Here is a 47,141-nt window from a genome sequence, read left to right as displayed (position 1 = left end):
ATGGCTGTTCGGAAAGCGGCGCGGGCGTCGGTATTCACCTGTATGCCGCCAACCGTTCGATGGTGGACCGCGTGTTTTACTGTGCCGACGGCGAGATGCTGTTCGTGCCGCAGGAAGGCGCGCACCGCTTTGTCACCGAACTGGGCGTGATAGAGGCCAACCCCGGCCACATCGTCGTCATTCCGCGCGGTGTGCGTTTCCGCATCGAGTTGGAAGCCCCGATCCGCGGCTATATCTGCGAGAACTACGCCGCGCCGTTCCGCCTGCCCGACCTTGGCCCCATCGGTGCCAACGGGCTGGCCAATCCGCGCGACTTTGAAACGCCTGTCGCATGGTTCGAGGACGTGGATCGCCCGACGCAGTGCGTCCAGAAATACGGCGGAAAGCTGTGGGCCACGACGTTCGATCACTCGCCGCTGGATGTGGTGGGCTGGCACGGCAACTATGCGCCCTACCGCTATGACACGGCCAACTTCAACACCATCGGCACGGTCAGCTTCGACCATCCCGATCCGTCGATTTTCACCGTCCTGACCAGCCCGTCGGATACGGTCGGCACGGCCAACTGCGACTTCGTCATCTTCCCGCCGCGCTGGATGGTGGCCGAGGACACCTTCCGCCCGCCGTGGTTCCACCGCAACGTCATGAGCGAGTTCATGGGCCTGATCACCGGAGCCTATGACGCCAAGGCCGGCGGCTTTGCCCCCGGCGGCGCTTCGCTGCACAACTGCATGAGCGGCCACGGCCCCGATCAGGCTTCGTGGGAAGGCGCAACCAACGCCGACCTCAAGCCGCACAAGATCGAGAACACACTCGCCTTCATGTTTGAAACCCGCATGCCGATCCGTACGACAGCGTGGGCCGAGCAATCGCCGACGATGCAGCTCGACTACGACGACTGCTGGACCGGCTTCGACAAGGGTCAGGTGAAGTGATCCGCGCCGTTTTGATTTCTGGGACCTTGGTGCTGGCAGGGTGCTCCACCCCGCCCCCTCAGGTCCCGCAGGACGACGCCGCCTCTGCATGTGCCGCGCGCGGAGGCACGATGAAACCGGTCGGGCGGGCCCAAACCGTCCGCTGCGTGCTGAACTTCACCGATGCAGGCAAGGTCTGTACCGACGCTTCGCAGTGCCAAGGTGATTGTCTGGCCGAAGCCTCGGACACTCCGGCATCGGGTCAGGTGCAGGGACGCTGCGCCCCGACCAGCGACCGGTTCGGCTGCCGGACCGAAATCAAAAACGGCGTGGCCGAGCCGACACTGTGCATCGACTGAGAAAAAACGGCGCGGGCGGCGAGAGGGATAGAGGGAGGGCCGCCCGCGCTGAAGGTTCAGAGGGAAGAAACGCCGTCCAGAGACTGCCGGTCAGCTATGAGAGATTGCCGGCCACAATGATATGCAGAAAATCTAAAATATATCCGAGATACGCTGCCGTCATTTCAAATGCTTAGCTGACCTTGGCTCGCGCCAGACAAAACTATTTCTCGGCACCTTCCATCACCTCATCAGCTTTCAGCAGGCCGTCTTCCAGCGTCAGCCGCCGCTTGCACTGGCGTGCGATTTCAGGATCGTGCGTACAGATCAGGAAGGTCGCCCCGTCCTCCTGATTTACCTCGCGCATCAATTCCAACACCGTTTCAGCTGACTCGCGGTCCAGATTGCCTGTCGGCTCGTCGGCGATGATCAGGTCCGGCTTGTTCATCAGGGCACGTGCAATCGCCACGCGTTGTTTCTGACCGCCGGACAAGCGGGTCGCAGGGAAGTTGATCCGCTCTTTCAGACCCACTCGCCCCAGCAGTTCCTCTGCCCGCTCGCGCATCTCGCGACTGATGCCGCCTGCCGGTGCCGCCGCTGGAAAAGCGACATTCTCAAGCGCGGTAAAGTCCGGCAGCAGGTGGTGGAACTGGAAGACAAAGCCCAAGCGCTCGTTACGGAACAAGGCGCGCTTGCGTTCGGATAACTGGTCCACCCGCTGGCCCGCGATTTCCAGTTCGCCCGATGTCGGACGCAGCAGCAAGCCGACGATGGAAAGCAAGGTGGATTTGCCCGACCCCGATTGGCCCACCAGTGCGGTCAACTCTCCTTTGTCCAGCGTGACGTCGATGCCCTTGAGCACCAGCGTCTCTTCCTCGCCGTTTTGGAACGACTTCTTGATGCCCGTGGCTTTCAGCAGATGGGTCATTGCTGGATCGCCTCCAACGGATCGACCTTGGCGGCATTTCGCGCCGGAATGATGGAGGCGATCACCGCACCCAGCGTCGTCAGCACCAGCGCGGCGACATAGCCCCCCTGCTCCGGCGCTATAGGCAAAGCCGAGGTGCCATCAGCCTTGGTGATCCCTTCCAGATACACGCACAGCCCGTAGCCCGCTCCACATCCGACCAGCGCCCCGACCAGACCGATCAGCAAGCCCTGAAGCAAAAACACCCAGATGATAAAGCTGCCCGAAATCCCGAAGGCACGCATAATCCCCACCTCGCTGCGACGGCGATAGGCCGACAGCACCAAGGCGCTGGCGATACCGATGATGATGGAGATCAGGGAAAAGACCTGGATCATGGTACCGGTCTGGCCCTGCGCCTTGAGGGCGTCCTCAAGGCTTTCGTTCTTTTCCTGCCACGGCGTGACACGCAGCGCCGTCGCCTCGCCCAGAAACTTGGCCATGTCGCGGGCGTCTTCCGGTTGGCTCAGCTTCACCTCGATATTGGTCACGCCTTCCGGCAAGGCGAACAACGGGCGGGCTGTCTGGAGCGACATAAAGGCCACCCGCTCGTCCAAACTTTGCAAACCAGTGCGGAAGATGCCGCTGATGGTCAGTTGACGTTCAACGCCGCGCTCGGTGCGCAGTAGGACCGCCTGCCCCGCCTGCAAGCCGAACTCCTCGGCCATCTTGGCACCGATCAGCAGGCCATCGGCCCGCAGTTGGCCCGTGCCGTCGACGATCTTGGACGTGATTTGGGAGATGGCATCCACACCGTCCGGCTCCACCCCCAGCACCGACAGGGGCGAGACCGCCTCACCCTTCACCAGAAACGCACTCCCGGAAATCTGGGGACTGATGGCCGATACGCCGTCCGTATTTCGCAGAAGGTCCACGACCATGGGCCAGTCGCGGATTTGTTTACGTTGGAGCGTGGACACCAACGCGACACTTTCGACCGGCACCTCTCCTCCCAGCACTCGGGCTACCCGCGTCGGGGCTTCGATGCTGACGTGCGCACTGTCACCCGTAACCTGTTCGGTCAGGCGAACTTCCAGCCCTGCGATCAGAGCGGTGATAAAGATGAACACCGTCACCCCCAGTGCGACCCCCGCGATCAACAACAGGGTCTGGCTGGGGTTCGACAACAGGTATCGACGGGCGACCTTGAACGCGAACACCGGCTCAGCGTCCGCTTGCCACGACCGGACGAATGGTCTTGCCGACCTCGACCGCAGCCGGATCGAGGACCAGCCGGTCGCCGGCCTTCAAGCCTTCGGTGATGATGGCGTTCGTCGAGGGCCAGCGCTCGATAATGACCGGTCGTTCGCGCACCGTGTTGTCAGCGTCCACTACGCGAACCTTTGGTGCGGCAGTGGCGTCGATGACCGCCTGTCGCGGGATGGTAATCGCGCCTTGGCGGGTGTCGACCACGACGGTCAGGTCAATAGAGCGCCCCGGAGACAGCGTGCTGCCCCCCTCCGGCATAAGCTTGATCAGACGGGCACCGGTCGCGGAGTTCACGCGCGGTGATACCTCCGAGACGCGCGCTGTGAATATCGCCTCACTGCCCGATGCAGCGGCGCGGGCCAGCATCCCCGGACGCAGGGTGTCGGCATAGGCTTCCTCTACTTCGGCCTGGATTTCGGTTCCGGAGTTGGAGCCCAACTCGAACAGGGTCTCGCCAACAGTCACAACCTGCCCGTTGTCGATGGGACGAACCAGAACGACGCCATTCATCGGCGACCGGATAGTGTATTCGCGCGTGCGCTCCGAAGACGCCCGCACCGAGGCATTGGCTGCCGCCAGATTGGCCTCCGCGGTCTGCAGCGTAGCGCGGGCGGAATCCAGAGCGGCCTTGGCGGCGAAACCGCGCTCATACAGGGTTTGGGTGCGGCTGAAGTTCAGGCGGGCTTCGGCGACCTCAGCGCGGGCGGCAGCGGCGCGGGCCACCTCTACCTCTGTCTCGGCCTGTTCGACCGTCGCGCGAATGGTGGCCAGCGCAGCCCCTTGGGTGACCACATCGCCGTCATCCACAAACAGCTGCGTCACCTGCCCGGGGTTCGGAGACGCAACCTGCACCAGATCCCCCGGACGGGCGCGCCCGACCACCGACAACCCTACCTCTATTGTTTGAGGTTTTACTTCAAAGACAGTCACTTCTGGTGGGCGCTGCATCTTCCAGACCAGAAAGCCGACGAGCACTGCGGCGCACACGCCCGCGACGATCCACGCTGTCTGTTTCCGCCTGATTTTCATGCTGCCCCGCAATCCACTAACCCGTTGTCACAGGTGATGAACGTATACGACAACGGTAGAGGTTCCGATCTAACGGGAAATACTGAAAATTTCAGGTTTCCCGCCAGATCGGAGCGCTGGCTTTACCAGACCGGAACGCGCTGGGCCTTGTCCAGATACAGCTTCTGTCCGGGCTTGACGTCAAAGGCTTCGTACCATGCGTCGAGGTTACGCACGGTCTGGGCACGGTATGGACCCGGCGCGTGCACGTCCGTCAGCAGGCGGTTGCGCAATGCCGCCTCACGGAAGGCGCTGCGATAGTTCTGCGCCCAGCCAAGGAAGAACCGCTGATCACCTGTAAAGCCGTCGATGACTGGGGCTTCCTTGCCGTTCAAAGACAGTTTCCACGCGTCGTATGCCGCTTGGAGCCCCGCCGAGTCGGCAATGTTTTCGCCCAGCGTCAGACGACCGTTCACATTGGCATCCTCGAACGGCTTATAGTCATCGAACTGGGCTGCCAGCATGTCGGTCGCGCGGGTGAACTGGGCCTTGTCGGCGGGCGTCCACCAGTCACGCAGACGGCCGTGGCTGTCGAACTGCGAGCCCAGATTGTCAAAGCCGTGCGTGATCTCATGCCCGATCACGCCGCCGATGGCTCCATAGTTCACGGCAGAATCCGCATTCGGATCAAAGAAGGTCGGCTCCAGAATAGCGGCAGGGAAGATGATCGAGTTCTGGCTGGGCGCGAACAAGGCGTTCACCTCTTGCGGGACCATGAACCATTCGCCGCGATCCACCGGCTGGCGCAGCTTGGCCAGCTGGCGCTGGTATTCGGCCATGTTGGCGCGCTCGACATTGCCGAACGCATCATCGGCACGTACCGACACCGCGCTATAGTCACGCCACTTGTCGGGATAGCCCACGCCGACACGCATGGCCTTCAGCTTCTCTTGCGCCTCGGCCTTGGTAGCGGGGGTCATCCACGTCAGGGCTTCGATGCGCTTGGCCAGCGCCGCCTTGATGTTGACGACCATGCGCTCGACCTCGGCCTTGGCCTCGGGCGGGAAGTACTTCTCGACGTACATGCGTCCCACAGCGTCGCCCAAAGCCACATTGGTCATGGCAATGGCGCGCTTCCAGCGTTCCGCTTGTTGCGGCGTGCCCGACAAGGCCGTGCCATGGAAGCTGAAGTGCTGGTCGACAAAGGCTTTCGACAGTAGCGGTGCACCACGGTCGATCGCGTGGAACGCAAGATAGTCTTTCCACGTCTCCATCGGTTCGGACCCGACCAGGGCCGCCAGTCCAGTGATGGCTTCGGGCTGCCAAACCTTGACCGCCGATGCGCCGTTCAACCCTGCCGACTGGAAATAGGCGTTCCAGTCCATGCCCGGTGCCTTGGCCGCAAAGTCGGCGCGTGCCCACGTATTGTTAGCCTTGATGACATCGCCGGTGTCCAGTTGCGACCAGTGCGAGCGGGCGAGTCGGGTCTCCAGAGCCAGAACGCGGGCGGCGCGGGCTTCGGCATTGTCCATGCCCGCAAGCTTCAGCATAGCGGCGACGTGCGTCTGATACTGGGTCCGCAGGGTCGCAAACCGAGGTGCCGGATCGAGGTAGTAGTCGCGATCCGGCATGCCCAGACCGCCTTGCATCAGATACGGCATATAGCGCTCCGGATCATCCAGATCCTGAGCCACCCAAAGACCCAGCGGGCGATCCGTATAATAGTTGGTCGCGTTCAATGGATCGACATCGGCGCGCATCACCGAGCCCATATAGGACGACACTGCAGCACGGTCGGACAGCCCCGCAATGCGATCCAACTCGGGCTTCAGCGGGGCCAGACCACGAGCCTCGATGGCGGCTTCGTCCATGATGGCGACGTAGAAGTCAGCGACCCTCGCGGCGTCGCGGTCTTTGTTCTCGCGCGCGTGGGTGATCAGGTCTTTGACCCGCGCGTCGGATTTTTCGGCCAGTACCGAGAAGGTGTTCCAACTGGATTTGTCGTCGGGAATCTTGGTCGACTTGACCCACGCACCGTTGGCGAAGGTGAAGAAGTCATCGCCGGCCGCGACCGAACGATCCATGCCGGCCGTATCGAACCCGAAGGTTCCGTACTCGGGCGTTCCCTTGGTGGTCATCGCGCCCGGCCCGGAGCAGGCCACCAAAATACAAGCGGCTGATGCCGCAACCATCAATGACTTCAACGACACGGCTGCTTCCTCCCGACAGGCCCGCACGCGGCGATGCCCTGATTCATGGTTCCAAACGCGGACTTCAGGCAAGAAAACTAGTAGCCCCCGCTACTAGTCAAATGAGAAATGTGTAATCCTAACGCGTCGGGGAGGCACGTGTTCAACGACCGCGTGTTGTGCAATTGGGGAAGCCATGACGCCTGAAGATACTTTGATGCCACTGGGCTTCACCGAGACCGAGGCCCTGACCTATTGCGAACTGCTGAGGGCAGGACCGTCCACCGGTTATAAAATCGCCCAGGGCATTGGCAAGGCACAGGCGAACACGTACAAAACCCTGTCCACACTGGCTCAAAAGGGTGCCGTCATAGACGACGGCGGAGAACCGCGACTGTTCCGTGCCGTGTCGCCCGAACAGTTGATCAAATCGCTGGAAGCCCGCCTCGCAGAACAGGCTGCAAGCGCCCGTAGCGCCCTAACACAGTTGGAACAGCACACGCCGGAAGACCGCATTTATCAACTGCGCTCGGTCGACCACATCTGGGCACGGTGCGAGGAGATGATCGGCAGTGCCCGCGAGGTCATCCTTTTCGACATGTTCCCCCAGATCGAAGCCTTTGCCGCCCCCATGCTGGCCAAGGCGGTACGTCGGGGTGTGACGGTGGAAGGCGTGATTTACGAAGAGCCGGACGCGCGCCCGCGTCCCTATCTCGTTACCCGCAGCCGCGCCTCGGAGGACATCATGCGGCGCTGGCCTGGGGCCGAGACGCGGCTGGTTGTGGATGCGAGTGAACAACTGCTGGCCCTGCTCAGCCACGATACGTCTAAAGTCCTGCACGGCCTTTGGAGCGAAAGCATCTATCTTTCCGTGATGCAGCATTATGCGCTCGCTGGAGAAATCCGGCTTCACAAACTTCAGGAAGCGGACCTCGCGCCGCACCTCACCATCGCCGGTGACCACCCGCCGGGCCTGCGCGCCCTGTTGGCGAGTGCCGACGAGACCTGACCCCTCTTTTTTTCAGTCGCTTATCAGTACCGGAGCCCCTCCCCCATGGGCCAAACCGATCCATCCCCCTCGTCCGACACGCCTGCTTTGGCCCGAACCCTCGGCTGGCCGCACCTGATCGCCCTTGGCGTGGGTGCGATTGTCGGCACCGGCATTCTGACGCTGATCGGCATTGGCGCGGACAAGGCGGGCCCTGCGGTGCTCGTGTCGTTCCTGATTGCGGGCTTCGTCTGCGCCTGCGGTGCTCTGTGCTACGCCGAGATGGCCTCGACGATTACCGCCTCCGGCAGCGCCTACACCTATACCCGCGTGGTGCTTGGCCAGCTTCTGGCATGGATGGTGGGGTGGAGCCTTATTCTGGAATATAGCCTCGTGGTCAGCGCCGTAGCCGTCAGTTGGTCCGGTTATGCCGCACCGCTGCTGCATGACTGGCTAGGTCTGCCGATGGCCCTGATGCAGGGCCCATCGGCTGGCGGCATCGTCAACATCCCCGCGGCCGTGGTCATTGCGATGATCGCAGGGGTGCTGCTGATCGGCACGGGTAAAAGCGCGGCCATCAACATGATCCTGGTGGCTGTAAAGCTGTCGGCACTGGCACTGTTTGTGTGGTTTGCCCTGCCCCACTTCAACGCCGAAAACCTGAAGCCATTCAGCCCGTACGGGTTTGGCAGTACCATGAACCCCGATGGCATCGAGCGCGGCATCATGGCCGCTGCAGCTATCATCTTCTCGGCCTTCTATGGTTTTGACGCCATCGCCACCGCTGCCGAAGAAGCCAAGAACCCGAAACGCGATCTAGCCATCGGCATCATCGGCTCCATGCTGGCGTGCGCCGTGATTTATATCGTTATCGCACTTGCCGCCTTGGGCAGCACGCCTTTCACCACCTTTGCCAACAGTCCCGAGCCTCTCGCGCTCATTCTGCGCCTGATTGACCAACCCTTTGCAGCAAGCTTCCTCGCCATCACGGCGGTACTGACCCTGCCGACAGTCATTCTGGCCTTCTTCTATGGTCAGAGCCGTATCTTCTTTGTCATGGCGCGTGACGGCCTGTTGCCGCGCGGGCTCGCGAATGTGTCAAAGAGCGGTGCGCCGGTGCGGATTACCATCTTCACCGCTGTGGTCGTGGGCCTGATCGCCCTGTTCCTCCCGCTGGGTGAAATCGTCGCCATGGCCAATGCGGGGACGCTGGTCGCCTTCACTTTCGTCGCAGTCTGCATGTTGGTCTGGCGTGTCAAAAAGCCGGACATGCCGCGCGGTTTCAAAACGCCGCTGGCATGGGTCATTGGTCCGGTCTCTATCGCGGGCTGCCTCTATCTACTGGTCAGCCTGCCCCAGAAAACCCTGCTGTGGTTCCTGATCTGGAACATTGTCGGCGTCGGTATCTATTTCGCCTACAGCCGCTGCAACAGCGCCAAACACCCGACCTAGGTCGCCTAGCGGTCAGGGAACGCCCCAAACGCCCGCGGGTTAGTTAGGGGCGGACCTATGTCCGTAAAGCATGCGCGCCCACCGGAGTATTCAATGAGCAATCTGACCCGCGGCCTCCTGATTGGCGGCAAGGAAGTTCCCTCCTCCAACAATGCCACGACGGACGACGTGTCGCCGTGGACTGGCGAGGTCTTCGCCAAGGTCGCGGCCGCAACCCCCGCCGATGTGACAGCCGCCGTAAATGCTGCGGCCAAGGCCTTCCCCGCTTGGGCGGCCATGCTTCCTTATGAGCGCCGCAAGATCTTCCTGCGCGCTGCCGACATCATGGAAGCCAAGGCCGAGCACGCCGTCGCCACCATGGCTGCCGAAGTCGGCGGTGCCCGTCCTTGGGCTGCGTTCAACGTCGAGCTTTGCATCGAGATTCTGCGCGAAGCCGCCGCTGCTGTGACCCAGCCGCGCGGTCAGGTGCTGCAAACCCAGATGCCGGGCGTCAGCTCCTATGCCAAGAAGGTGCCGTACGGCGTCATCGCGGCGATTTCGCCGTGGAATGCGCCGTTCATTCTCGGCATCCGCGCCATCGCTATTCCCTTGGCCGTCGGCAACACCGTCGTCATGAAGCCGTCGGAAGACGCCCCGATCTCGTGCGGCCTGCTGCTGGCCGATGTGCTGATGGAGGCGGGCCTTCCGGCTGGTGCGCTGAATGTCATCACCAATGACATCAAGGACGCTGGCGAAATCGTCGAGACCCTGATCGCCGACCCGCGCGTGCGTCTGGTGAACTTCACCGGCTCGACCCACGTGGGCCGCATCATCGGCACCACCGCTGCCAAATACCTTAAGCCTGCCATCCTCGAACTGGGCGGCAAGAACCCGCTGGTCGTCCTCAAGGATGCAGACATCGACTATGCGGTGAAGACCGCCGTGTTCGGCTCGTTCATGAACTCGGGCCAGATTTGCATGTCGACCGACCGCGTGATCGTCGTGCGCGAAGTCGCCGACAAATTCACCACGGCCTTCACCGAAGCCGTCAAATCCCTGCCGTCGGGCGACCCTTCCGATCCGGCGACCTTCGTTGGTCCGGTGGTCAATAAACGCGCCGCCCAGCGCGTCTCGGCCCTGCTGAAGGACGCCATCGACAAGGGTGCGACCGTCCTCACCGGCACCGGCGATGTCGAGGGCGACGAACAGACCCTGATCCGTCCTGTCGTCCTGACCGATGTCACCAAGGAGATGGAAGTCTATTATGGCGAGATTTTCGGTCCTGCGACCGTGATCCACGTGGTCGACAACGTCGACGAGGCCGTCGATCTGGCCAATGACACCGAATACGGCCTGACCGGCGGTGTCATCTCGGAAAACATGACCGAGGCGCTGGCTGTCGCCAACCGCATTGAAACTGGTATCATCCACGTCAACGATCAAGGCATTGCCGACGAGCCGATGGCTCCGTTCGGCGGCGTGAAGAGCACCGGCTATGGCCGCTTTGGGGGTGACGCGGGCGTGGACGCCTTCACCGTCACCCGCTGGGTCACGGTTCAGGAAACCGGTCGCCTGCCGCAGTATCAATAAGGTCAAAGGAAAAGCCCTCCGGACGATCCGGAGGGCTTTTTTGCTGGCGCTCTACTGGCGGGCGCGGAAGGTCACCATTGCGCGGCTATCCGGTCGGTCTTCCATCACACTGCCCATGACGTCGAAGGCCCATTCCAGATTGTTATTGGGGCCGAACGTGTACTGATAGCCGACACCGATCAGGTTCCGGGTTCTACGGTCCACGGACTCCACGCGATAATCGAGGTAGCCGCCGCCCGCTCCCTCGCGCTTGGTCATCAAACGCCCCCCGAACTGATAGCCACACGTCAGCGCGCTATCGTTGGCAGAGGTGTCCTAGCACAACAGGCCGGGGCTGAGTCTCAGCGTCGATTGCCACCCCTTGGGATCACTGCCCCAGATGTGGAGCTCGCCGGACACAGGGATGCTGATACGGGTCATATCCACGCCGCCGACCTCGAACATCACCTGACGCACATCGTCGTCAACCATGCCGACCAACGTGGCCTGACCCAAATCCTCTGTCGCACGGGACAGGATCAAATCTGTTGTCACCAAGAAGCTGCGGATCTCGACGTCCCCGCTCAGCATCGCGCCATAGACCTGACGATGGCCCACCATCTTGCCCGACAAGTCGAAGCCCGTCTGGTGCAGATCGAAGTCGTACCAAGCGCGGCCAAAACCAACGAAAGCGCCCGCTCTCAGGTTTTCAGCCAGCTTCGTCTTCACATAGCCGTTGATCTGTAGAGAGTGGTCGCGGATTGAACTGTCGGCGAACGAAGGCAGATCGTTATTGGCAAAGCTGCCCATGAGGCCCAGACCGAAGGTCAGGTCCTGTCGCCATTCATTCTCGATGCGGACTGACGCCAGACCACGACGGGTCCAGTCGCCATCCGCATGGTCAATTGAGGCTCCAACGTTGGCAATGACGCGATAACGCGCCGTGCAGTGGGTCTTTGCCCAGTCCAGCGACGTCCCCTGACTGAACTCGTTCAAGTGCATACCCGGCGTGACGGTGCCCTGCGCCGCCGAAGCCATGCAGTCGCCCGTATCGCGAAAAAGCCCTTCGTTGAAGGCCAGCATGTCGCCAAGGCTCTTGAAGGCATAGCCACGTAGATCGGACTTCAACTCCTTGGCGATAATGGCGATGCGAGGTGCCACTTCATCCACGTCGGTGATCTGTACTGTCAGAGTATGGTCGCTGATGTTGGCAGCCACGTCGGTTGCTCGAACGACCACGACATAGGTTTTGTTCTTGTCGCTATCGGTCGGCGTCTCATAGCTCGGTGCGCTCACGAAGCTCAGTTCACCGGTGCTGTCATCCATAACAAAGTGGTCTTGGTCGCTACCGCCCGACAAGGACCCTATGACGGGCTCGCTGGCCTGCATGGTCGTGACAAGTGTCGCACCCTCCTCCAGCATGATGAGGGAGCTCGTTGCGCCCACGGCACCATCGGGACCGGTGATTTGCGGTTCGCTGTCATCCAGGTCTTCGACCGTGATGGCTACCGTCAGAACGGCAGACAGGTTGTTGCTGTCTGTGGCGGTTATCTCGACCAGATAGACATTGTCGCCGTTGGCATCGCTCGGAGCTTCGAAATCAGGTGCCGTGACGAAGCTTATCTCGCCCGTCGCCGGATTTATCCGGAACTCGCCCGCATCGGCCCCGCCCGTGATAACCCATGTGACAGCATTATCAGCGGCCAGGGTGGTCACAGCGGTCTGGTTCTCGTTGACGGAGATGGCCGAACTGGCCGCGCCGGCACCACCGCTGGAACCCGTCAGCACAGGCGCGGGCTCGGACAGGTCGCGCACGCTCACGCGGATCGTCTGAACAGCCGTTTCATTATTGCCGTCGGTGGCGGTGACTTCGACCACATAGACATTGTCGCGATCCGCGTCTGTCGGGGCCTCGTAGTCGGGCGCGGCGACGAAAGTCAGCACGCCGCTCGAGGCGTTGATCGCGAACTTGCTACGATCCGCGCCTGCGGTGATTGACCACCTTACGGCAAGGTCCGCTGTCAGGGTCGTGACCGCCGTCTGGTTCTCGTCGACCGTAATGGACGCCTCGGATGCGCCTGCGCCGCCGCTGGGGCCCATCACCACGGGCACAGGCTCCGGCACATTGAGCACATTGACCATGATGGTCTGAACGGACTTCAGGCCATCGGTGCCAGTCGCGGTAACCTGAACCTCACAGGTGTTGGCAGTATCGGTATCGCCCGGGGCCTCAAAACTCGGTGCCGCAACGAAGGTCAGCACACCCGTCGCCGGATTGATGGCGAAACGGGCGGCATCGGTGCCTCCCGTAATCGACCAACTGGCCGGTACGCTGGATGTCAGCGTGGTCACCGAAGTCTGGTTCTCGTTTACCGACATTTCGGTTTCGGTCGCACCCGCTACTCCACCGGGACCAGTGATAACAGGCGCGATATCCGCCACGTCCAGCACCGTCACCGAAACGGTCTGGGAAGACGTTAGCCCACCCGCATCGGTGGCCGTGGCGACAAACACATAGACATTGTTGCTGTCGGCATCCGTCGGTGCCTCAAAATCGGGTGCGGTGACGAAGGTGACGACGCCCGTTGCACTGATCATGAACTTGCTTGCGTCCGCACCGCCGCTAATGGTCCACGTCACAGCGCGATTGGCCGTCAGGCTGGTGACCGCCGTCTGGTTCTCGTTCACCGACACAGACGAGGCAGTCGCCCCCGCCCCTCCGCTGGGACCGGTTATCCTTGGGGCCGCAGCGGTGATGTTGAAGGTGACGCTAGCCGCCGTGGACCAGATATCCGCCGCGTCCGATGCCTGAATATTATAGTTGAAACTGTTGGGCAGAGTGTCGAAATCGTTCTGCGCGACACCGGCGGCGGCCGACCGTGGTCAGACGCACCACACCGGCATTATCGATGGCATAGATGCCGTCGGAACTGGTCTGGGTCCCAGTGTCGGCGAATCTGAACTTCGTTACGCCGATATTGTCTGTTGCGAGGACCGTGGCGACCGTCGCGTTTGCCGCCTGATCTTCAACGTAAGAGAAAGCCTGTCCAGCGGTGACTACAGGTGGCGTCGTATCATCGAGGATATTGTTGAACGCATAGCCGACGCTAAAATCCAGCCCGTAATAGGCAACACCTGTCCCGCCGGTATCGCCCAGATTGATCCTAACGCTCGACGCCGACGCGTATGAAACCCGTGCCCGTATGAGGTTAAAGTTGTCCGTCCCCCTCGCATATTCAAGGTTTCGATAGGCCACCAGCTTGCCTAATAGAAATATCGCGCCCCATGACAGAAACGGGTGCTGGGCAAGGCAGTAGAACAGTGCCGAAACTATAAACATCGGGATGCCCTCTCGCCGCCCACGGCACCGCAGAACCCACAACTCCTCAGTCTCGAACGCGGACTTATCTCGCCCAGTTCCAGTCGGCACCAGTGACGCGAGTATCCTCAGGCCGCGCCAAACCGATCATCAGCCAACAAAAAAGCCCGCATTGCTGCAGGCTTTCATGTTCGGATGGTGGCTTATTCCCACTCGATGGTGCCTGGAGGCTTCGAGGTCACGTCGTAAACGACCCGGTTCACGCCCGGCACCTGATTGATGATGCGGGTGGCCGTGCGGGCCAGAACTTCCCACGGGAACTGGAAGAAGTCGGCGGTCATGCCGTCGGTCGAGGTGACCGCGCGCAGGGCCAGAACCTTTTCATAGGTGCGGGCATCGCCCATCACGCCGACGGTCTTCACCGGCAGCAGGACAGCAAAGGCCTGCCAGATCTCGTTGTAGAGACCCGCCTTGCGGATTTCGTCCAGATAGATGGCGTCGGCGTCCTGCAGGGTCTGCACGGCGTCCGGCGTGATCTCGCCTGGAATACGGATCGCCAGACCCGGTCCAGGGAACGGGTGACGGCCCACGAAAGCGTCGGTCAGACCCAGTTCGCGGCCAAGGGCGCGCACTTCGTCCTTGAACAGCTCACGCAGCGGCTCGACCAGTTTCAGCTTCATATAGTCCGGCAGGCCGCCCACATTGTGGTGCGACTTGATGACTTGCGACGGACCGCCCGAGGCAGACAGGCTCTCGATCACGTCCGGATAGAGCGTGCCTTGGGCGAGGAACTCTGCGCCTTCGATCTTGGAAGACTCTTCATCGAACACTTCGATAAACAGGCGACCGATCGTCTTGCGCTTGGTTTCCGGGTCCGAGATGCCGGCCAGCTCGCCAAGGAAGCGATCCGAGGCGTCAACGTGGACCAGCGGGATGTTGTAGTGCTCGCGGAACAGGGTCGTGACCTGCTTGGCCTCATCCTTGCGCAGCAGGCCGGTATCCACAAACACGCAGGTCAGCTGGTCACCAATGGCTTCGTGGATGAGGACCGCCGCTACCGACGAGTCCACACCGCCCGACAGGCCGCAGATGACCTTGGCGTCGCCGACCTGTTCGCGGATCTTGGCGATCTGCTCGTCGCGGTAGGCGGCCATCGTCCAGTCACCGGTCAGACCAGCGATGTTGTAGACGAAGTTCTTGAGCAGTTGTGCGCCACGCGGGGTGTGTGCCACTTCCGGGTGGAACTGCACGGCGTAGATTTTCTTCTCGGTGTTGGCGATTGCGGCGTAAGGCGCGCCTTCCGAGGTGGCGATAACCTCGAAACCTTCCGGAATAGCCGTCACACGGTCGCCGTGCGACATCCAGACCGGCTCTTGCTCGCCAGCAGCAGCGATGCCTTCGAACAGCGGGCTGTCCTTGACGATGCTGATGTCGGCGCGGCCAAATTCGCGATGGTGGCCGCTTTCGACCTTACCGCCCAGTTCGGCGCAGATCAGTTGCTCGCCGTAGCAGATGCCGAAGATCGGCGCGCCGTATTCGAAGATCTTGTGGTCGACGCGTGGGCTGTCCGCTTCGGTCGTCGAGGACGGGCCGCCCGAGAAGATGATGGCTTGCGGCTGCATGGCCTCAAGCGCGGTCGTCGCCTTGGTATAGGGGTGGATCTCGCAGTAGACGTTCAGCTCACGCAGGCGGCGCGCGATAAGCTGCGTCACCTGACTGCCGAAGTCGACGATGAGCACCTTCTGGTGTTGGGTCGGCTGGGTCATGAATGCGAATCCGATACGGGAGTTGCGGCGGGGTCTAGGCCGGATAGGCCTGTGTGTTCAAGGGCTGCGGGCATGATCGCGCCAAGGCCGCCGCTTTCCAGCGCAGCCAGCAGCTTGTCCCATGCATCAGCGAGATTGATGTCGACCTGATCCAGCGTGGAGGTCCAGTCCTCCAGCACCTTCAGCTCGGTCTTGCCGTCCGACACACCGCGCAGCGCCATCAGCGGCACGCAGAAGGTCTGGCACGAGCGCAGGAAGGCGAACGTCTCCATGTCCACCATGTCGGTGTCCAGCGCGTCATAGGCTGCGCCGGAGACGACGTTGGCCCCCGTCGACAAACGCGCCGTCGGCACGCCTTCGAGACGGCACGGCAGCGACAGCACAGCGGGCATGTCCAGCAGCGGGGTGATCCCCTTGGGGAAGCCTAGCGGACTGGCGTCCATATCGCGGTAGTCGACCTCGGTCACCTGATAGACGGCGGCGTGTTCCAGCGTCGGCGAGCCGGAACTGCCCAGCACCACCACCAGATCGGGGAGATCGCCCGTAGCCTCGCGGCGAGCCAGTTCGGCAGTCAGGGACACAGCCCCTTCCACCGGACCGATGCCCGTAATCAGCGGACGTATACGCGCCTGAAGGTTCCGGCCGTACTCCGCCGGAGCCGCCATCACGGGAAGGATCGAAACCTCTCCGATACGCTCCAGTCGAGCCCTCATTCAGCGCGCTCGTACAGAGCGAAGAAGAAGCCGTCGGTGTTGGTCGAATACGGCGACAGGCGCAGTTGGTGGCCCTTGGCCTGCGAGGCGATGGCGTGCCCCGTCGTTTCAATCGCAACCGGCTTGAAGTTCGGATGGGCGGCTTCGAACGCGGCTGCCGTATCCTCGTTCTCGCGGGTCAGCATCGAGCAGGTGACGTAGGCGATACGGCCACCGACCTTCACCAGTTTCGCAGCCTGCGACATGATGCGGGTCTGGAGAGCGTGCAGACGCTCGACCTCTTCTTCCGTCAGACGCCATGCGTCCTCGGGGTGACGACGCCAGGTGCCCGCACCCGAGCAAGGCGCATCAACCAGAACCGTGTCAGCGCTGTCATTCAGGTCTTCCAGACCACCGCCGTTCTGGCCGATGAGGACGAGTTCGGCTTCAACACCCGCACGTTCCAAACGCGGACGAATGTTTTCCAGACGCTTGTTGACGACGTCCGAGGCGACCAGGCGGCCCTGCCCCATCATCGATTGGGCCAGACCCAGCGTCTTGCCGCCACCGCCAGCGCAGTAGTCAACAACTGTCGTGCCCGGCTTGGCATCAACGAGAGCGCAGATGATCTGGCTGCCTTCGTCCTGAATCTCGAACGCGCCCGACTTGAATCCTTCCAGCGCCTGAATGTTCGGCGGCGGCTCGGCGGACAGGCGCAGGCCCAGTTCCGACCACGGGGTCAGTTCCGGCGATAGCTCGGCGGCACGCAGCTCACCCTCGACCTCGTCGCGGGTAGCCTTCAGGCTGTTGACGCGCAGATCAATCGGCGCGCGCGGGGCCATCAGGTCGTGGGCTTCGTTCTTCCAGTTGTCGCCAAAGACCTTCTGGAAATCGTTCATCACGAACTCGGGGATGCCCGCAGCAACCCAGCCCGGAAGCTCGCCATCGACGGCGGTGATGCGGCTGCGTTCCTGTTTGGACAGCGGACGCGGGCCATAGCCTTCGCCCGAGTGCAGGGCCTCGATCTCTTCCAGCGACAGGCTGTCCAGCGCGTGCAGGCTGCCGATGACCAATGCGCGGCCATCCTCGCGGCCACCCATGATCCAGCTCAGGCGGCCACGGGCGCGCAGCACCTTATAGACGCGGTCCGCGATGGCGCGGCGGTCCTTGGAACCTGCATAGCGGTTGGCAGTGCCCCACGCCTTCAACACCACCTCGGCGGGCTGACGGCCCTGCGCGATGGAGTCGAGAATGGATGCGGCGGCGGCGAGACGGGCGGCTGGGGTCAATGGACTTCAGTTCAGATAAACGGGGCCGCCAGCACCATGATCAGTCCCGCAAGCGAGACCAGCCATACCAGCGACCGGATAAAGGGGATGCCCAAGGCATAGAGCGGTATGAAGGCCACCCGTCCCCAGAAATAGAGTGCCGAGCCCCAAACTGTAAGCGCGCCATTAGCCGAAGCCAGATGGGCAATCAGCACAGCGCCGATAAACAGTGGAAGGGTCTCGTAGAGGTTGGACTGGGCCCGCTCCAGACGCCCTGTCAGAGGTTTCTCTGACGACGGCGTCTTGTCGCGCGGGCCCGCATTCCATTTCAGACCGAACTCCGCCGTCCTTGCTCCGGCGGGCAGGAAGACCTGCACCAGCGCCAAAATCAAAGTCAGGCTAAGATAGGTGAGTTCGGTCGTCATTGGTTGCCCCTTGGTGGATTACCCTTGGCGGTAGTTCGGTGCCTCGCGGGTGATCATGACGTCATGGACGTGGCTCTCTCGCAAGCCCGCACCGGTGATGCGGACGAAGCGGGCGCGCTTCTGGAACTCGTCGATGGTGGCACCACCAACATAGCCCATCGAGGCACGCAGACCCCCGACCATCTGGTGGATGACCGGCGAGATCGGGCCCTTGTAGGCCGTCTGGCCTTCAATGCCTTCCGGCACCAGCTTCTCGGACGAGACTTCCTTTTGGAAGTAACGGTCCGCAGAGCCTGCGCCCATCGCGCCAACCGAGCCCATGCCGCGGTACGATTTGTACGAACGGCCCTGGTACAGGAAGACCTCGCCCGGCGATTCATCCGTACCGGCGAACATCGAACCCATCATGGCGGCCGAAGCGCCGGCAGCGATAGCCTTGGCCATATCGCCCGAGTACTTGATGCCACCGTCGGCGATGACGGTAGCGCCCGTACCTTCGGCAGCGCGGGCAGCGTCCATGATCGCGGTCAGCTGCGGCACGCCGACGCCAGCCACGATACGGGTGGTGCAGATCGAGCCCGGACCGATGCCGACCTTAACAACGTCAGCACCGGCGTCGATCAGAGCGCGGGTGGCGTCATAGGTGGCGACGTTACCGGCCACGATGGCGATGCGGTTGTTCTCACGCTTGATGCGCTCGACGACAGCGGCAACCGAGGCCGAGTGGCCGTGGGCGGTGTCGATGACGACGAGATCGGCACCGGCTTCGGCCAGAGCCATAGCGCGCTCGTAGCCTGCATCACCGACGGTCGAGGCCGCGCCGACCAGCAGGCGACCGTGGTCGTCCTTGGCGGCGTTCGGGAAGGCTTGAGCCTTCTCGATGTCCTTCATGGTGATCAGGCCGACGGCGCGGTTGTCTTCGTCAACGACGATGACGCGCTCGATCTTGCGGGTGCGCAGAAGCTCGCGGGCTTCCTCGCGGCTGGCACCTTCGCGGACCGTAATCAGATCGCCCGTGGTCATCAGGCTGGAAGCCTTGATCGACGGGTCGTTCTCAAAACGCATGTCGCGGTTGGTCAGCATGCCGACCAGACGGCCCGTTTCCGGATCAACGACAGGGAAGCCGCTGATCTTCTTGCGGGCGACGATGTCGCGCACTTCGCCGAGGGTGGTTTCAGGAGTGACGGTGACCGGATTGATCACCATGCCGCTCTCATAACGCTTGACGGTGCGGACCTGCTCGGCCTGCTCCTCGATGGTCATGTTGCGGTGAAGGATACCCATGCCGCCAGCCTGCGCCATGGCAATGGCAAGTCGGCTTTCGGTCACAGTGTCCATAGCGGACGACAGCAGCGGAATGTTCAGGGTGATGTCGCGGGTGAGGCGCGTCGAAACGTTCACATCGGCAGGCATAACCTCCGACGGACCGGGTTCGAGCAAAACATCGTCGAAGGTAAGGCCTTCGCGTATCTCCATGGGGGAGTCTCCGTTTTGCGAGCCGCGTATAGAGGCTAATGGCCAGAGTCGGCAAGGGTGCAGCGCAATAAAACCCGCGATCTCCGATCACCTTTTGCGACAAATCCCCCGCAGAGGCGCACCCATCGCCGATAGAGCCCGTCGAAAGTGGGGCCTATCATCATAATAAGAATTTATGCTTTGCAACCGTCCCCCAAATTCAGACATTCTTGAAGCATGGTCGCCCTCTTCATCAGTGCCGCGCGCAAACTCGCGCTGAAAATCGCCAGCTATGGCGTGATGCACTTGGTCGTGGCGATCCTGGTCGCGTTTGCCATCACCAGCGATGTGCGCATGGCACTGGCAATCGGCATGGTCGAGCCGTTCTTCCAGACGATCGCATACACCATTCACGACCGTATCTGGCACGTCATCGAAAAGCGGCGTCTGGCTACCGGTCTTGAAGAAGCCGCAGAAGCGTTCTCGTCGCGTCTGGGGGTCATGTCACCTGGCGAGCAGATGCGCGTACACGGCCACAAGCACGGACATGCTCACGGCCATCATGGCCATAGCCATGCCCTGCCCCGCTCTTTCAAACAGATCGCCGTAAAGACGCTAACCTACGGTCTGATGCACTTTACCGTTGCCGTGGCCGTCGCCTTCGCTCTGACGGGCAATATCAGGGCCTCGCTGGCCATCGGGATTATCGAACCACTGGTGCAGACGGTGTTCTTCACCCTGCATGACCGGTTCTGGACACGCATTGAAAATCGCAAGGCCGCCGAAAAGGCCGCTCTGACCGAGCAGCGCACCGCCTTACGATAGTGAGGGTGGCAGCCGGAGCTGCCACCTCCAAAGTTACTTCACAGAGACGTTCAGTTTTACATCGATGTTGCCGCGTACCGCGTTTGAATACGGGCAGACCATGTGCGCGGCCTGTACGATTTCTTCGGCCTTGGCCTGACCGATACCGGCAATCACCACATCCAGCGCGACCGCCAGCTTGAAGCCACCACCCTCGCCGGGCAGCAGGCTGACTTCACCGGTTACTTCGATGTCCTCGTCGCGCACCTTGTGGTCGCCGCGACGGGTGACGTGGATCACCGCATTTTCAAAGCAGGCAGCATAGCCGGCGGCAAACAGCTGTTCGGGGTTGGTCGCCCCACCCTTGCCGCCCAGCGAGGTGGGCATTGCCAGTTGCAGGTCCAGAATGCCGTCGTCACTCTTGACCGTACCGGCGCGCCCGCCGACTGCCGTGACGCGGGTCGTATACAAATGGCTCATGTCGAGACCTCCGTTGTCGATAACAACAAGATAGATCGCACACGATATAATCGCAAGTGATATAATTTCGTCAGTCAGCTTTCCATTCGAACTCGGACCCGTGCGCCTGCCCGACGGCCAGCCGCTGCGTCTCCCCGCCCGGCCAGATCGTCAGATCCAGCGCGGGACGTCGCTCGGGTCCGCCAATGTCGGACGCCTCGAACCTCAACCACGCCAAGGGCGCGTCGTGGCTCGCCCCTTTCCCCACGTGGTCCAGATGGTCGCGAATACGCTGCTGGGACTCCGGCGGGAAATACTGGAAGGCAATCGTGTGCATCACCACGCGGCACACGCCCGCGTGCGGCTTGGCTTCCAGCACGCGCTCCAACCAAGGCGCAGCGTCCTCGCGGTCCACACTTACAGGATTTGCCGCCGCTATTGCCAACGCCGCCTCCAGACGGGCCAGACGCTCGCGCTGGTCGGCCCAGACATAGCTGGCCAGCTTTTCGCGGGTGGCAGCATCGGCTGCGTCCAGCGGGTTCTGGTCAACCGCTCGTCGCGACACGACGCTTACCTGACCCTGTGGTGGCGAACTGCCTAACCAGCGAGGTGACAATTGCACGCCCGACGCAGGATCGCCCGCCGCAAGTTCCCCCAGCCTATAGCCATAGTGATCCAGCACGCTGTTCAGCCCTGCGCTGGCACCCAGTTCATAAAGCGCAAACGGAAGCTTGAACCGATCCGCCAGCACAAGCAGCCCCGCCATCAAACCGGACGACCGCCCGACCTCGTTCGTCTGGGGCGGACTGTCCAGCCATGGCATCAGCCACTCTCCCTCGACCTGAAGGATATGGTTCAGCAGGGCCCACAAATCGGCATCATCGGGCGCAACGGCGGGCGGATAGACCGCACTCCACGCACGCTGTCGGCCAGAGCGCGCAAGCGCATGCAGCCCGCCCATAAGGCGCAACGGCAAGGCGTCACCCTCATGCGAAGGGTTGCCGTTCCATGTCAGGATGCGATGGGCGATCGAGCTGTCATCGCGCAGCCGCTCCGCCACCAGATGGCACAGCCGGCCGGTAAAGGGTGCCCCCATCGCGGTACAGATCGACGACTGGGATTGGAACGCCACCTGTACCGACATGGATCACCCTCTAATCAGATTACCGCTTGTTCAAGGCGACGAGGAAGACCTCGGCGCTGTCCTTACGGCTGGATTCCGGTTTGAAATACTTCACCGTCTCGAACTCTTCGCGCAAGCGTGCGAGCACGCCGCCAGCGTCACCGCCCTGGAAGTTCTTGGAGACGAAATTGCCACCCGGCTTGAGCGTGCGGATGGCAAAGTCAGCCGCAATCTCGATCAGGGCGATAATCTTCAAGTGGTCCGTCTGGCGGTGGCCAATTGTGTTGTGCGCCATGTCCGACAGCACCAGATCGGGACGACCGCCCAACAGTTCGATCAACTGCTCATCCACGCCCGGATGGGTAAAGTCAGCTTGGATCAGGGTCGAACCCGGGATGGGCTCAATCATCAGCAAATCAACACCCACGACCGAAGTCGCGCCGCGATCAAGTGCCACCTGCACCCAACCGCCCGGTGCTGCGCCAAGGTCGATGACCCGGCTGCCCTTCTTGATCAGGTTGAAGCGGTCATCGATGCCGATCAGCTTGAAGGCCGCGCGACTGCGCCAGCCCTCGGCGCGCGCGCGTTCGGACCATTTGTCGGTCAGTTGGCGCTTAATCCACGCCTGCGACGACGGGCGCTTATCCTTCGCCGTCTTGATTTTGGTGCCGACACTGCGGCCCGCAGCGGTCCCGCCCGTCGGCAAACGCACCATTCGACGGCGTTCAACAGGCTTTTCGGTCGGGTTTTCTTTATCACTCATACGTCTCTCATAGCGGCCCGAGCGTTCTACCGCTATGACCCCTTCATATTTCCTCGAGTCATAGGAGTGCCAGATGGCCGAAACCCTGACCTTTTTCATCGACACCGGCGACAACCAAGAAAAGCCGGTTGTCATCAAGCTGCGTGAAGACCTGGCCCCGAACCACGTGAAGCAAATCACCGATCTGGCATCGGAAGGCTTCTACGACGGCGTCGTCTTCCACCGCGTGATCGCAGGCTTCATGGCTCAAGGTGGCGATCCGACGGGCACCGGCACCTCGGGCTCGAAGAAGCCGAACCTGAAGCAAGAGTTCAGCGCCGAGCCGCACGTCCGTGGCACCTGCTCGATGGCCCGCACCCAAGATCCGAACAGCGCCAACTCGCAGTTCTTCATCTGCTTCGACGACGCTCGCTTCCTTGACCGCCAGTACACCGTCTGGGGCAATGTCATCGAAGGTATGGACGTGATCGACACTCTGCCGAAGGGCGAGCCGCCGCGCGCTCCGGGCAAGATCGTCCGCACCGCAGTCGCCTAAGCGATTACGACGCCGGAATTGGAAACGGGGAGCCTCGCGGCTCCCCGTTTTTTTATGGTCACTGCGTTTTCGTCAGCGCCCCGACTACAGGAGGATTGGAGCCAATGGTCAATGTACCGACCAGCTGGCCGCCCTCGAACCGACCATCAAACGCCAGTGCACCGCCTGATGACGAGACCGCCGACACCGTGATGTCTTTGTCGGTCACGATATATTCGGTCGCGACGACAATCAGCTTTTGCCGCTCGCCGTGGGCATTCACGACGGGCTTGGTCTGTTGGAATACAAACGCCACAGGATACTGGTCCTGAGGCGATTGCAGGCGTAGGTGACTGAACTTCCAGTCCTGCATGACCAGATCGGTGGGACCGGAATAGTCCCCTGCGACTGCTACCGACGCCGTATATTCGCGCCGCGCTTCGACCTTTTCGGCAGGCGGCGTGGCATGGGCGGGTGCCTCGGCTTTCTCCGCAGGGCTACAGCCCGCCCCAAGCACCAACGCCCCGCAAATCCCCAACAGTGTTCCCCGCATCACGGCAATCTCAGCAACGTCCCCAGCCAGCCAATGTGCTGCATAGCTTCAATGGCCTCGAACAGCGGTATCGCCAAGAGGAAGATCAGCCCATCGCGCAAAGTCACAAGGAAGAAGCGCGGACGTACGTCCAGCGCCTCGACGTCTCGCCACTTGGAAAAGTCCGGACCAAAACGCGGTGTGCGGGCGCAATAATCGAGATAGGTCGTCCCGAAAGCCTGGGACAGCCAAGCCTCTTCACGCCTCACCGTAAAGTAGAACACCACCATGGCCACCAACAGGAACAGACTGGCGATGGTCAGGCTGCCTGTCTGCGCCCCGACGCCGAATGCCCCCATATAGCTGAAAACGTACAGAGGGTTACGGCTGATCGAGTATGGGCCACGGTCCACGATCTCGGCCTTCTTGCGACCGCCGATGTAGAGCGAGCACCACGCCCGCCCCACAATACAGATGACGATCAGCGCGAGGCCCATTGCCTCTACGCCCTCGTGCAGAGGCTCGCCACCAACCGACGCCGTCACCAGCGTCAAGGCTATTACCCCCAATAGGCCGAGCCCCAAGGCTGCCTTGCGGATTTTCTGGACCCTTTGCAGGTCAAAACCTTCAGTCGCCGACATCGCATTCCCCAATCAAAGGTTCGCGATATGGCTTCCTCGATCTTGGCCGTTTCAAGGCTGGGTTATTGATCCAGCCAAGCGTCGATACGGCGGAAGCTTTCGATGGCCAATTCGGTCGAGGACTGGAACACCGCAGGATCGATACGGTCCACATCGTCAGAGGGCTTGTGATAGTCCTCGTGGAAGTTCACGCCGAAATAGAGGAACGGCAGGCCCGCGCGATGGAACATGCCGTGGTCCGAGGCAAAAACCCAGTTGTCCGAGCCTTTGTCATCCGGCGAATCCTTGCCGAAAGCCAGACGGATCGAACCATTGGCCGGTATGGGCTCAAGCAGCGGACGGAAATACGGGTGTTGATAGGTGCCGGTCACCCATAGATAGCCGTCCACATTGGCGCGCGCGGTCATGTCGTAGTTGATGTTCAGCGAGATCGACGACAGCGGCACAGGCGGTGCCTCGACGAACTCCTTCGCGCCCAGCAGGCCACGCTCTTCGCCGTCCAGTGCCACGATCAGGACACTGTGCTCGGGCGGGGTTTCCTTCAGGCGCTTGGCCAGTTCCAGCATGGTCGCCACGCCCGAAGCGTTGTCATCGGCACCATTGTAGACGTGGCCGTCGCGGGTGCCGACGTGATCATAGTGGGCGGTGACGACGATATATTTGTCCGAAACGCGCGTACCCGGAATCAAGCCGATGATGTTGGTACCGTTGAACGTCTTGGGACCATCCGGCGAACGGCCTTGCGCCGACCACGGTTGCAGACGCCCCATCGACGACGGGCCAACGCCCATGGCTTCAAGACGGCCAACAATATAGTCGCGGGCCTTGGCACCGCCCTCGCTGCCGGTATCGCGGCCCTGCATGTCGTCTGCGGCTAGAATGGTCAGGTCGGCCATCAACTGGCTGTAGTCCTGCGTTGCCGGAGCCAGCGCGGCATGGTCGGCGGTCTTTTGCGAGGTTTCGCAAGCGGCCAGCGACAACAGGGCGGTAAAGGCCAGCGATGGGATAAGCGCGCGCATAAAAACGGCTCCGTAAACGTGATTTGCGTGCACCCTAAATGCCCGCTCGCCGTTCTGCCAGATTACCTTTCCGTCATTCGTGCGGTGGGTGTTAGAAAGCCTGCCTGTTTCCAGTTCCAGCCCAGACGAATCCCACATGGCCGATCTGTTCTCCGCTCCCCTTTCTGTCGCCTCGTTGAGCGAGGATCAGGCACGCGAGGAACTGGCCAAACTGGCGGCGGAACTGGCCGAGCACGACGCAGCCTATTATCGCAATGATGCCCCGACCATCAGCGATGCCGAATACGATGCGCTCAAGGCCCGCGCGCTCGAAATCGAGGCAAAGTTCCCGTCACTCAGCAGCGCCGAAAGCCCGTCTCAGAAGGTCGGTGCGCCCGTCTCGGAGCAGTTCGCTGAGGTGCGCCACGGCGTACCCATGCTGTCGCTGGACAACGCCTTTGACGATACCGACGTGCGCGACTTTGTGGCCCGCGTTTATAAATTTCTGAACCTGCAGCAAAGCGAGCCGCTGGGCTTTGTCGCCGAGCCCAAGATCGACGGCCTGTCGGCGTCTATCCGCTATGAAAATGGCGTGCTGGTTCGCGGCGCGACTCGCGGTGACGGCAAGACGGGTGAAGACGTCACCGCCAACCTGATGACCATTGCCGACATCCCGCAGAAGCTGTCGGGCAGCGGCTGGCCTGCGGTGATCGAAATCCGTGGCGAGGTCTATTCCCCGACCGACGCCTTTGACGCCTTCAACAAGAAGGCGGCCCAACTGAGCGGCAAGACCTATGCGAACCCGCGCAACTTCGCCGCCGGATCGCTGCGCCAGAAGAACCCCAAGATCACCGCCCAACGACCGCTGAACTTCTTCGCCTATGCGTGGGGAGAGGTATCTGAGCCGTTCACCGACACCCAGCATGGCGCGCTGGATAAGTTCCGCGAGTGGGGCTTCAAGGTGAACAGCCGTTCGGCCCGCGTAGAGAACGCACAAGGCCTGATCGACCTCTACACAAAGCTAGGCGAAGACCGCGCCACGCTGGGCTATGACATCGACGGCATCGTCTACAAGGTTGACCGCCTCGACTTGCAGGAACGCCTCGGCTTCATCGCCCGAAGCCCACGCTGGGCCATCGCCCACAAATTCCCCGCCCAGCAGGCGACCACCATCCTTGAGGGCATCGACATTCAGGTGGGTCGTACCGGCAGCCTGACGCCCGTCGCCCGCCTGCATCCGGTAACTGTCGGCGGCGTGGTGGTACGTAATGCCACCCTGCACAACGAGGACGAGATCGAGCGTCTGGACGCGCGCATTGGCGATACCGTGACCCTGCAACGCGCAGGCGACGTGATCCCGCAAATCCTCGGCGTGGTGATGGACAAGCGCCCCGCCGATGCCGTGCCTTACATCTTCCCGACCACCTGCCCCGTCTGTGGTTCCGAAGCCGTACGAGAAGGTGACGATGTCAAACGCCGCTGCACCGGCGGTCTGGTGTGCGACGCCCAAATCGTCGAGCGACTGAAGCATTTCGTCAGCCGCCGCGCCTTCGACATTGAAGGCCTTGGTGAAAAGCAGTTGATCGCCTTCCACGAGCGCGGTTGGATCAAACAACCTGCCGACATCTTGCGTCTGGCCAAGGACGAAGAAAAGCTGTCGGCGCTCCGCCGCGAAGACGGCTATGGCGAGACCAGCGTCAACAACCTTATCGCGGGCATCGATGCGCGCCGTACCATAAGCCTCGACCGCTTCCTGTTCGGCCTCGGCATTCCCGATATCGGCGAGCAGACCTCGCTGGTGCTGGCCCGCCACTTCGGCACTTGGGACGCGCTGAAGGAAGCCGCCGTTCAAGCGTCGCAAGGATTGCCGTCCGAGGACTGGCACGATCTGGCTGGCACCCACGCCATTTCCCCGCGCGTGCTTGAACAGTTGGCCGCCGCCGATGTCCCCGCCTCCGCCCCGTGGCCGGATGGTGCGCTGGACATGAACCTGAAGCAGGTCTTCCCAGGCCTTGCCGCGCCTGCCCGCCGCAGCGTGGCGGAAAAGGCGGCCAACTGGGCGGGCGTCGTGCGCCTCGCCCAGATCTCCCGCGAGGAAGGCCCCAGCGATATTCTGAACGCCATTGCGGGCGTGTCGGGCGTTGGTCCTGTGGCGGCCGCAGCGTTGGCCCACTTCTTCCGCGAACCGCACAACCGTGAGGTCGTGGAAGCGCTGGAGGCCGAACTGGTCGCCATCACCGAAATGGAGCAGGCCCGCACCGACACACCCGTCGCGGGCAAGACCGTCGTCTTTACCGGATCGCTCGAACGTTTCACCCGCGACGAGGCAAAAGCACGCGCCGAAAGCCTTGGAGCGAAAGTCTCGGGTTCCGTTTCTAAAAAAACAGATTATTTGGTCGCCGGTCCCGGTGCAGGCTCCAAACTCAAGGATGCCGAAAAGCACGGGGTGCAGGTTTTGACCGAGGACGAATGGCTCGCCCTCATCGGGTGATCTATTCGGGACTTTGGCTATGCGTGCCGTCGCTATCGACTTCGAGACCGCTAACGAGCGTCGCGCCAGCGCGTGTTCAATCGGGCTTGCGTGGATTAAGGACGGACGCGTGGTGGACCGCGAAACCCACCTGATCCGTCCGCCGGAAATGCGCTTTGCACCGGTGAACATCCGCATCCACGGCATCACACCCGATATGGTCGAGTACGCGCCGGAGTTTCCGGATGTCCTCGCCTCGCTCCGTGAGCGGCTGGATACCTGCGACATGGTGCTAGCCCACAATGCGGGCTTTGACATGAGCGTGGTTCGCGCCAGCTGCGACGCTTACGAGCTGTCATATCCGGAATTCGACTATCTTTGCACGGTGAAGGTCGCCCAGCGGGTCTGGAGCGACCTCGGGACCGCCCGACTGAATGCGCTCGGCGATCATCTGGGCATTGCCTTCAAACACCACGATGCAGGCGAGGACGCCTATGTCTGCGCCGAGATCGCGCTGGAGGCCATGCGTCTGCGCGAGACCGTTACGCTGCACGACCTCGCCAAGGTCACGCAGGTCGGCGTCGGGCGCATGAGCGCCGCAGGCTATTCGGCATGCTCGGCCCCCCGCCCCAAACGCCCGGCCGCGCTGGAAACCGCCAAACCCTATTCAGACGTCTTCCGCCCCGTGCCCGGTATGCCCCGCTCGATGGACGGCAAACGCGTGGTTTTCTCGGGCCAGCTCTCCCGCTTCTCGCGCCACGAAGCGCAGGAAATCGCAGGACGTTTCGGCGCGCGGGTGATGGCCTCCGTGAACGCCAAAACCGACTGGGTGGTTGTCGGTAATGGTGCAGGCTCCAAACTGGACCGGGCGCGTCATCTGGGGCTCAAGCTGTTGTCGGAAGCAGACTTTTTGGACCTGATTACCGCCAAATCTTGACGTAAGGTACGGTTTTCAAAACATAAAACAGCGCGATTTTAGGTCTTGTTTATATCGCAATCCGGGATCACCTTGCGGGTAACGGATCCTCTCCCCGTGATCCGATCTGGGAGTAAACACCATGAAGACCAAGATTTTCGCTGCTGCTGTGCTGGCCGCCTCTGCCCTGGCCGCTCCGGCGCTTGCCGGCGACCCGACCGGCCTGTGGCAGACCCCGACCAATGGCGGTCAGGTGCGTATCGAGCGCTGCGGCAATGCCCTTTGCGGCACCCTCGTCACCTCGGCAGCCATTCGTGCCAATCCGGGCCAGCTGGACGTCAAGAACAAGGACGAAGCTCAGCGCAGCCGTACCCTGCGCGGCCTGCGCATGCTGTCGGGCTTCACTGGCGGTCCGACCGAATGGCGCGGTGGCTCTGTCTATAACCCCGAGGATGGCGGCACCTATCGCGGCACCATCACCATGACCAATGACAACACCCTGCGTCTGCGTGGCTGCATCGTGGCACCGCTGTGCAAGACCCAGACCTGGACCCGCGTCCAGTAAGAGCTTTCCTCCCGGAAAACGCGAAAGGCCCTCGCAGAGCATTCTGCGGGGGCTTTTTATTGCGCTAGAGAAGCAGGGACAGAATCGACAGCAACGTCGCCGTCAGCACGGCATTCAAGGCCATGCCGACACCGGCATAAGCTCCTGCGGTCGGAGATACCTCGAAAGCCCGCGCCGCGCCTGCACCGTGGGCGGACACCCCGACGGCAAAGCCCCGCGCCCGCCAGTCGTGGACACGGATAAGGTTCAGCACCGGCGTCGCCAACATGGCCCCGAACACGCCCGCAAAGATCACAATCACCGCCGTCAGGGCCGGTATCCCGCCCAGCGTCTGGGAGATGGCCATCCCCACTGGCGTCGTGGTCGCCCGCGGCGCAATCGACGCCAAAATCTCCTGCGGTGCGCCAAACAGCCAGACGATGCCGACCGAGGTGATGATCGCCGTCAAAGCCCCTGCCAGCAACGCCAGCGAGATCGGCAAGGCCAGCCTGCGGATCGTGCGGCGGTTGGCCCAGATCGGCACCGCCATAGACACCACCGTTGGCCCCAACAGGAAGGTGATCATGCCGGTAGCCGAGCTGTAGGTCTCGTAGCTGGTGCGAGAAGCCATCAGCGCCGCGATGATGACCGGCGTGGAAAGTAGAACCGGATGGAGCAGCGGCGGTCGCCCGACCCTCTGCACCATTCGATCCATGGCCCAAAAGGTCACCACCGTAACCGACAGCCAGATCAGAGTCGTGAAAAGCTCAGGCATCGCCTGCCTCCTCGCCCGAGGCCGCAAACCGGTTCATCGCCCACGAAAAGACGCTGGCCGTCACAGCGATGGTCACGACCGTCGACACCAGCAGCGCAACCAGTATCCCCAGACCGTGACGGGCGATCATGTCGCCCTCCTCGATCAGCCCGACCGCAGGCGGCACGAACATCAAGGGCATATGGGCCGTGAGCCAGCCGGTGACCTTGGTCAGCGAGGTCTGCTCGCGCCGGAAGATCGCCAGCCAGACCAACAACAGCCCCATGCCAATGACCGAACCGGGCAAGGGCAGTCCGGTGAAGCGATGGATCGCCTCACCGGCCAACTGGCATACCAGCAAAAGGGCTATGGCACCGAGCATCAGTTACAGTGGGCGCGTCTGCTCTTTCAGCCACGCCAGCGCGGCTTCATCCTTTTGGACGCCGCCAGCCAGCAGCGGGCCGACCTTGGCCAGAACCTCGGCGTGATAGTCGTCAACATACTGGCGCTCTTGCGGGGTCAGCAGGTTCACGTCGATCAGCTTGCGGTCCAGCGGGGCAAAGGTCAGCTGTTCAAACCCGTGCATCGGGCGCTCGCCACCTTCGGGAACGGTCGGCGGGGTCACCACCTGCAGCGTCTCGATGCGGATGCCCCATTGGCCTTCGCGGTAATAGCCCGGCTCGTTCGACAGGATCATGCCGGTCAGCAGCGGCTGGGTGGTGCCCCAGTTGGCAATGCGCTGCGGGCCTTCGTGCACGCCGAGGTAGGAGCCGACGCCGTGGCCGGTGCCGTGGTCATAGTCGAAGCCGGCATTCCACAAATGCTGGCGGGCAATGGCATCCAGATGCATGCCCGAAACGCCCTGCGGGAAGCGGATCGTCGCCATGGCGATGTGGCCCTTGAGGACCAGAGTGAACATGCGGCGCTGTTCGTCCGTACCTTCACCGATGGCCATGGTGCGTGTGACGTCCGTCGTACCGTCGAGATACTGACCGCCGCCGTCCACCAGCAGCAGGCTGCCCTGCTCCATCTTGCGGATCTTGGCCCCAACCGGCTTGTAGTGCGGCAGAGCACCGTTGGCGGCGACGCCAGCGATGGTGTCGAACGACAGGTCTTTCAGCTCGCCGGTGGCTTCGCGGAAGCCTTCCAGAGCCTCGACCACGCCGCGCTCGTCCGGCAGTTCCTTCTGGGCGACCGTATCCACCCAGTGCAGGAAGCGCGTCAGCGCCGCACCGTCACGGATGTGGGCGCGGCGGCTGCCTTCGATCTCGACTTCATTCTTGCAGGCGCGTGGCAGGGCGCACGGATCCGCGGCTCGAACAATCTTGGCCCCTGCCGAGGTCAGAGCCTCGAAATACCAAGCCGACGAAATCGACGGATCGATCACTACTTTCTGACCGGACAGAGACGCCAGCGCTTCAGCCAGAGCCTCCGGCGTTTCCAGCGTCACTTCATTGCCCAGCCATGCCGGCAACTCTTCTGTCACCTTGGCCGGATCAAGGAAGATGCGGGCCGAACCGTCAGCGCGCACAATCGCCTGCCCCAGCGGCAGCGGCGAACGGATCACGTCGCCGCCCCGGACGTTAAACAGCCACGCCAGCGACGACGGGGCCGTCAGAACAGCCGCGTCTGCGCCTTTGTCCGCGATGGACTTGCCGATGCGGGCGCGCTTCGATGCCGCGCTCTCACCGGCATATTTTTCAGGGTGCGGGACAACGAGAGCCTGCGGCTGAGCCGGTCGGTCGGCCCATGCGAGGTCGATCGGGTTCAGCTCAACAGCCTTCAGGCTACCGCCAGCGGCTTCTACGGCGGCGCGGAGGCCAACCAAAGCATCGGGGCTGTGCAGGCGTGGATCATAGCCGATCACCTGACCGGACTTCACATTGGCAGACAGCCAGTCGTTCAGAGCCGCCAGCGTCACACGCTCGAACAGGGCCTCGTCGGTCTGGGCCTTGACCTGAACCGTATAGCGGCCGTCGACGAACACGGCGGCCTTGTCCGACAGCGCGACGCCCGCACCGGCCGAACCGGTAAAGCCGGTCACCCACGCCAAACGCTCGTTGGCATCGGGGAGATATTCGTTTTGGTGCTCGTCCTCGTGCGGAATGAGCAGGCCATCCAGGCCCTGCTTGGCCATCTCGGCGCGGACCAGAGGCAGGTGCTTGGCGCCAAACGAAGGATCGGTGGTTTCGTCGAAATGCTGTCTCATGCCCCCTGAGTACGCCTGAGGAACGGCGGGTTCCAGAGGCTGGACATGCAAACGGGCAATAAAAAACGGGGACCGAGGCCCCCGCTTTCAAACTCTTAGGCCTTGCGCAGTTGCAAAGCCGACCAGGCGTCGTTGTGGATGGTCTGTTCCACCACAAAACCCAGCGGCCGATAGGCATCCAGAATACGCTCTTCCTGCGTCTTCAGCAGGCCCGACAAGATGGCAACGCCACCCTTCTTCAGCGAGGCCCCGATCTCGGGAGCCAGCTCGACCAGCGGAGCCGCGAGGATGTTGGCGAAGACCAGATCATACGGCATGTGCTGGGCGACGCGGGCGTCGTTCAGGCCGCTGGCGAAATAGAACTCGCATTTGGCGTCGTTGATCTCGGCGTTTTCGTTGGCGATGCGGGCCGAGGCTTCATCGATATCGGTACCGACAGCAATCGGGGTGCCGGTCTTGGCCGCAGCGATGGCCAGAACGCCGGTGCCGCAACCGACGTCCAGTACCTTCTCGAAGGTTTCGCCCTTGTTCAGCAGAACGTCGAAGGCCTCGAGGCAGCCCACGGTCGTGCCGTGGTGGCCGGTGCCGAACGCGGCACCCGCGTCGATCTTCAGCGTCACGCGGCCTTCAGGAATCTTGCCCTGATCGTGTGCGCCATAGACGAAGAAGCGACCAGCCTCGACCGGCGGCAGGCCCGACAGGCTCATCGCCAGCCAGTCTGCGTCGGCGAGCTTCTCGACGATGACTTCCAGACCCTCGACGGCGCGCATGTGGGCCTCGATGCCCTTGGCCTCTTCGTCCGTGGTCGGGAAGGCGTCGATGCGCCAGATGCCCTTGTCCTCGTCCTCTTCGAGGATCGAGTAGGTCGCGCCTTCCAGCAGCACGTCGGCATCAATCGCAGCCGCAGCGGCCTCGGCCGGGGCGCGCAAACCGCGAGCAATCACTTGAAGAGCAGATTCCGACATTTCCAAAAATCACCGATATGATAACAACAGTGCATACGGGCGTTATCTATTGCCCGCACGTAGATAGCTAGGGTTGGGGATTACATGGCTAAAGCACCGACGGAAACAAAGTCCGCGACGCCAAAAGCGGCAGCAACCACTTCCAAGCCCAAAGCGGCTACGAAGTCGACCGCTTCTGCCGCAAAAGCGGCCGTGGATGAAGTAAAAACGACAAAGCCGGCGGCTGCGCCGAAGTCCACGACCAAGACGGCAATCGCTAAAGCGACTACTCCGAAGGCAGTGACCGCCAAGCCTGCGGCAACGAAAACTCCCGCCGCGAAGGCAGCTGCGCCCAAACCGGCGACGGCCAAGGCTTCCGCAGCGCCCAAGGCTGCCGCCCCTAAGACGGCCGCAGCAAAGCCTGCTGCAGCCAAGGCCGCAGCACCGAAGAAACCCGCAGCTCCCAAGCTGGCAACGGCTAAGCCTGCGACCTCGAAAGCCGCACCGGCCAAAGCCCGCACCACCGGCACCAAGTCAGCCCGGGCTCCGAAAACCGAGCTGGCTGCAACCGTAGAAGAAAAGACCGCGACTCTGGTGGCTGCCCCGACCTCGGGCGACGGTCATGACGGCAAGCCAACCCCGTCGGAAACCACTGCGCCCGCGCCCAAACTGGTCGCCACCGAAAACGAGCCTACGCCCGAGCCCAAGTCGACAGGCACCACGGCTCCAGCCAAGAAGCCCGGCTTCTTCGCCCGTTTGTTCGGCCGCAAGTAACACCTAAGCCCCAACGAGAAAGGGCCGGAGGCAAAAGCCTCCGGCCCTTTTTATTGGTCTTCAACCGAAGATCAGTCTGCCAGATCTTCCGACAGAATGGCCATTTCGAACATGAAGGAACCGGCTTCGTCTTCATCTTCGAACACCACGCCGATGAACTCGTCATCGACATAGACTTCTGCGGAGTCAGCAACCTTGCGTGCCTTCACCTTGATGCCACCGTGGTTGAAGGTGCGCTTCAGGTGGGACTCGACGCGCTTGAGATCGGATTCTTTCACGGGGATGGCCTCGGGTATGAATGTTAGCGGCGGAACCTAAAGGTCATGCGCGTTGATGAAAAGCCCGCATCGCGCCCGTCCACAGGCATCCGAGCGAACCTTGGTCTAGATCACATAGTCATAGACCACATCCGCGAGGGTGTGATCCATAGTGCGAGCCGGCGAGGCTTCGGTCGGGCAGTTGACCAGACGCGCAGGCACACCGGCGACGGTGCAGCCACTGGGCACAGGCTTCAGGACAACCGAGCCCGAGGCCACCTTGGCATAGTCGCCGATCTGGATATTGCCCAAAATCTTGGCCCCGGCCCCCAGCAGGACACCGCGTCCGATCTTGGGGTGACGGTCGCCACGTTCTGCTCCCGTACCGCCAAGCGTCACAGCGTGCAGCATCGATACCTCGTCACCCACGACTGCGGTCTCGCCGATTACAATGCCGGTCCCGTGGTCAACAAAGACGCCCGAGCCGATCTGTGCGGCAGGGTGGATATCGACCTGAAACAACTCGGAAATACGGCTTTGGAAATGGAAGGCCAGCGTGTCGCGGCCCTGCTCCCACAACCAATGCGCCACGCGCCACGATTGCAGCGCCTGATAGCCTTTGAAGTACAGGAAGGGCTGTAGCAGCGAACGGATCGCAGGATCGCGCTCTTCGACGGCCAAAAGGTCGGCACCCGCCGCGCGGACGATTGCCGGATCGGACGCCATGGCCGACAGCGCAACCTCGCGCACAGTCATCGATCCCAGTTCGGAATCACCGAGCTTGCGCGCGATCTGGAAGCTTAGTGCACCGGATAGGTCGTCATGCGAAAGGATGACCGAGTTCAATTGCGACGCCAATTGGGGTTCGGCCCGCGCGGCATCTTCTGCAGCACAGCGCAGCGAGGCCCAAACGTCCTTGGGGCTTTGTGCCTTCACCGGCGAAACGATTTCCAACTTGGCCATGCTCTGTCCTTCGTCAGCCTGCATCTTACGCTGCCACGCCTCGCGATACCAGTTTTGCCCGACATCCGACCGCGTAACGACAGTTGAAGCGAAATGTCGCTGATCTTTCTTCGAGCGTAGATATGGTATCGCTCTGCCCGATTACCTAGCTGAGTGTCATGACCGACGTATCTTCGCCTGCCCTCGCCCTGCCCGTTCGCTCCGACGAACTGTTGAACCGTCTGGCCACCCGTCGCTCGGCACCGGCCCAGCAGTTGGCAACGCCCGCTCCGTCGGGTGAAGAACTGCAGACCCTGCTGTCACTGGCGATGCGCACGCCCGATCATGGGAAGCTGGCTCCGTGGCGTCTCGTGGTACTGGGGCCGCAAACGCGTGCCGATATCGTCGAGAAACTATCGGCTATGACCAGCCGCCTGCCGGATCCGGTCAAGGGCAAGGCCGTGTTGGCGAAACTCGCCAATCCGCCCCTGACCGTGCTGGTGGTCTCATCGCCGGTCCATGGCCACAAGGTTCCCGTCTGGGAACAGGAACTGTCTGCGGGCGCGGTTTGCATGAACATCGAGCATGCCGCCAACGCACTGGGTTACAGCGCCAGCTGGATCACGGACTGGTATAGCTTCGACGCCGAGGCATTGGCCCTATTCGGTGTGAAGGAAGGCGAGAAGGTTGCCGGCTTCATCCATATCGGCACTCTGGCCGAACCGCCGCTAGAGCGCCCGCGCCCCGCGCCGCAAGAGCGCGTCGAAATCCTGCCGTAACAGACGAAGCCCGCTCCCTGCGGGCTTTTTCATTGGTCCACACTGCGCATCGCCTCCTCCGGCTTTGGCTTGTGCACGAGAGACACCAACACGACCGAGACGATCATCAGCAGAAACCAGCTACCGAACTTGGCCACGGACACCATGTGCCAACCGACGCTCTGATCGGGATATGTCCACGCTCTTCCGAAAGTCGCCAGATTTTCTGCCAGCCAGATGAAGAGAGCGACGAGGAAATACCCTAGCAATAGCGGCATGGATCGACGCCTGCGATCAGTGCGAAACCAGAATCTGCCGCGCCAGAACACGGCCGCTGTGGCCGCGAACAGCAGGTACCGGAAATCCCAAATCCAGTGGTGCGCGAAGAAGTTCACATACACGGCGGCAGCCAGCACCCATGTCTGCCACACGGGCGGATAGCCTTTCACCCCGATGTGGAACACGCGCTGCACCCGCGCGATATAGCTGCCGACGGCTGCATACATGAAACCGGAGAACAGCGGCACTGCGCCAATCCTCAGCAGGCTGTCCTCGGGGTACACCCATGACCCGTGATAGGTCTTGAACAACTCCATTACCGTGCCGGCGATATGGAACAGGAAGATGGTCTTGGCCTCGTCCCAACTCTCCAGTTTGAACGCCAGCATCAAGCCCTGAATGCCCAGCGCCCCCAGCACCAGAAAGTCACACCGGCTAACAACCGGATCCTCAGGCCAAAACAGATAGGTCGCCAGTATCAAACCCAGTAGGGCACCGCCGAACAAACAGGCCCACGCCTGTTTCAGGCCGAACCACACAAACTCGAACACAGCACCATTTAAGACCGAGCGATCAGCCCAAGTTTCCGCGCCCTTCAATAGACGGCGACCAAAGGTTTCGAGCGGGAGAGTGCGTGAATCCATGCGAACATTCTGCGCATAGGGAGATGGGCAGCCAGTGGAATTGTCGTGCAGACAACAGTGCAGAACTGCACGGACATGTGCACGTTCGACCCTTATGAAAAACTCCGGCCTTATCCCCTCGGCCCTGATCGGGTCCGTCGCCAGTGCACGATCCATGACGCCGATGGCCGCCATCGCCACGGCACGAATGGCCAACGCCCGCACGCCCGGCAAGCTGTGGCTCCTGGATCATCCGCTATTCAAGGTGGGCGCGCTGGCTATGGGGGCTGGCGAGCTATACGGCGACAAGATGAAGACGGCTCCGGACCGCACGGTGTTTCTGGGCCTGTTGGCGCGGGTCATGAGCGCGGCCATCGCCGGCTCTGCCCTGGCTCCGAAAGGGTCGGAGCGCAAAGGGGCTCTGGTCGCGGTCGCGGCAGCAGTTCCTCTGGCTTATGTGACCTTAGCGGCGCGTAAAAAGGCCATCTCGAAAATCGGCCAAACGCGAAGCGGGCTGATCGAGGATGCCATCGTAACCACGGCCACCACCGCCATTGTGGCCATGACCGTGCGCCGGAACCGAAAAGAAAACGGGCCGGAGCGCTTGGCTCCGGCCCATATAACTTAGGCTTCTTCGCCTTCTTCCGCTTCTTCAGCGGCGAACTCTTCGGCGGTCACATACTCGGGACCTTGGCTGTCCAGCACCCACAGGCCCTTGAAGGACGGGTGTTCAGGCGTCAGGTCTTCGTCGATCAGGTCACCTTCGAAAACGCCAATGTTGCTGTAGTCGAAGTCGATCTCGGCCTGGGCGGCGATTTCGATCATTTCTTCGGCCATGCGGCGCGAATAGCCAATGGCTTCGGAAGCGTCGATGAACTCGTCGGTCAGAGAGTTGATCTCTGCCTCTTCCTTGCCTTGGGTCGCGGTGGTCGTGACGATGGTATAGACGGGCATAGTACTCTCTCTTAGCTGTGGCCCCTCACCTAGCCTGTTTAGCGGGTGAAGGCTTCGCCTAATGCGCGAAAACGCCCCGTGAAGATCACAAAAGCGGGATAACTGAGCCGGACCTTAGTCCTTGCGGCCCTTATAGTCGCGTTTGGTCGCACGATAGTTTTTCTGCTGTGACGCCGTCCGGCGACGTTCGGCCTCTTTGGCGATGCGTTCGGCCTTTTCCTTTTTGCCCGCGGACTCAAGGGTCAGCTTCACAAAGTGCTCCCAGCGGTCCTTGGCCAGATCGCCATTGGCAATGGCCGCCTGAACCGCGCAACCCGGCTCGGTGCCATGACCACAGTTACTGAAACGGCACTCGGTCGTCAGTTGCTCGATGTCGTCGAACACCTCGCTGACGCCTTCGTCCGTGTCGATCAGGCCGACTTCGCGGATACCGGGGGTGTCAATCAGCATTCCGCCGGACGGCAGGACAATCAGCTCGCGATGGCTGGTGGTGTGGCGACCCTGATCGTCGGTCTCGCGAACCTCGCGGGTGACCATGCGGTCCTCGTCCAACAAGGTGTTCACCAGCGTGGACTTGCCCACGCCCGACGACCCAATCAGCACGCAGGTCTGGCCCGGCTTCACCATCGACAGGAACGCATCCAGCCCCGCCCCCGTGTGCGACGATACGGCCAGCACCGGAGCGGCGGCGTCCAATGCGGCGACCTCTTCGATCTTGGGCTGGGCATCGTCCACCAGATCGGCCTTGGTCAGCACCACGACGGGTTGCGCCCCGCTCTGGCGCACAGCGGCCAAATAACGCTCGATCCGGCGCACGTTCATGTCGGCGTTCAGCGAGGTGACGATGAAGGCCACATCGACATTGGCGGCGATAATCTGGCTGGCGCGCGAGGCATCTTCGATGGCGCGGCGCACCAGTGCCGATTTGCGCGGCAGAATAGCCTGAACCGTGCCGATACCGGCCTGCTCGTCCATCAACAGCGCGACCCAGTCACCCACGCACGGCTGGCCGATGTCGTCAGCCTCGTGCAGCAGGCGCCCTGTCGGACGTGCCGTGACCGGACCATCTTCGGTGATGACCGTATAGCTACCGCGCTGTTGAAGCACGACACGTCCGGCGATGTAGCCGGACGCTGCATATTTGCTGTCAAATGCCGAGGCGAAATGCTCTGACCAACCATAGCGATCGATCATTGCGGGACACTCCAGTTGATTGCGCTGAACGGCATCAACCGCGACCGCGATAGGTCGCGACGCCCTGTTCCGGAATCCAGACACCTTCCGGTGCCGGACCGGTCTGCCAGAAGACGTCGATGGGGATACCGCCGCGCGGATACCAGTAACCACCGAGGCGCAGCCACTTCGGTTGCAGCAGGTCGGCCAGACGACGGCCAATCGACACGGTGCAATCTTCGTGGAAGGCACCGTGGTTACGGAAGGACGTCAGGTACAGTTTCAGCGACTTGGACTCGACCAGCCAATCGCCGGGAATGTAGTCGATCACCAGATGCGCAAAGTCCGGCTGACCCGTCACAGGGCACAGGCTGGTGAACTCCGGCGCGGTGAAGCGTGCAACGTACATCGTGTCGTTGTGCGGGTTCGGTACCCGCTCCAGCACGGCCTCTTCAGGATTGGTCGGAGCCCCGATCTGGGTACCGAGCTGGGAAAGGCCGTCTGTGTAGTGCGACATGGATTACCGTAGATTTGTTTGTGTCTTGCGTCGATCCGGCGAACACGGCCAGTCTGCGACGCAGGGATGTTCAGGACCACATAAGATGAGAAGCTTCTCGGTTCAAATCATTGCCGTGGTCGGGATGATTTTCTCACTGGTTTTGATGGTCCGCTATTGGGACGAAAGGATGCCTCCTGTGCCGTCCATGCCATCGCTCCCTTCGTTGGAGACGATAGGCGGCAGCTTTAGCAATTTTTCAGACCGTGAACCCGTCTGTCCTTCCGCGCCAAGCGGCGAAACTGCGACCAGTGCTCCCGGTTGGTCCATCCCGCCCGCACCCAGAGGAAGTGATTTCCCGCAAGCGGCGCTTGATGAAGGCCTGAGCGGCGTGGCGTCGGTACAGTGCTTGGCCCGTGCCGACGGTCGGGTCACCGACTGTCAGGTCGTAGAGGAAACGCCAGCCGGATACGGCTTTGGTGACAGCGCAGTCCGCATCGTTCAACGCGGGTGCCTCCCCCCTCCCTCTTGTGGGAGGACGGAGCAGCGTTCACTGTTCGCATCCCGTTTACGCTGTCAGATTGAAGAACACCGCCATGCGCCCCTCTTTGAATACCCTTCTCCTGACAACCATCCTCGCGGGTTCCGGGATTTTGGCGGTCCCGGCGCAGTCGCAAGTTCGCTGGAAAACTCCGCCCTCAGCTGCCGAGATGCCGCAACGCGCCCTTGAAGACGGCGTATCGGGAACGGCGACCGTGAATTGCACCGCCACTGCACAGGGCGTCGTGGACAACTGTCAAATCGAGAGCGAGAGCCCAGAAGGCTACAGCTTCGGACAGGCGGCGGCACAGTTCGTCCAAAGCGGCATCCTTGAGCCCTCCGCCGACGGCCAGCCAATCGGACCATTTCGCATTCGTATACCTTTCAACGTCGAAGACGTCGCCCCAGCCCAGTTGGAAAATCCATCATGGCGTATACCGCCGCGTATCGGTGTCTCGGATTTTCCTCAGCGGGCCTTGAATGCCGGCGTATCTGGCGGGGCAATAGTCCAATGCAACGCGTCGGCAGAAGGTGTGCCCCAAAACTGTATCGTACTTGACGAACAGCCCGCGAGAATGGGCTTTGGGGAAGCGGCGGTGCGAATAGTGCAGCGTGGGCGCTTGAAGAAATCAGGCGATTGGCTTCCAGGGGCCCGGTTCACGGTGCGCATACCGTTCAATCTTAGCAATTCCTTCTGACGGCCTCGCCTGAGCGCGAAACCGTGGTATCCGTAGCGAAACAAAACGCACTGGAGGAACCGCATGGCCTTTCCCGCCTCGTTGCAAAAGGGCCTGAAGCTGCCCGTCATCTCGTCGCCGATGTTTCTGGTCTCGGGGCCGGATCTGGTGGTCGAGGCGTGCAATAGCGGAGTGATCGGCACCTTCCCGTCGCTCAACCAGCGCACCACCGAGGGCTATCGTGACTGGCTGAAAGAGATCAAATCACGCCTGAACCCCGACGCGGCGGCGTTCGGGGTGAACCACATCGTTCACAACACCAACGGCCGATTGATGGCCGATCTGGAAGTTACCATCGAGGAAGAAGTTCCTCTGGTGATCACCTCGCTCGGCGCAGTTGCGGATGTGGTGAAGGCGGTTCAGGGGTATGGCGGAAAGGTCTTTCACGACATCGCCACCGTGCGCCATGCACAGAAAGCCGCAGAGGCCGGCGTTGACGGCCTGATCCTCGTGGCGGGCGGCGCGGGTGGCCACGCAGGCATCATCAATCCGTTCGCTCTGGTCAACGAGGTGCGCAGCTTCTTCGACGGCACCATTATTCTGGCGGGCGCGATCTCGACGGGACGCGATGTCGCAGCAGCCCTGATGATGGGTGCCGACTTCGCCTACATGGGCACGCGTTTCATCAACACGACCGAGGCGCAGGCCGACCCGGCCTATCAGCAGATGATCATCGACAGCGGCGCGACCGACATCGTGCACACGCCCGCCGTCTCCGGTATCCCCGCGAATTTTATGACGAAATCTCTGATAGAGAATGGCATCGACCCGCGCGCACTGCCCGAGCATAAGCTGGACATGGGCGAAGAGGCCAAGGCATGGAAGACCGTCTGGTCCGCAGGACACGGCGTTGCAGCCATCCACGATGTGGTGCCCGTAGCTCAACTGATTGATCGGTTGGCTGACGAATTTAAATCTGCCGGTTCGGAATTTGACACAAAACGTAGATAACGGGGGCAATCCCATTTTCGACGCTTTGGAGTCCCCATGCGCCTGAACGCCCTTCGCCTCCCTCTTGCTCTGTTGGCTGCTTCTCTGGCCCTGCCCGCTGCGGCTCACGCCCAGTCGTGGGATGTGACTCTCGGCGCCGGTACCGACAACCGCTCCAAGGACGCCTCGAAGTCGGATGGCGAAGCCTTCGTCTCGGGCGAAGCGCAGTGGAACAGCGCAGACGGCTTCTTCTACGCGGGTCCAGCCTTCGAAACGGTCAAGAGCAATGGCTCGAACATTGAGGTCGAGATTGGCGGCGGTATCCGTCCCCAATGGGCTGGCTTCGATTTCGACCTGAACGCCGTGCACAAATGGCGTCTGGATTCCAATCCGGGCGTGGATGACGACGCGTGGGAATTCACCGCCGACATGAAGCGTTCGATCGGCCCTGCCAGCGCGCGTCTGCGGCTACAGCACTCGCCGGACGGCACCGGTTCGGTCAAGCAATGGACCTGGGTCTCGGCCCGCGCAGGTTGGGACTTTAACGACAAGCTGAACGCCAGCGCCGAACTGGGCTATCGCGATCAGACCAACGCCGTCAGCTATACCGGCTATAATGTCGGCGTGTCCTATCTGCTGACCCAGGAACTGGAACTGGACGTTCGCTGGCACGGCACCGACGCCGACGAACCGGGCGAACAGTACAAGGACGCTCTGGTAGCGACCGTCGCCTACATGTTCTAGGGGGTCCCCAACAGGACTTTCGGGCGGCCCCTTCGGGGGCCGTTTCCAATTATAAGTAGTTTCAACAGGTTGCCATAGCCTAACAGCAAAGCTACCCCGCGCGTCCTTTTAGTACCGCGGAGTATCCATGCGCCTGCATTCCACCCTGATCGCCCTCACCCTTGCCGCCGCTGCGGTCGTACCTGCTAGCGTCGCCCAAGCCCAGTCGGGGACCTTCAGCTTCGCCGTGGGCGCAGGTTCTGACAACCGCCAGCGTGACGTGTCCAAGTCGGAAGGCGACGCCTATACGTGGGGCCGCGCGACCTGGAACAGCGACAATAACGGCTTCTACGCCCAAGCGGCTTACGAGACGCTGGACATGGGCGGCGCGGATCTCGGTCTGGCAGCCTTCACCGGCATGCGTACCAGAGTGGCCGGTTTCAACACCGACATCCAGATCAGCTATAAGGCTCTGATCGACGCCAATCCGGCCTTTGACCACGACACCTTCGAAACCAAGATCGACCTGACCCGCACCTATGGCAAGACCCGCACCCGCCTGCGCGCCGAGTATTCGCCGGACGGCCTGGGTGCGACCGAAGAGTGGGTCTGGGTCTCGGCCTATGCGGCGTATCCGCTGACCCGCAAACTGTCGGTTTCGGGCGAGATCGGTTACCGCGACCAAGCCTCGAATATCGACTACACCGGCTATAACGCGGGCGTCACCTACGCCATCACGCCGCAAGTCGGCGTGGACGTGCGCTGGCACGGCACGGACGCCGATATTCCGGTCGCTGCCCACAAGGACAGCATCGTCGCCAATCTGAGCTATGCGTTCTGATTGACGGATATGGAAAAGGGGGCCGATCAGGCCCCCTTTTTTAGTGCGCTAATGCCGGTCTTTCGGACGCAAGCGCCGAGAGCACGGCGGCCACATCCCCTCCAGTCGGTTGCTGCGCCAGTCGCAAACCGAATTCGGGCATGATGGCCAGCAGGTGATCGAAAATGTCCGACTGGATCGCCTCATATTCTCCCCACACCACCGTGTTGGTGAAGCAGTAGATCTCTAGTGGCAGGCCCGTCTCCGTTGGCTGCATCTGGCGAACCAGTTGCGTCATGCCGTGGTTCAGGCGCGGATGGCTGCGCAGGTAATGCTCAACATAGGCGCGGAACGTCCCAAGATTGGTCGCCCTGCGGGTGTTGATGGGGTCGCGTCCGTTCTCCACCAGTTGGGCGTTCCAGCGGTCCAGTTCTTCGGACTTGGAAGTCAGATAGTCGTCGATCAGCATGATGCGGCGCATGTGGCTGCGCTCTTCGTCGCTGAGGAAGCGCACGCTGTTCTGGTCGATCAGAAGCGAACGCTTGATGCGACGCCCGCCGCTTTCCTGCATGCCGCGCCAGTTCTTGTAGGACTCGTTGATCAGCCTCCACGTCGGGATGGTGGTAATCGTCTTGTCCCAGTTCTGGACCTTTACGGTGTGCAGGGCGATGTCGATGACGTCACCGTCAGCGTTCAACTGGGGCATCTCGATCCAGTCCCCTACCCGCAGCATGTCATTGGAGTTTAACTGAACCGATGCGACCAGCGACAGGATTGTATCCTTGAAGACCAACATCAGCACTGCGGCCAACGCACCGAGGCCTGACAGCAGCAAGAGCGGCGAACGATCAATCAGGGTCGCAATCACAAGGATCGATCCGATCGCATAGAAGACCAGCTTCACGACCTGCAGATAGCCCTTGATGCTGCGGCGATGCGCACGCTCACTGCGGTTGTAGATGGCATTGGCCATGTCGAGCGCACTGCCGATAGCCAGCACGACAGCAACGATGGTGAAGGCCCCCGCAACATTCTGAATGACGGTTGCTGCGGCGGGCGACAGGTGCGGCACCGAACCGATGCCAAACTGGACAACCAGCGATGGCACGACACGCGCCAGATTACGAACGACGGGACGCAGCAGTCCTTCTAGATCTTCAGTCGCACGGCCTACGAGGCTGAGCAGCAGACGGGTCAGGCCTCGCCGAACGATGAAGTCGGCAACAAAGGCCAACAGAGCAAGAAGAAGAAGTCCCACCAGCATTTCTGCCGCAGGATAGTCGGTTAGTCGGGCGCGCAAGGCGTCGTATGACAGCATGCCCAAAGACTAAGGGCCGAGGTCCATCAATTGAACCCCGGCCCCTTGTCGCATTAGTCGAAACTAGATCAGGAGAGCGCCTGATCCAGATCGGCAATCAGGTCCTCGATGTTCTCGACACCCACCGACAGGCGGATCAGGTTGTCGGTCACCCCGCTGGCCTCGCGCACATCCTTGGGGATGCTGGCGTGGGTCATGATGGCCGGATGGTTCACGAGGCTTTCCACACCGCCAAGGGACTCGGCCAGCGTGAACACCTGCACACGTTCCAGAACGCGCTTGGTGCGCTCCAGATCGCCATCGATCACCACCGAGACCATGCCGCCAAAGCCGCCGGTCATCTGGCTCTTGGCCAGTGCGTGCTGCGGGTGGCTTTCCAGACCCGGATAGATGACCTGCTTCACGCCTTCGCGGGTTTCCAGCCACTGGGCCAGCTTCATGGCGTTTTCGCAGTGCGCCTTCATGCGAAGCGCCAGCGTTTTGAGGCCACGGTTCACGAGGAAGGCATCGAACGGGCCCATGACGCCGCCGATGGAGTTCTGCAGGAACTTCAGCTCTGCGGCCATTTCCGGCGTCTTGGCGATCAGGACACCGCCGACCACGTCTGAGTGGCCGTTCAGATATTTGGTCGCCGAGTGCATAACGATGTCCGCGCCCAGCGACAGCGGCTGCTGGCAGTATGGCGAGGCAAAGGTGTTGTCGACCACGAGGATCAGGTTGTGCGCCTTGGCGATCTTCGACAAAGCGGCAATGTCGGCCAGCTTCATCATCGGATTGGTCGGCGTTTCGACCCACAGCATCTTGGTCTTTGCGGTGATAGCCGCCGAGACCGCCGCCAGATCGCTCAGATCGATATAGCTGAAGTCCAGACCCATCGAGCGACGACGCACGCGCTCGAACAGACGCCATGAACCGCCGTAAAGGTCATCGCCCGTGACGATGTGCGAACCGGCATCCAGTAGCTCCAGCGCCGTCGAGGTCGCGGCCATACCCGAGCCGAAGCCGAACGCCTGAACCCCGCCTTCGAGGTCTGCGATGCAGGCCTCGAACGCCATGCGGGTCGGGTTCTTGCCGCGTGCGTATTCAAAGCCCTTGTTCACGCCGGGGCTTTCCTGCGCAAAGGTCGAGGTGGCGTAGATCGGCGTCATAACCGCGCCAGTCGTCGGGTCGGGCTCTTGGCCTGCGTGGATAGCGCGGGTCGAGAAGCCTTGTTGGTTTTTCTTATCAGACATGGACTTAGCGGTTCAGGCTGAGGTGGTTGATAAGGTCGGCGCGGGTGATCAGACCCACGAACTTGTCGCCGTCCTGCACAATGGCCACGCGGTCACGGTCGAACAGCGGGATTAGGGCGTCGAGGTCTTCGGTCACCTGAACCGTGTCCAGATCGCGGGTCATGGCGGTGGACACCGTCTTGGCGAAACGCTCCTTGCGGGTGATTTCGTCGGTGTTCATCAGGTGCACGATGTCGCTCTCGTCGACGATGCCAATCAGGCGGCCATCCTGAATGACCGGAAGCTGCGACACGTCGCTGCCGCGCATACGCTTGAAGGCGGTGTCGATGGTGTCTTCCGGACCAACCACGACCACATCACCCTTTTCATATTTGCGGGTGATCAGGTCGGACAGGTTGCCCTTGATCTCGCGCTCGGTCAGGCCTTGGTCGGCCAGCCAGGTGTCGTTGTAGACCTTGGACAGGTATTTCGCGCCGGTGTCACAGACGAAGGTGACGATGGTCTTCGGCTCGGTCTGCTCCTTGCACCAGCGCAGAGCCGCGGCAATCAGGCAGCCCGACGACGAGCCAGCCAGCACGCCTTCCTTCAGCAGAAGCTCGCGCGCCGTGGCGATCGATTCCGCATCGGGGATGGAATAAGCTTTGTCGATAAGTTCGATATCAGCGGTGTCCGGCACAAAGTTTTGCCCGATGCCTTCGACGGTATAGGAGCCGTCAGGGCCCGGTTTGCCTTCGTTGACGATTCCCGCCAGCGCCGAACCGACAGGGTCAGCCAACAGAATTTCTGCCTTGGATCCCTGTGACTTTAGATATCGTGCGATACCGGTGATGGTACCGCCCGAACCGATGCCCGCGACGAAGGCGTCGATATCGCCGCCCGTCTGTTCCCAGATCTCCGGACCGGTCGATTTGAAGTGGGCTTCGGAGTTCGCGTCGTTGGCGAATTGGTTTACGTAATAGGCACCCGGAATCTGCTGTGCCAGACGCTCTGCCATGTCGGTGTAATATTCCGGATGGCCGTGCGGAACGTCCGAACGGGTCAGGCGTACGTCGGCCCCCATCGCGCGCAGATGCTGGATTTTTTCCTTCGACATCTTGTCCGGAATGACCAGCAAGACCTTGTAACCCTTTTGTTTTCCGACCAGCGTCAGTGCCAGACCGGTGTTGCCGGCGGTGGCTTCGACAATGGTGCCGCCCGGTTGCAGCAGGCCCGAGTTTTCAGCAGCCTCGATCATCGACAGCGCGATACGGTCCTTGATCGAACCGCCGGGGTTCTGGCTCTCCAGCTTGATCAGAAGACGGCACAGGCCCGTGTCCATCTTGGTCACCTGAACCATCGGCGTTTTGCCGATCAGGTCCAGCAGCGTGTTTGCCGGA

General features: G+C 61.8%; 49 protein-coding genes and 1 pseudogene. 19 read left to right on the top strand and 31 right to left on the bottom strand.

Translation table 11 applies throughout. The features are described from left to right. Together hmgA and OB03_RS05625 are read left to right on the top strand one after the other, a co-directional pair. The coding region (gene hmgA, locus OB03_RS05630) for a homogentisate 1,2-dioxygenase (RefSeq protein ID WP_461343476.1) at positions 1–935 on the top strand (935 nt) is incomplete at its 5' end. Positions 936–1,045: 110 nt separating this feature from the next. Next, entirely contained in the window at positions 1,046–1,273 is a 228-nt protein-coding gene (locus OB03_RS05625; protein WP_461343475.1) for a hypothetical protein, read from the top strand. A gap of 202 nt (positions 1,274–1,475) precedes the next feature. On the opposite strand, the gene OB03_RS05620 is transcribed toward OB03_RS05625, so the two are convergent. The 4 genes from OB03_RS05620 to OB03_RS05605 form a co-directional block, all read right to left on the bottom strand. Then, complete coding sequence (locus OB03_RS05620) at positions 1,476–2,180, bottom strand: ABC transporter ATP-binding protein (protein ID WP_461343474.1); 705 nt, start codon at positions 2,178–2,180, stop codon at positions 1,476–1,478. Further along, the gene (locus OB03_RS05615; protein WP_461343473.1) at positions 2,177–3,379 is read right to left on the bottom strand and encodes an ABC transporter permease; all 1,203 of its coding nucleotides are present in this window, start codon (positions 3,377–3,379) and stop codon (positions 2,177–2,179) included. Before OB03_RS05615 ends, OB03_RS05620 begins: the two co-directional genes overlap by 4 nt. A gap of 4 nt (positions 3,380–3,383) precedes the next feature. Next, complete coding sequence (locus OB03_RS05610) at positions 3,384–4,457, bottom strand: efflux RND transporter periplasmic adaptor subunit (protein WP_461343472.1); 1,074 nt, start codon at positions 4,455–4,457, stop codon at positions 3,384–3,386. A gap of 122 nt (positions 4,458–4,579) precedes the next feature. Then, positions 4,580–6,574, bottom strand: a complete 1,995-nt coding sequence (locus OB03_RS05605; protein WP_461343471.1) for a M13 family metallopeptidase — start codon at positions 6,572–6,574, stop codon at positions 4,580–4,582. A 247-nt stretch (positions 6,575–6,821) separates the two neighbouring features. On the opposite strand from OB03_RS05605, the gene OB03_RS05600 reads away from it, so the two are divergent. From OB03_RS05600 to OB03_RS05590, 3 genes are all read left to right on the top strand, one after another. Further along, positions 6,822–7,634, top strand: coding sequence for a TrmB family transcriptional regulator (locus tag OB03_RS05600; RefSeq protein WP_242914162.1), 813 nt, complete (start codon positions 6,822–6,824; stop codon positions 7,632–7,634). Between the two features lie 45 nt (positions 7,635–7,679). After that, complete coding sequence (locus tag OB03_RS05595; protein WP_242914163.1) at positions 7,680–9,065, top strand: amino acid permease; 1,386 nt, start codon at positions 7,680–7,682, stop codon at positions 9,063–9,065. A 93-nt stretch (positions 9,066–9,158) separates the two neighbouring features. After that, positions 9,159–10,634: an aldehyde dehydrogenase family protein gene (locus OB03_RS05590; protein WP_461343470.1), complete on the top strand. Its 1,476-nt coding sequence runs from the start codon at positions 9,159–9,161 to the stop codon at positions 10,632–10,634. Between the two features lie 51 nt (positions 10,635–10,685). Here OB03_RS05590 and OB03_RS05585 read toward each other — a convergent pair whose 3' ends face one another. Continuing rightward, a complete protein-coding gene (locus OB03_RS05585) occupies positions 10,686–10,892 on the bottom strand; it encodes a hypothetical protein (protein WP_242914165.1) in 207 nt (68 codons plus the stop codon). 57 nt (positions 10,893–10,949) lie between these two features. After that, positions 10,950–13,211 (bottom strand): cadherin repeat domain-containing protein, encoded by a 2,262-nt coding sequence (locus tag OB03_RS05580; RefSeq protein WP_461343469.1) that lies wholly within the window; start codon positions 13,209–13,211, stop codon positions 10,950–10,952. A 28-nt stretch (positions 13,212–13,239) separates the two neighbouring features. On the opposite strand from OB03_RS05580, the gene OB03_RS05575 reads away from it, so the two are divergent. After that, entirely contained in the window at positions 13,240–13,425 is a 186-nt protein-coding gene (locus OB03_RS05575; protein ID WP_461343468.1) for a hypothetical protein, read from the top strand. Positions 13,426–13,428: 3 nt separating this feature from the next. Here OB03_RS05575 and OB03_RS05570 read toward each other — a convergent pair whose 3' ends face one another. The 6 genes from OB03_RS05570 to guaB all read right to left on the bottom strand — a co-directional run bounded on the left by OB03_RS05570 (position 13,429) and on the right by guaB (position 19,559). Continuing rightward, a complete protein-coding gene (locus OB03_RS05570; RefSeq protein WP_461343467.1) occupies positions 13,429–13,953 on the bottom strand; it encodes a hypothetical protein in 525 nt (174 codons plus the stop codon). A gap of 182 nt (positions 13,954–14,135) precedes the next feature. Next, complete coding sequence (guaA, locus tag OB03_RS05565) at positions 14,136–15,698, bottom strand: glutamine-hydrolyzing GMP synthase (RefSeq protein WP_242914170.1); 1,563 nt, start codon at positions 15,696–15,698, stop codon at positions 14,136–14,138. Then, the gene (locus OB03_RS05560) at positions 15,695–16,411 is read right to left on the bottom strand and encodes a 5'-methylthioadenosine/S-adenosylhomocysteine nucleosidase (RefSeq protein ID WP_461343466.1); all 717 of its coding nucleotides are present in this window, start codon (positions 16,409–16,411) and stop codon (positions 15,695–15,697) included. Before OB03_RS05560 ends, guaA begins: the two co-directional genes overlap by 4 nt. Beyond that, positions 16,408–17,679: an RsmB/NOP family class I SAM-dependent RNA methyltransferase gene (locus tag OB03_RS05555; protein ID WP_461343465.1), complete on the bottom strand. Its 1,272-nt coding sequence runs from the start codon at positions 17,677–17,679 to the stop codon at positions 16,408–16,410. Before OB03_RS05555 ends, OB03_RS05560 begins: the two co-directional genes overlap by 4 nt. Positions 17,680–17,690: 11 nt before the next feature. Further along, positions 17,691–18,083 (bottom strand): MAPEG family protein, encoded by a 393-nt coding sequence (locus OB03_RS05550; RefSeq protein WP_242914173.1) that lies wholly within the window; start codon positions 18,081–18,083, stop codon positions 17,691–17,693. Positions 18,084–18,101: 18 nt separating this feature from the next. Then, positions 18,102–19,559, bottom strand: a complete 1,458-nt coding sequence (guaB, locus tag OB03_RS05545; protein ID WP_242914174.1) for an IMP dehydrogenase — start codon at positions 19,557–19,559, stop codon at positions 18,102–18,104. Between the two features lie 216 nt (positions 19,560–19,775). On the opposite strand from guaB, the gene OB03_RS05540 reads away from it, so the two are divergent. Beyond that, positions 19,776–20,363: a DUF2061 domain-containing protein gene (locus OB03_RS05540; protein WP_461343464.1), complete on the top strand. Its 588-nt coding sequence runs from the start codon at positions 19,776–19,778 to the stop codon at positions 20,361–20,363. 33 nt (positions 20,364–20,396) lie between these two features. On the opposite strand, the gene OB03_RS05535 is transcribed toward OB03_RS05540, so the two are convergent. From OB03_RS05535 to OB03_RS05525, 3 genes are all read right to left on the bottom strand, one after another. Beyond that, complete coding sequence (locus OB03_RS05535; protein WP_242914176.1) at positions 20,397–20,822, bottom strand: organic hydroperoxide resistance protein; 426 nt, start codon at positions 20,820–20,822, stop codon at positions 20,397–20,399. 70 nt (positions 20,823–20,892) lie between these two features. Beyond that, positions 20,893–21,945 carry a DUF2332 domain-containing protein gene (locus OB03_RS05530; protein WP_242914177.1) on the bottom strand — a complete coding sequence of 351 codons (1,053 nt, stop codon included), beginning with the start codon at positions 21,943–21,945 and terminating at the stop codon, positions 20,893–20,895. Between the two features lie 19 nt (positions 21,946–21,964). Next, positions 21,965–22,687: an RlmE family RNA methyltransferase gene (locus OB03_RS05525; protein ID WP_242914178.1), complete on the bottom strand. Its 723-nt coding sequence runs from the start codon at positions 22,685–22,687 to the stop codon at positions 21,965–21,967. A gap of 73 nt (positions 22,688–22,760) precedes the next feature. Between OB03_RS05525 and OB03_RS05520 the strand changes: the two genes are divergently transcribed. Continuing rightward, positions 22,761–23,222: a peptidylprolyl isomerase gene (locus OB03_RS05520; RefSeq protein ID WP_461343463.1), complete on the top strand. Its 462-nt coding sequence runs from the start codon at positions 22,761–22,763 to the stop codon at positions 23,220–23,222. Positions 23,223–23,280: 58 nt separating this feature from the next. On the opposite strand, the gene OB03_RS05515 is transcribed toward OB03_RS05520, so the two are convergent. The 3 genes from OB03_RS05515 to OB03_RS05505 all read right to left on the bottom strand — a co-directional run bounded on the left by OB03_RS05515 (position 23,281) and on the right by OB03_RS05505 (position 25,393). Then, on the bottom strand, positions 23,281–23,754 hold the full coding sequence (locus OB03_RS05515) for a hypothetical protein (protein ID WP_461343462.1): 474 nt from the start codon (positions 23,752–23,754) through the stop codon (positions 23,281–23,283). Continuing rightward, on the bottom strand, positions 23,754–24,374 hold the full coding sequence (locus OB03_RS05510; protein ID WP_242914181.1) for a methyltransferase family protein: 621 nt from the start codon (positions 24,372–24,374) through the stop codon (positions 23,754–23,756). Before OB03_RS05510 ends, OB03_RS05515 begins: the two co-directional genes overlap by 1 nt. A gap of 62 nt (positions 24,375–24,436) precedes the next feature. Then, on the bottom strand, positions 24,437–25,393 hold the full coding sequence (locus tag OB03_RS05505; RefSeq protein WP_461343461.1) for a M28 family peptidase: 957 nt from the start codon (positions 25,391–25,393) through the stop codon (positions 24,437–24,439). A 136-nt stretch (positions 25,394–25,529) separates the two neighbouring features. Here OB03_RS05505 and ligA point away from each other — a divergent pair, with 136 nt between their 5' ends. The 3 genes from ligA to OB03_RS05490 all read left to right on the top strand — a co-directional run bounded on the left by ligA (position 25,530) and on the right by OB03_RS05490 (position 29,323). Continuing rightward, entirely contained in the window at positions 25,530–27,863 is a 2,334-nt protein-coding gene (gene ligA / locus OB03_RS05500) for an NAD-dependent DNA ligase LigA (protein WP_461343460.1), read from the top strand. Positions 27,864–27,882: 19 nt separating this feature from the next. Beyond that, complete coding sequence (locus OB03_RS05495) at positions 27,883–28,779, top strand: exonuclease domain-containing protein (RefSeq protein ID WP_461343459.1); 897 nt, start codon at positions 27,883–27,885, stop codon at positions 28,777–28,779. Positions 28,780–28,900: 121 nt separating this feature from the next. After that, entirely contained in the window at positions 28,901–29,323 is a 423-nt protein-coding gene (locus OB03_RS05490) for a DUF2147 domain-containing protein (RefSeq protein WP_242914186.1), read from the top strand. Positions 29,324–29,387: 64 nt separating this feature from the next. Here the strand turns inward: OB03_RS05490 and OB03_RS05485 are convergent, their stop codons facing one another. From OB03_RS05485 to OB03_RS05470, 4 genes are all read right to left on the bottom strand, one after another. Next, the gene (locus OB03_RS05485; RefSeq protein ID WP_461343458.1) at positions 29,388–30,077 is read right to left on the bottom strand and encodes an LrgB family protein; all 690 of its coding nucleotides are present in this window, start codon (positions 30,075–30,077) and stop codon (positions 29,388–29,390) included. Continuing rightward, a complete protein-coding gene (locus OB03_RS05480; RefSeq protein ID WP_461343457.1) occupies positions 30,070–30,438 on the bottom strand; it encodes a CidA/LrgA family protein in 369 nt (122 codons plus the stop codon). The genes OB03_RS05485 and OB03_RS05480 overlap by 8 nt, the downstream gene beginning before the upstream one ends. Before the next feature lie 3 nt (positions 30,439–30,441). Further along, positions 30,442–32,265 (bottom strand): aminopeptidase P family protein, encoded by a 1,824-nt coding sequence (locus tag OB03_RS05475; RefSeq protein WP_461343456.1) that lies wholly within the window; start codon positions 32,263–32,265, stop codon positions 30,442–30,444. Positions 32,266–32,360: 95 nt separating this feature from the next. Continuing rightward, positions 32,361–33,230 (bottom strand): 50S ribosomal protein L11 methyltransferase, encoded by an 870-nt coding sequence (locus tag OB03_RS05470; protein WP_242914190.1) that lies wholly within the window; start codon positions 33,228–33,230, stop codon positions 32,361–32,363. A gap of 192 nt (positions 33,231–33,422) precedes the next feature. Here OB03_RS05470 and OB03_RS05465 point away from each other — a divergent pair, with 192 nt between their 5' ends. Continuing rightward, positions 33,423–33,983, top strand: a complete 561-nt coding sequence (locus OB03_RS05465) for a hypothetical protein (protein ID WP_461343455.1) — start codon at positions 33,423–33,425, stop codon at positions 33,981–33,983. A gap of 71 nt (positions 33,984–34,054) precedes the next feature. On the opposite strand, the gene OB03_RS05460 is transcribed toward OB03_RS05465, so the two are convergent. Both OB03_RS05460 and cysE read right to left on the bottom strand, forming a co-directional pair. After that, entirely contained in the window at positions 34,055–34,261 is a 207-nt protein-coding gene (locus tag OB03_RS05460; protein WP_242914193.1) for a DUF3126 family protein, read from the bottom strand. Positions 34,262–34,366: 105 nt separating this feature from the next. After that, positions 34,367–35,203, bottom strand: a complete 837-nt coding sequence (gene cysE, locus OB03_RS05455) for a serine O-acetyltransferase (RefSeq protein WP_242914194.1) — start codon at positions 35,201–35,203, stop codon at positions 34,367–34,369. A gap of 158 nt (positions 35,204–35,361) precedes the next feature. Here cysE and OB03_RS05450 point away from each other — a divergent pair, with 158 nt between their 5' ends. Continuing rightward, positions 35,362–35,961, top strand: a complete 600-nt coding sequence (locus tag OB03_RS05450) for a nitroreductase family protein (RefSeq protein ID WP_242914195.1) — start codon at positions 35,362–35,364, stop codon at positions 35,959–35,961. 29 nt (positions 35,962–35,990) lie between these two features. Here OB03_RS05450 and OB03_RS05445 read toward each other — a convergent pair whose 3' ends face one another. Beyond that, complete coding sequence (locus OB03_RS05445) at positions 35,991–36,863, bottom strand: DUF817 domain-containing protein (RefSeq protein ID WP_461343454.1); 873 nt, start codon at positions 36,861–36,863, stop codon at positions 35,991–35,993. Between the two features lie 94 nt (positions 36,864–36,957). Between OB03_RS05445 and OB03_RS05440 the strand changes: the two genes are divergently transcribed. After that, positions 36,958–37,470: a hypothetical protein gene (locus OB03_RS05440; RefSeq protein WP_461343453.1), complete on the top strand. Its 513-nt coding sequence runs from the start codon at positions 36,958–36,960 to the stop codon at positions 37,468–37,470. On the opposite strand, the gene OB03_RS05435 is transcribed toward OB03_RS05440, so the two are convergent. The 3 genes from OB03_RS05435 to queF form a co-directional block, all read right to left on the bottom strand. Continuing rightward, complete coding sequence (locus OB03_RS05435) at positions 37,467–37,796, bottom strand: hypothetical protein (protein WP_242914198.1); 330 nt, start codon at positions 37,794–37,796, stop codon at positions 37,467–37,469. The two genes, OB03_RS05440 and OB03_RS05435, sit on opposite strands and share 4 nt — an antisense overlap. 114 nt (positions 37,797–37,910) lie before the next feature. Continuing rightward, complete coding sequence (rsgA, locus tag OB03_RS05430) at positions 37,911–38,990, bottom strand: ribosome small subunit-dependent GTPase A (RefSeq protein WP_242914199.1); 1,080 nt, start codon at positions 38,988–38,990, stop codon at positions 37,911–37,913. Positions 38,991–39,024: 34 nt separating this feature from the next. After that, a complete protein-coding gene (gene queF, locus OB03_RS05425; RefSeq protein ID WP_461343452.1) occupies positions 39,025–39,486 on the bottom strand; it encodes a preQ(1) synthase in 462 nt (153 codons plus the stop codon). Between queF and OB03_RS05420 the strand changes: the two are divergent. From OB03_RS05420 to OB03_RS05400, 5 genes and pseudogenes are all read left to right on the top strand, one after another. Continuing rightward, positions 39,485–39,979: pseudogene (locus tag OB03_RS05420) on the top strand (energy transducer TonB); the annotation flags it as partial. The gene queF and the pseudogene OB03_RS05420 overlap by 2 nt on opposite strands. 67 nt (positions 39,980–40,046) lie before the next feature. Then, positions 40,047–40,703 (top strand): TonB family protein, encoded by a 657-nt coding sequence (locus OB03_RS05415; protein ID WP_242914201.1) that lies wholly within the window; start codon positions 40,047–40,049, stop codon positions 40,701–40,703. Positions 40,704–40,766: 63 nt separating this feature from the next. Continuing rightward, positions 40,767–41,693, top strand: coding sequence for an NAD(P)H-dependent flavin oxidoreductase (locus tag OB03_RS05410; RefSeq protein WP_461343451.1), 927 nt, complete (start codon positions 40,767–40,769; stop codon positions 41,691–41,693). 36 nt (positions 41,694–41,729) lie between these two features. Then, positions 41,730–42,416 (top strand): TorF family putative porin, encoded by a 687-nt coding sequence (locus tag OB03_RS05405; RefSeq protein WP_461343450.1) that lies wholly within the window; start codon positions 41,730–41,732, stop codon positions 42,414–42,416. A 127-nt stretch (positions 42,417–42,543) separates the two neighbouring features. Continuing rightward, positions 42,544–43,236, top strand: coding sequence for a TorF family putative porin (locus OB03_RS05400; RefSeq protein ID WP_461343449.1), 693 nt, complete (start codon positions 42,544–42,546; stop codon positions 43,234–43,236). Between the two features lie 40 nt (positions 43,237–43,276). On the opposite strand, the gene OB03_RS05395 is transcribed toward OB03_RS05400, so the two are convergent. The 3 genes from OB03_RS05395 to OB03_RS05385 form a co-directional block, all read right to left on the bottom strand. Then, a complete protein-coding gene (locus tag OB03_RS05395) occupies positions 43,277–44,533 on the bottom strand; it encodes a mechanosensitive ion channel family protein (RefSeq protein ID WP_461343448.1) in 1,257 nt (418 codons plus the stop codon). A gap of 68 nt (positions 44,534–44,601) precedes the next feature. Further along, positions 44,602–45,765, bottom strand: a complete 1,164-nt coding sequence (locus OB03_RS05390) for a cystathionine gamma-synthase (protein ID WP_242914206.1) — start codon at positions 45,763–45,765, stop codon at positions 44,602–44,604. Positions 45,766–45,769: 4 nt separating this feature from the next. After that, positions 45,770–47,141 (bottom strand): pyridoxal-phosphate dependent enzyme (locus OB03_RS05385; RefSeq protein WP_461343447.1); only part of this gene is annotated, 1,372 nt, incomplete at its 5' end.

Source organism: Brevundimonas sp. GN22 (genome assembly GCF_054824005.1).
The sequence above is the reverse complement of the archived record's forward strand: the minus strand, read 5'-3'. Positions and strand labels throughout refer to the sequence as shown.

Coding starts and splice junctions, on each gene's coding strand:
- OB03_RS05625 (WP_461343475.1), top strand. CDS start 1,046: ATGAAACCGGTCGGGCGGGCCCAAACCGTCCGCTGCGTGCTGAACTTC.
- OB03_RS05620 (WP_461343474.1), bottom strand. CDS start 2,180: ATGACCCATCTGCTGAAAGCCACGGGCATCAAGAAGTCGTTCCAAAAC.
- OB03_RS05610 (WP_461343472.1), bottom strand. CDS start 4,457: ATGAAAATCAGGCGGAAACAGACAGCGTGGATCGTCGCGGGCGTGTGC.
- OB03_RS05605 (WP_461343471.1), bottom strand. CDS start 6,574: ATGACCACCAAGGGAACGCCCGAGTACGGAACCTTCGGGTTCGATACG.
- OB03_RS05600 (WP_242914162.1), top strand. CDS start 6,822: ATGACGCCTGAAGATACTTTGATGCCACTGGGCTTCACCGAGACCGAG.
- OB03_RS05595 (WP_242914163.1), top strand. CDS start 7,680: ATGGGCCAAACCGATCCATCCCCCTCGTCCGACACGCCTGCTTTGGCC.
- OB03_RS05590 (WP_461343470.1), top strand. CDS start 9,159: ATGAGCAATCTGACCCGCGGCCTCCTGATTGGCGGCAAGGAAGTTCCC.
- OB03_RS05585 (WP_242914165.1), bottom strand. CDS start 10,892: ATGACCAAGCGCGAGGGAGCGGGCGGCGGCTACCTCGATTATCGCGTG.
- OB03_RS05580 (WP_461343469.1), bottom strand. CDS start 13,211: ATGATCAGTGCAACGGGCGTCGTCACCTTCGTCACCGCACCCGATTTT.
- OB03_RS05575 (WP_461343468.1), top strand. CDS start 13,240: ATGGTCCACGTCACAGCGCGATTGGCCGTCAGGCTGGTGACCGCCGTC.
- OB03_RS05570 (WP_461343467.1), bottom strand. CDS start 13,953: ATGTTTATAGTTTCGGCACTGTTCTACTGCCTTGCCCAGCACCCGTTT.
- guaA (WP_242914170.1), bottom strand. CDS start 15,698: ATGACCCAGCCGACCCAACACCAGAAGGTGCTCATCGTCGACTTCGGC.
- OB03_RS05560 (WP_461343466.1), bottom strand. CDS start 16,411: ATGAGGGCTCGACTGGAGCGTATCGGAGAGGTTTCGATCCTTCCCGTG.
- OB03_RS05550 (WP_242914173.1), bottom strand. CDS start 18,083: ATGACGACCGAACTCACCTATCTTAGCCTGACTTTGATTTTGGCGCTG.
- guaB (WP_242914174.1), bottom strand. CDS start 19,559: ATGGAGATACGCGAAGGCCTTACCTTCGACGATGTTTTGCTCGAACCC.
- OB03_RS05540 (WP_461343464.1), top strand. CDS start 19,776: ATGGTCGCCCTCTTCATCAGTGCCGCGCGCAAACTCGCGCTGAAAATC.
- OB03_RS05535 (WP_242914176.1), bottom strand. CDS start 20,822: ATGAGCCATTTGTATACGACCCGCGTCACGGCAGTCGGCGGGCGCGCC.
- OB03_RS05530 (WP_242914177.1), bottom strand. CDS start 21,945: ATGTCGGTACAGGTGGCGTTCCAATCCCAGTCGTCGATCTGTACCGCG.
- OB03_RS05525 (WP_242914178.1), bottom strand. CDS start 22,687: ATGAGTGATAAAGAAAACCCGACCGAAAAGCCTGTTGAACGCCGTCGA.
- OB03_RS05520 (WP_461343463.1), top strand. CDS start 22,761: ATGGCCGAAACCCTGACCTTTTTCATCGACACCGGCGACAACCAAGAA.
- OB03_RS05515 (WP_461343462.1), bottom strand. CDS start 23,754: ATGCGGGGAACACTGTTGGGGATTTGCGGGGCGTTGGTGCTTGGGGCG.
- OB03_RS05510 (WP_242914181.1), bottom strand. CDS start 24,374: ATGTCGGCGACTGAAGGTTTTGACCTGCAAAGGGTCCAGAAAATCCGC.
- OB03_RS05505 (WP_461343461.1), bottom strand. CDS start 25,393: ATGCGCGCGCTTATCCCATCGCTGGCCTTTACCGCCCTGTTGTCGCTG.
- ligA (WP_461343460.1), top strand. CDS start 25,530: ATGGCCGATCTGTTCTCCGCTCCCCTTTCTGTCGCCTCGTTGAGCGAG.
- OB03_RS05495 (WP_461343459.1), top strand. CDS start 27,883: ATGCGTGCCGTCGCTATCGACTTCGAGACCGCTAACGAGCGTCGCGCC.
- OB03_RS05490 (WP_242914186.1), top strand. CDS start 28,901: ATGAAGACCAAGATTTTCGCTGCTGCTGTGCTGGCCGCCTCTGCCCTG.
- OB03_RS05485 (WP_461343458.1), bottom strand. CDS start 30,077: ATGCCTGAGCTTTTCACGACTCTGATCTGGCTGTCGGTTACGGTGGTG.
- OB03_RS05480 (WP_461343457.1), bottom strand. CDS start 30,438: ATGCTCGGTGCCATAGCCCTTTTGCTGGTATGCCAGTTGGCCGGTGAG.
- OB03_RS05475 (WP_461343456.1), bottom strand. CDS start 32,265: ATGAGACAGCATTTCGACGAAACCACCGATCCTTCGTTTGGCGCCAAG.
- OB03_RS05470 (WP_242914190.1), bottom strand. CDS start 33,230: ATGTCGGAATCTGCTCTTCAAGTGATTGCTCGCGGTTTGCGCGCCCCG.
- cysE (WP_242914194.1), bottom strand. CDS start 35,203: ATGGCCAAGTTGGAAATCGTTTCGCCGGTGAAGGCACAAAGCCCCAAG.
- OB03_RS05450 (WP_242914195.1), top strand. CDS start 35,362: ATGACCGACGTATCTTCGCCTGCCCTCGCCCTGCCCGTTCGCTCCGAC.
- OB03_RS05445 (WP_461343454.1), bottom strand. CDS start 36,863: ATGGATTCACGCACTCTCCCGCTCGAAACCTTTGGTCGCCGTCTATTG.
- OB03_RS05440 (WP_461343453.1), top strand. CDS start 36,958: ATGAAAAACTCCGGCCTTATCCCCTCGGCCCTGATCGGGTCCGTCGCC.
- OB03_RS05435 (WP_242914198.1), bottom strand. CDS start 37,796: ATGCCCGTCTATACCATCGTCACGACCACCGCGACCCAAGGCAAGGAA.
- rsgA (WP_242914199.1), bottom strand. CDS start 38,990: ATGATCGATCGCTATGGTTGGTCAGAGCATTTCGCCTCGGCATTTGAC.
- queF (WP_461343452.1), bottom strand. CDS start 39,486: ATGTCGCACTACACAGACGGCCTTTCCCAGCTCGGTACCCAGATCGGG.
- OB03_RS05410 (WP_461343451.1), top strand. CDS start 40,767: ATGGCCTTTCCCGCCTCGTTGCAAAAGGGCCTGAAGCTGCCCGTCATC.
- OB03_RS05405 (WP_461343450.1), top strand. CDS start 41,730: ATGCGCCTGAACGCCCTTCGCCTCCCTCTTGCTCTGTTGGCTGCTTCT.
- OB03_RS05400 (WP_461343449.1), top strand. CDS start 42,544: ATGCGCCTGCATTCCACCCTGATCGCCCTCACCCTTGCCGCCGCTGCG.
- OB03_RS05395 (WP_461343448.1), bottom strand. CDS start 44,533: ATGCTGTCATACGACGCCTTGCGCGCCCGACTAACCGACTATCCTGCG.
- OB03_RS05390 (WP_242914206.1), bottom strand. CDS start 45,765: ATGTCTGATAAGAAAAACCAACAAGGCTTCTCGACCCGCGCTATCCAC.